The organism is Pannus brasiliensis CCIBt3594 (assembly GCF_036688125.1).
Classification (GTDB): Bacteria; Cyanobacteriota; Cyanobacteriia; order Cyanobacteriales; family Microcystaceae; genus Pannus; species Pannus brasiliensis.
In genome coordinates this window covers 1-57,671 of the sequence record NZ_JBAFSM010000021.1, presented here as the reverse complement: position 1 = coordinate 57,671, position 57,671 = coordinate 1, and the positions used below count along the sequence as shown (strand labels likewise).

Here is a 57,671-nt window from a genome sequence, read left to right as displayed (position 1 = left end):
CGGTTTGTCCCGTCCCGGATTGTAGCCGCTCGCTTTCCCTTCCGCGAGAAATAACGGTCGGAGATGCGCCCATTTCTCCTCTCGTAAACAGCGATCGTACTCGTAAAAACTGGCGGATTCCATGACCCAAAAAGTCAGATAATCGAGTTCGGGAAACTCATTAACATTGATCAAGCTTTCTCGATTCTCGGTAGAACCGTAATCATATTCAAACGCTCGGCGCGATTCGTTCGGGTGCGGACAGAACATCAATCCCGCCATCGCTCCCGTCACGGTACACTGCAAAACAAAACGTCCATTTCCCCCGCGATGAATGAGATAACTCATACTATTTAGATCCTCGATAAAATGAAACCGTAGGGTGGGTTAGCGAAGCGTAACCCACCAAGAAGCAGAAGGCAGGAGTCAGTAGGCAACAATAACACTATTTATTATTTCCCCATCTCCCTCACCTCCGCATCTCCCTCACACTAATCGCTTAATTTCCCCGTAGGCGCGATAGAAACCACCGCGCGCGGACTCGCGGACTTCTTGCACCCGGTAACGCGCTCCGTTTTCCCGGATATCGCGGGGAAATTGCACGAACCAATCGGGATTATAGCCCTCGGAAACGACGCGGACCCGTAATTCATTTCCCTTTTGAAAACATTCTAGAATCACCCCTTCACTCGAATCGCGGGTAGTTTCTAACGCGGTTGTCACCGAAACGCTAGATAACGCGGTAGGGGCTTGAATTCGGACGGTTTCGGGCAGGGAACCCGTTTTCGCCGCCTCGATCGCCTGCGGACTCACATCCATACAGGCTAACGTCCCATCAGTGGTGACGAGATAGAGAAAATCGTCAAGAAATTGCATCGATAGCGCGGAACCGCACCCCGTCGCCAGTTTCCACACGCGCTCGCCGGACGCGGTAAAACAGTACACCGAAGAGGAATTATCCCCGGCGAAAACGTGTTCCCCCGCGGGAGAAGTGGCGCAGGAATACACGGACGCGTCACAGGTATATATTCGCTCTATATCGCCTTTTTTGCTCAAACGATAGAGTTTTTTAGCGGAAGTCCCCGCGTATACGGTATCGGTTTCCTGCCAGCCGAATAGTACAGCGCCGTCGGTGGGTTGATGCCATAACTGCCGTCCTTCCTCTCGATCGTACCTCGTTACGCCGAGATGATGCCCGTGATAGATGCCGTCCCGGTCACATCGCACCATCCAGCCCGATTTTCCCTGACTCAAACGCGTCCATTCTCCCTCCCCGGACGGCTCGAATTTGGAGAGAGCGCCATTCGCGTCGGATACGGTTAACGTCCCGTCGTCGATATCCAGCCAGAAAATATCGATATTTCGATCGATCTCGTAAGCCAGTCGGGGCAGTTTCCCGCTCAGATCGTAAACGTTCCCATCGTCACAACCCACGTAAATCCAAATATCATCGGCAACGATACACTTCACCCCGTCCGGCAATTGAAATTGGTTGAGAACTTTTCCCTCGTGGTCGAGCTTGTATACCTGTCCTTTCTGATTGCCCACCCAACAACCATCGCGGGCGATAAAAATCCCGAAAGCGATCGATCCCGACGCGAATTTCCAGACAATCGGGGCGTGTTTGGCGCTAGAGGGGGTACTTTCCACCTGACGACGGGTGACGGGGCGTTTTTGTCGCTCTCCCATCACCGCGGGCGCGTAGCCTTTGCGTAGCTTCTCGTTAATTTTTTTACCCGCCTCGGCTTTCGCTTTTTCCTCGCTGGGATAGGTTTTCGCCTGTTGTTGTCCCTTATCGCCAATCCGTCCGTAGCGAATCCGTACTTCCGTTCCCGCGACGATCACCTCGTAAAATTTATGGGAACCGCTATCGCCTTCGGAGAGTTCTAAATAGGTAGTTTCCTCGCTCATTCGCTTTTTCCCTCCATACCTATTTTAATTCTAGGGATGGTTTCGGGATTTGGATCACCGGTAGGAACACGGATTTTCGGGCGATCGATTATTGTCATCGAGTTCGGATCGATAGGACTCGAAAGCAGGAAAGTCGGGAGTTTCCTTGTAGGATAAAACGGCATCCGACCACCGCGGAATAGAATCGAGTTTCGTTGGGATTTCCTGAAGTAAAGCTTGAAGAATTAGAGTTTCGAGGGGAATATTCGATCGATCCGCTTGACGGATCAGGGCTTGTTCGAGGTCGGGAGGTAGATCGATCGTGATTTGCATCGGTTTTCTTCGATTTCACAGAGAAGAAGATCGGAAAATAATTAAGAAAAACGCGATAAGTTTCGAGTGAAACATTCATCAAACCTCAAGCAACATTTCCCATACTCGATCTTAACATACTATTCACCAATTGTTCGACTCCTATTCCTTGTCGGTTGGCTTGTTGATGTAAAACTCGTATTAAATCTTCATCGATCGAAACTTCAAAGCGTCGATTTCGTAACTCGTTTTCCTCTAATGGTACGGTCTCGAAATCGTCTAAATAGTCGGTCGTGTCATGGGTATCCCAGAACTCCGCCGCCTCTTCATAACTAGAAAACGTTTCCGGGATCGGCTCGATCGCTTTAGATTTGTCGCTCATAATACCTCCGTTCCGAATCAGTCATATCTCGTGCCGAGATGGGTAAGGCAGAAGTTCGATTTTTACGGATGAAAAAGACAACCAAGTATCTACCCGCTTCGGTTTGACCGTAAGCGACATAAACATCTTCGCCTTCTATGTTGCCTTTTCCCGCTTTACGAACATGAGGATAGGAAAATAGAACCCCTTCAACTTCGTCCGTGGTAACGTTATGTTTAACGGCAAGCTTCTCGACGAATCGCTCTTTCCAAATTACCTCGAACAGTTGCATTGAATCCTTACCCCATTATACTCGCCCCAATCCTAACACGTACTCGCGCTCTGCCCCGTCCGCGAGATCGAACCGATAAAATCACAGCGTCGCTATAATTTAAAAACGACCTCTCCCGACAATCCCCGTGATCGATTCTCCTCCCTGGCAAGAACGCGTCGGTTATCAACGCGATTGGGTATGGCGCGGCTGGCAAACCCGTTTTAGCTTTATGCCCGCGAAAACAGACGAAAAAAACGAAAATCCCCCCGCGATCCTGATTCACGGTTTCGGCGCGGCGATCGAACACTGGCGGCATAATATCCCCGTCCTCAGTCAAGATCGTCGGGTATACGCTATCGATTTACTCGGTTTCGGCGCGTCCCGGAAGGCGCGAGTGCCGTATACTACTAGTGTATGGGTCGAACAGGTTCACGACTTCTGGAAGACTTTTATTAACCGTCCCGTGGTTTTAGTGGGGAATTCGATCGGTTCCCTCGTTTGCATGACTCTCGCGGGAAAATACCCGGAAATGGTGGCGGGATTGGTGATGTTAAGCTTACCGGACGTGACCCGTCGCCGGGAAATGATCCCCCCGTGGTTATTAAATATTGTCACGCCGATCGAGAAATTATTTACCGCGCCCTGGTTACTAAAACCGATTTTTTATTATCTCCGTCGTCCGGAAGTTCTGCGAAAGTGGACGGGGATCGCCTACGAGGACAAAAAAGCGGTCACGGACGAGTTAATTCAAATTATCGGTAGACCTCCCCTAGATGAAGGCGCGGACGATGCTTTTGTTTCTCTGGCACAAGCGGTCAATTATCCCGAATATTGTCCTCCCGCGAAAGCGATTCTACCACAATTAGAAATTCCGATTCTACTCTGCTGGGGACATCAGGATCGGATGATTCCCGTAGAATTAGCGGCGGGATTCGTGAAATTGAATCCGAAAATTCAATACGTGGAGTTCGATCGGGCGGGACATTGTTTACAGGATGAATGCCCCGATCGCTTTAACCCGGTGTTAGTAAAATGGTTACGGGAAACAGTAGACCCCTAGAGAGAATTATTGTAAATCTTCTCGTTGTGTTTCACCGACTCGAAAAAGTCCACTACCGGACGCGGGTAATCGATTCCTAACCTCACGCCGTAACGTTTTTGTTCCTCGATCGATAACCGATACGGTTCATGGATTTTATCACCCGGTATCGCCGCTAATTCGGGCAACCAGTGGCGTAAATAGTCCCCGTCCGGATCGTAGTCCTGCGATTGTTTGGGAATATTGAAATAGCGAAAGCCGCGCGCGTCGTTTCCCACTCCCGCGGTGTAATTCCAGTTCCCCCAATTACTACAAACATCGTGATCGATTAACAAAGACTCGAACCATTCCGCGCCCATCCGCCAATCGATACCGAGATTTTTGGTGAGAAAACTCGCCACGTTTTGCCGTCCGCGATTCGACATAAAACCCGTGGCCGCCAGTTCTTTCATGTTCGCGTCCACGAGAGGATAACCCGTTTTTCCTTCTTTCCACATCTTGAATCTCTCTAGATCCTGTTTCCACGGGATCTCGATCCCCCGTAAACCCGAAGGATAGAAAATTTGATTCCCGTGTTTCGCGCAGATAAAGCGAAAGAAATCCCGCCACAGTAACTCGAAAATCAGCCAGTAGGTAGAATCATTTTTCACCCGTTCCCGCTCGTATTTTCTCGCTTCCTCGTAGATATAGCGGGGGGAAATACATCCTAAACTCAACCACGCGGAGAATTTAGCGGAATAATCCTCTCCTAACATTCCGTTGCGGGTTTCCTTGTACGTTTGGATTCGATCGCTGTCCCAAATATAATGCTTTACCCGCGCTTTTCCCGCCGTTTCTCCCCCTTGAAATTGTAAAACCGATCGAGCGTCGAAAATCGGTTCCGCCAATCCTAGATCGGTTATAGTCGGTAAATCGCCGATCTCGATTTCGGGGAGAGGGGATAAAGATTTCGGGGTTTCGTAGATCGATCGAACCCGCCAATCCCGCTCGACTCGCTTTCGGAAATTCGTGAACAGTTCGGGAAGTTCCGACAGTTCAAAGGACAGATCTTCGGGATGAATTAACGTTGCCGTCCAGAAAGTTTCCGTCTTGACATTTAACTCTTTTAATGATTTCTCTAAATTTTTCTCGACAGCGATTTCCTCCGCGGTCACTTCTCGATGATAGTACACTTTCGAGATATTCAACTCTCGCGCTAATTCGGGAATCACCGTTTCCGATCGTCCTCTTCGGATCACTAAATTACTGCCTAAATCGGTTAGAGACCGGCGTAAATCCGCCACCGATTCGAGCAGGAATTTCGCGCGGAAAGCCCCCGTTTTCGGAAATCCGAACGAAGTTTTCCCGAACTGTCGATCGTCGAAACAATAAAACGGAATGATTTCAGCGTTCTCGACGATCGATCGATACAGCGGCTCGTGATCGTGAACCCGTAAATCATTCCGATACCAGATCAATACACGTTGTCGGGACATAGATTCGGGAGTAGAGGAAGGGTTTTCCTATTCTCGCTCATCTCCCGTATCTCCCGCCTTCTATAAAGCGCCCGCGGCGGTTTTATCGAGAATTCCCGCGCCGAGGTGATAGGTGATATTGATCGCCTGGATCACGGGAGTCGAACCCGCGCCTTTCGGATAATCGATCACGCTAACCGCACCGTTACCCTGTTTGATGTACCAGAAATTCGCGGGTTTCAATCCGAGAAGATAACAGAGAATAACTTTATTAATCGCGTCGTGAGCGACTACCATAACCGTTTTCGGCCCGTCGCCGGCGCTGTAAGTTTCGACGATCTCTTCCCAACAGGCGATCGCCCGATCCCATACCTGCTGTAAATTCTCGCCCTCCGGCATCTGTACCGTCTCCGGCGCGACTTTCCACTCGTGTAACATTCCGGGAAAATTACTCTCGATCTCTTCCTCTAACATTCCCTCCCAGAGTCCGTGACAGATTTCCGTGAGATCGACGCGATTATCGAGCGTGACATTCGGGTGATATTGCAGGATAATTTCGGCGGTTTCTTTCGGGCGCGAGAGGGGACTGGTAACGGCATTATCGATCGCCGTTTCCTTGAGAAATTTCGCAGCCTGTAGCGCCTGGGCTTTCCCGTTTTCATTGAGGGGAATATCGCGAATCCCCTGAAAACGCTTGTCCCGGTTCCATTGTGTCTCGCCGTGACGGACGAGGAGAAGACGCGTACCGTGGAAGGGAGGACGCGGGGGCGGTAGGGGAATTCCCAGATGGGCGGTTTGGTTGAGCGATTCCACCTGTACCGGATCGCCGAAATCGCCGGTAAAGTTCAGGACATTTATACAACAGTTCGATTGCTGGATGGAATGGTAGCGGGAAACGGGAATCCCGATCGCGCTCAGGAGTAAACAGCGATTGATCCCGTTGTGGGCGACGATGAGGATAGTTTGCCCTTGGTGACGCGGGATCACGTCCTGCCAGAATTCTTTGGCCTGTTCGTAGAGAGAGAGGACGGGATAGTGTTCGCTTCCGTCCGCGAGGATCATTTTGAACTCGTGCGGGCGATCGTGCCAATCGCGATATTCTCGCGGGAATCCGGCTTTTACTTCCTCTTTAACCATATTTTCCCAGATCGGCAGATCGATCTCTAACAATCGATCGGTCGGTTGGAGGGCCGGGGGATTATCTAACTTGGATTGAATGACTTCCGCGGTCGATTTCGCGCGTTGTAGGGGACTACAGTAGAGGGCGGCGATCTCGATCGACTTCAACGCCTCCCCGACTTTCTCCGCGTCGAGGCGACCTTTTTCCGTCAGGACAGATCCATCACTCCGTCCTTGAATCTTCTGTTGCGCGTTGTAACTGCTTTGCCCGTGACGGACGATGATGACGCGAGTAGCCAACCTTCCTGGTCTCCCTAACGTGACTGATTTCTCTATCCAGATTACAGGCGATCGGGATCGGCGTACAGGAGTCGGGAGGTGGGGAGGTGAGGGAGATGGGGGAGATCGTAAATATCGTTTAATCTGGCGACACCCGCCTTTAATGTCAGGATTTAATAACAAAAGAATGCGGCGGGATCAAGGTTTGGCTGTGTTGTCAGGAAAGCTTGATATATTTTCTGGCGCGAAATCTAAAAAGTCTGTTAAATAGGTATTTATAACAAGCGAACCCCTTGATCCCGATCGAGTGGATTCATCGTTAGGATACATCGATGTAAGTAGTGAGGCGATTTGCCCCGGTCACTATTTTCGCGAACGCCGAGAATTCGTTCGCCGTCGTAACTAATCGGAGCGTGTAATCACATGGCACCAGAACGCCCACCCTTAGAGGAGATGACATTGCGGCAACTACGCCGGGTGGCTAGTCAATACAACATCTCCCGGTACAGCCGAATGCGGAAAACGCAATTGATCGAGGCGATCACGCGAGCCATGCCGGTAAGCGGAGTTTTATCTACACCTACTGTTCAGGAGGAGCAACAAGTGGAAGCATCGAAATTCGAGTTAGGACAATCGGAACCCATTGAAGAAAATCTAGCCTCGGTCGATGATGGCTTGGGGGATTTACCCGGTGGGTACGGCGAGAGTCGTGTCACCCTCCTACCCCGCGATCCCCAATGGGCTTACGCGTACTGGGACATCCCCAACGATGCCAAAGAAGAACTCCGCCGTCAGGGAGGACAACAGTTAGCCCTGCGTCTCTACGACGTGACCGACATCGATCTCAACAGCCAATCGGCGCACAGTATTCAAGAATATCTTTGTGATGAGTTAGCCCGCGAGTGGTATATGCCGATTCCGGTGAGCGATCGAGACTACGCGCTCGACATCGGTTATCGTTGCGCGGACGGGCGTTGGTTAGTTCTCGCCCGTTCGTCCACCGTTCGCATCCCTCCCGTGTATCCCTCCGACTGGATCGAGGATATCTTCATCACCGTTAACTGGGAAGAAGAACTCGCCGGAAAAACCTTCTACGAACTCGTTCCTCCCAGCAAACGCTACGGTGTCGGCATGGTGGCCGGAACCAGTCCCATTTACGATCGCATCTTCGAGAGTGTCGGCGATATCGAGGCCCAACGCGTCGCGGGTTCGCTGTTCGGTTCCATGCAACACGTCGCCGGTTCCGTCGTCAGTTCCTATATCTTCCCCTCCGGCGTGGGAATGTGGGCGGTTCCGACGGTTTCGGGACTCACCGCGTCCGGTGTCGGCATGACGGCCTCCGGTATCGGGATGGGCGCTTCGGAAAATCTCGCCCGTCCCCGCAAGTTCTGGTTAGTGGCCGACGCGGAACTGATCGTCTACGGCGCGACCGAACCCGACGCGACGGTAACGATCGGCGGTCGCCCGATCAAACTCAATCCCGATGGAACCTTCCGCTTCCAGATGTCGTTCCAAGACGGGCTGATCGATTATCCCATCATGGCCGTGGCGGTCGATGGCGAACAAACTCGATCGATCCACATGAAATTCAACCGCGAAACCCCGTCCCGTCACACCAACACCAAAGACGAGGCGGTTCTAGAATGGCTCGCGTAAGCCGGTTCTAGTTTCGCGCGCTACAGCGTTACAAAAGCCAACCTAATTACCTCCCCTTAACCGATCCGGTTAGGGGACTTTTCTTTAGGGGGCAGGGGGCGGGAGGCGGGAGGGAAAATACCAATTACTTTTCGATTAAATTCGGACAAAAATAATACCAATTCTTTGAATACAGGCTACTACAAGGAATTTAGACCTTACTGTAACCGATTTTCGAGAATTGGTATCGTTTTGAATTCCCGGACTGACTAGGAATTCTGATTACGAGAGGTGTAATAGATCTTGCTACCGGTATCGGCCACGAAATGACAGTTCCGGTAAGAGCGCCAGAGAGATTTAAAAATCGGTTCGCGGGAAACGTGATAATAATCGCCCAACACGGGACGGATCGCCTCGGTCGCCTCTAAAAGATGGTAGTGGGGGATAGTAATAAAAATGTGATGGGCTACGTGAGTGCCGATATTGTGATGGATGGGGTTAAAGAACCCGTAATCGCGATCGATCGTCGAGAGCGCGCCTTTGAGGAAATACCAGTCTTTTCCGCGATACCAGGGGATATCGTCTTCCGTGTGGTGCAGGAACGTCACCACGTCCAACCAAGCCACGAAAATCAGGTAAGGAACGATGTAATAGGTTAACAGGAAGAGAAAACCGTGGGTAATGCCGACCCCGATCAACAGTCCCAACATGAAGGTACAGCAGACCGTACTGGTGATCACCTGCCATTTCTCGTGGGGACGGAAGAGGGGACTTTCCGGCATGAAGTGCGAGCCTTCTTTGCCCGGCGATCGACGGAAGAGATAAAGCGGGTAAACGAATAAAATTAGGTGAAAACGGGCGAATTTCTCGTACCAAGCCATTCGATCGTACTGGCTCTCGGTGACGGGATACCAGCTTTCATCGGTGTCGATATTGCCGGTGTTCGCGTGATGGGTACGATGGCTGATGCGCCAACCGTGGAAGGGAACCAGAATCGGCGTGTGGCTGAGGTGGCCGAACAGGTTATTCAGCCAGCGATAACGGGAAAACGAACCGTGTCCGCAATCGTGACCGACGACGAACAGCGCCCAGAACATGGTTCCGGTGGCGAACCAGAAAACCGGCAGGAACCAAACGCTATCGATGGTGAAAACAAGCCAGTAGAGGAGGGCGATTATGCCGATGTCGAGGAAAAAGTAAGCTAGAGAACGGAACGCGTTGGATTGAAAACAACGCGCCGGGATAGCGTTACGGACATCCTGTAGGGTAAACGGCAGAAATTCCCGTTCTAGAGTCGGTTTGTCAAGAGTTTGGGTCACTATGGTTGAGAAGTTAGGTGTAGATGACGGAGATCAAAAGCGGCATGAGTGGCGGAACGTGGCCGCAAAGCGATCGATTTTCCCGGCTCTCGATACGATTGATTCCCGTCGCGTTCTCTGGAGAAACGAGCGGGATCGGTAGTAGATCGATCGGGAAAAATCTCGATTAACTCACAAGAAATGTATTGTACGGGGTAACGTAACGTAATGAAAGGATAAAAACCCCGGAATTCGCGGAACTCGTTCCCCGTGACGGGTTAGAATCCGGAAATTCCGAAGGCTCGATCGAACTTTTAGAAGAGTCCGTTAAGTTTGGGAAATACCGCTATGGATGAATTCATGCGCGCCGCTATCGAGGAAGCTAAACAGGGATTACGGGAGGGAGGAATCCCGATCGGCTCCGTCCTGGTTAAAAATGGCGAGATTATCGGCAGGGGACACAATAAACGGGTACAGGACGGCGATCCCGTCACCCACGCGGAGATCGATTGTTTACGGCAAGCGGGACGGGTGGGTTCCTACCGGGGAACGATTCTCTACTCCACCCTGATGCCCTGTTATCTCTGCGCGGGTGCGGTAGTTCAGTTCGGTATTCCGACCGTGATCGCCGGGGAATCGGCCACTTTTCCGGGAGCGCGGGAGTTTATGGAATCGCGCGGGGTGACGGTGATCGATCTGGATTTAGACGAATGTAAACGGTTAATGCGCGATTTCATCGAAAATAATCCCCGTTTGTGGAACGAGGACATCGGGATAGACGATTAGGGGGACAGGCTCCGTATTTCTAGGCTACATCAAAAAGATTTTTTCAGTCGAATCCGCTTACATCCCCCGTCGTTAGCTACAATCGTAGAGTATCGATCGAGTTTCGGGAGTTACCGTTTATGATCGCTCAAATTCAAGAAAATAAAACCTATTCTCCCGAAGAATATCTCGAATTCGAGGAAAATTCCCCGGAACGTCACGAATACATCGCGGGAGAGATTAGACTAATGACCGGTGGAACCCCCAATCATGCCACGATCGAGCTAAATTTCGCCAGTATTCTGAATTTCGGTCTTAAACGTCAGCCTTATAACGTGTCCGTGGCGGATTTACGAGTATGGATTCCCGAAAAACAGATTCATACCTATCCGGACGTGATGATTATCGCTCGACCTCTTGAATACGCCAAAAATCGTCGGGATACCGTGACCAATCCGTTACTGATCGGGGAAGTATTATCGAAATCGACGAGAAATTACGATAAGGGCGATAAATTTACCGCCTATCGAACGATCCCTAGTTTTCAGGAATATATTCTCATCGATCAATATAGTCCGCGCGTCGAACATTATCGGAAAACGTCCCCGAATCAGTGGCTTTTAACCGAGTACGATAATCTTGAGGCTGTCTTTTCCCTGTCTTCCGTCCCGATCTCGATCGAACTCGCCGATCTCTACGATAACGTGGACTTCGAGGAAGAAGGATAGATCTCGTTAATTCGTTGGCGATTCGGTTCCCCGACGTTAGACAATGGTTAACTATCTGTAATCACGCCTTTAACCATGTCAATTTTAGAAAATTCTCTCGAAGTCGGTTCTTTGAAGTGGTTTTATCGGGAAGTGAACCCCGAGGGAGGAACGGAAAAAGCGCCCGCGATCCTGCTTCACGGTATTCCCTCCCATAGTTACATCTGGCGGAATGTATTAACCGGTTTAGAAGAGTATAAAATCCGCGCGATCGCACCGGATTGGATCGGTTCGGGAATGTCCGATAAACCGAATTCCCGAGAGTTTAAATACACGCCCGACGCTTTTTGTCAAGCCCTAGATGACTTTTTGAACGCGTTAGAATTCGAGAAAGTTTCTCTCGTCGCGCAGGGATTTCTCGGGTCTGTCGGCATCCAATACGCGTTACGAAATCCCGACAAGATCGAGCGTCTGATTATTCTCAATACTCCTTTATCGAGTGATGTGACGTTACCGTGGACGATGAAACAGTGGGGTTTACCCTTCGTGGGAGATATGGCGACTCAAGATCCGTTACTGGTCGATCGAACCCTAGAGAAAGGTAGCGGTTTCCTCATTTCCGATAGCGATCTGGCGATGTTCCGTCAACCCTATCTGAAAACTTCCGCGGTGGGACGTTCTCTCGTGGCGACGATCCAGAATTTACAACTCTCTAAATCGATGGAAGAGATCGAAAAAGGATTGAATGAATTCGAGAAACCGATCTTGTTGGTTTGGGGGATGGCCGATCCTTGGTTATCTTCTTCCCCGGTGGAAAAATTAGCGGCTCGATCGAACGTGGAATTGATTCCCTTTCCCGAGGCGAAACACTATCCCCAAGAACACTGGTTCAAGGAAATGATTCCCTCGATCGTGAATTTTTTGGGACGGCAATAATTCCCGAGATAAGATCGAGTAGGTAGTCGCGTTCCGGATAGAGATCATGTCAACTTCTAAAAGCGATCGAGTGGTACGGCGAGGTCGAGTGTTTCCCGAAATCCAGTGGACGGAGGAACAGAAACAGGAACACCGCGCCCGACAACTGGCGTTTTATAATCGCTGTTGGCCAATTTTCCAACGATTACAACCGAAATTGCTGGAAAATTACTACGGCTGGTATATAGCGATCGAACCGGATAGCGGTGACTATATCATCGATCCCGATAAAGAGGTCGCCAGTAAAAAAATGCGCGACAGATACCCCGACAAAATTCATCATATTTTCGGGATTAACGAGACAGGGGTAAGCGGGCGAATATGATTCAAGGTAGATTCGGAGACAACGGCGAGATTTACTTCGATATCGAACTCATCACTGGGGATGGTCTATCTCTAACGGTTGAAGCGATGCTAGATACGGGTTTCACGGAATTGTGCGTCATGAACGACCAAGACATCCGAGATCTAGGATGGCGGTTTTTAAATCAAGATAAATTGATCACGGCCAAGGGAGAAGCGTTATTCGATATTTATCTCGGTAAAGTGGCGATCGATCGACAGGAGTACGAGATTCCCGTTTTCGCGGGTGACGAGATCCAGGAGATTTTACTCGGTTCGCGTTGGTTGAAACAATTTGTTCTGTTCGCGGATTATCTACGGGAAGAGGTGACTTTATCGTGACAGATCAGAAAACGGCGATCGTCTTACTTTCGGGGGGATTGGATTCGGCAACCACGGCCGCTATCGCCCTCGCGGACGGCTATCGGGTAATCGCGCTTTCCTTTCGCTACGGACAAAGACACGATCGAGAACTACAGGCGGCCGCGACCATCGCGCGAAAACTCGGCCTCGAAGAACATTTTTCGATCGAGGTGAATCTCTCTCTCTGGGGGGGATCGGCTTTAACCGATAACTCGATTTCTATCCCGAAAGAAGGCGTTAACCCCGATATTATCCCCATTACCTACGTTCCTGGCAGAAATACGGTATTTATTGCCATCGCTCTTTCTCTGGCGGAAGCGAGAGGCGCGGAGGCGATCTATCTAGGAATTAACGCGGTCGATTATTCCGGCTATCCCGATTGTCGTCCCGAATATCTGGCCGCTTTCCAAGAATTAGCGAATTTATCCTCGAAAGCGGGGTTAGAAGGAAAAGCGCCCCGTCTCGTCGCTCCGTTGGTGAGAGATAGTAAAGTGGATATCGTCCGTCGGGCGATCGATCTGGGTGTCCCGATCGCCGATACTTGGTCTTGTTATCAGGGAGGATCGGAACCCTGCGGCCTCTGCGATTCCTGCCGTATCCGCGATAAAGCTTTAATCGAGGCCGGTTATCTGGAATTCGCCACACCGACGGGAAGGGAATTACACCAACCAACCGTTACTTAGCCCGACTGAAGAAAATCGCCGCCAGAACGATCGACCCCAACAAAACCAACGGAACCCATAAGTCGATCGGCTCTATCATAATTCCTCGCTGAAATACCGATGTTTTCGATGAAATAAAAGGCAGGAGTAGGGAGTAGGGAGTAATTTTCTCGAAACGCTTGATTTTTTCCCGAACCTATATCCTCTCTATCTTGATTCCCCACTCTCCACTCCCCACTCTAAACCTATGGATACAGTAACCTGGTTACGGGAACGCACCGCGTTTAGTCCCTTAAGTACGGAAGTATTGGAAGCGATCGCCCCGCGTCTCCAAGAACGCGTCGTCCATCTCTATGAAAACGTCGTCACCGAGGGCGATCCGGTCGATGGATTGTATATCCTGAGATCGGGGTGTTGGGAGAGTAATAGTAAAGGACTGCGATCGCTGGGGCTACTTCCCGGCACGATTATTAATTTACAGTCTTTATTGCTCGATCGGAACGCCCTCGTGACCGTTACCAGTCTCAGCGAGGCGGAAACCTGGTTTATTCCGAGGGAAATTTTTCAGGAATTAGTCAAACAACACCCGGAAATTACCGGGATTCTCTCGCGACAACTCGTTCGCGAGATCGAGCGATTAACGGAAGAATTAGGCTTCGAGCAGGAAAGACAGGCGATTTTACGTCCCTATCTCGTCGCGCGCGCGAAACGGGGGATCGTCGGCAAAAGTCGCTACGCGGTGAGATTGCGATCGCAAATTTTAGAAGCCTCGAAAAACCGCGATCCCGTCCTCGTTTTCGGGGAACCCGGACTCGAAAAAGATAATATCGCGGCGTTAATTCATTTCGGTTCTAAAAATCGTAAGGAGGCGATCGTTAAAGTCGATTGTTCCCGACTTTCCGTGAGCGGATCGGAATTATTCGGTCGATCGAACGGGAAAATCGGCTTGATCGAGGCGGTAGGATCGGGGACATTAATCTTAAATAATATCCAAGAATTGCCCGAGGAATTGATTCCCCCGATCGCCGAACTCCTGCGATCGAATACCTATCGTCCCGTCCAGCGCGAGGGGGAAATCGTCGGGGAAAAATATAACCAAGCGAGAATTATCCTGATTTCCGAAAAATCTCTCCCCTCGATCGATCCGCTCGTGAAACTGACGATCAAGGTTCCCCCCCTCCGAGTTCGGAAAGCGGATATCGAGGATCAGATGGAATATTATATCAGTTTATACTCGCAAAAAAAAGGAATTAACAAACCGAAAGTGACTCCCGAAGCTTTGCGAAAATTACAGGCTTACGACTTTCCGAACAACCTCCGGGAGTTAGAAAATCTCGTCGAGCGGGCATTAGTTCAACTGGACAATCGAACGAAAATTACCGAGGAAATTATCTGGCCGTCTCAGGCGAAAAAGAAACAGTTCCGGATTAACCTATTAAACGCCTATCCGAAATTGAGAAAATTTCTACGGAGCGATTGGTGGCCGACCAAAATTAATTACGGTTTTACGGTCTTCGCTTTCGCACTGATTAATATTATTCTATTTGTCGCCCCCCAGCATCGATCGGAAAATTTCGCCTTAAATCTATTCTGGGCTTGGTGGTGGCCGTTAGTTTTATTAATATTTCCCTTCCTCGGTCGGGTGTGGTGCGCGGTGTGTCCCTTCATGATTTACGGGGAAATCACCCAAAAAATCTCTCTCTATTTATTTCCCCGACAGTTGAAAAAATGGCCGCGGGAAACGGCGGAAAAATGGGGTGGCTGGTTTTTATACGGTTTATTCGCTTTAATTTTACTTTGGGAAGAACTGTGGAATTTAGAAGATACCGCCTATCTTTCCTCGTGTTTACTGCTATTAATTACGGCGGGGGCGATGATTTTTTCGACCATTTTCGAGCGTCGTTTCTGGTGCCGCTATTTATGTCCGATCGGCGGAATGAACGGAATGTTCGCCAAACTATCGATGACGGAATTACGCGCGCAACAGGGAACCTGTTCGGCGGAATGTACCACCTATCAATGTTATAAAGGCGGCCCGCGAAAAGGCGAGGGAATGGAAACCGAGGGGTGTCCTCTCTATTCCCATCCCGCGCAATTAGAGGATAATCGCGATTGTGTTCTGTGTATGACTTGCTTGAAAGCTTGCCCCCATCGATCGGTAGAATTTAATCTACGTCCCCCGGCGATCGAACTCTGGACAACCCACACCCCCCGCGTCTACGAGGTGGCGTTATTACTATTACTTTTAGGGGCGATATTTTTACACCATTTATCCGACCTTCGATCGGGCTTACATTTACCCGTAGATTTAACGGATTTCTGGCAACACGCTGGACTGTCGATCGCCGCTTTATTCCTCCCCTCGATCGTTCCCCTTCTCGCGCACGCGGGGGTTAAATTCATTTTCCAGAATTTCTCTTCTTTAAAACCTCGATCGTTTATCGAGTTAGCCTACGGTTATCTTCCCCTCGTTTTGATGGGAAATCTCGCTCATTATCTACAACTGGGATTAGGGGAAGCGGGGAGAATTTTACCCGTTACTCTGGCGACGTTCGGATTGACGGGAATGAATTTACCGATTTTTGTCGCTCACCCCGCGGTCATTGCTTTCCTTCAGGGAACGGTATTACTGATCGGTGTTCTCGCGTCGGTTTATATCACGGAAAAAATCGCCAAACAACCTTTTAAACTGCTAATTCCCCAACACATCGCGACGAGCGTTCTCGCGTTAGGAATCGGGGCGATTCTGTAACTCGATATCGATTTTTAACGCGGGGTTATTCTCCCATCGATCGGCGACGTGCGCGTACAGGGAAGTGGTCCGCGGATCGGCATGGCCCAATAAGTCCTGAACCTGCCGTAAATCCGCGCCGGAATGAAGCGCGAGGGTTCCCGCGGTATGCCGGAGACTGTGTGCGGAAATGGTGCGGCCGGGGGTGTGTTTTAAATCGGTTTCCTGAAGATAATTATCGACAATTAACCGAATTCCCCGACGCGATAGTCGTTTCCCTCCCCCGCGATTGCCGACGGAAATAAATAGCGGTTGCGTGGGTTTCAAAGTTTCTCCCATTTCCTCGCGTAAATCCAGATAATCGAACAGTAATTCACCCAATTGACTCGTTAACGGAACGATCCGGATATTGCGTTTTCCTTCCACCCGAATGCCGACATTTTTCCCCTGCCGGACGATATCGCTAATATTGGCGCGGTGGAGTTCGATCGTCCGCGGTCCCTCCAGCGCCATGATACCGATTAACGCCCGATCTCTTGCCGATTTCAGGCTATTATCGTCGGCGATGGCGGCGAATAATTGTTGTACTTCCGATTTCTCTAGATAGGTGATTCTCGCGGCGGGATCGCGTTTTTCCCGCGGCGGTTTGATGCCGTTGACGGGATTGAGGGAAATTAGCCCTTTTTCGACGGCGGCCTGATAGAAACGACGGACGACGGACAATTTTAACGCGATCGTCGTGGGTTTAAATTTTTTCGTCTCCACCATCCAGCGACGGTAGCGTTTAATATCGTCCTTCGTCACGGCCGCGGGGGGAATCTGATAGCGATCGCACCATTGCAGAAACTGTTCGATCTGACGACGGTAGGTAACGATCGTGTCGGTTGCCGCGTCCCCCGCGCTGACATCGATATCGAGGAAATCGGCGAAAACGGCTAACAGCGTATCGACGGGAACTAACGCGCTCGTCTCGGCGACAGTTAGATTATTCATGCGAGATGATCATCGATATAAAGAAGATAAATCATAAAGTCGTCGTCCAGAGGAAAGATTGTTCCCCCCGTGGGGTAGGCTAGTAACAACGAATTTTAAAATCGATTTACAATCTATTATGAAATGCGTCGGTTGTCCCAAGTGTAAGGGACATTTAGAACAGGTCATCTACCGGCAGATAGAGATCGATCGCTGTCGGGATTGCGCGGGAATCTGGTTCGACTCGTTGGAAGCGGAACGGTTGAAACAGATCGAGGGGTCGGAAAGCGTGGACGTGGGACGACCGAAACAATGCGATCGATCGCCGAAAACCGCCAGTTGTCCCCGGTGTCGGAAACAAATGTTGAGAATGCTAGATATCGATAAACACGCGATCTGGTACGAGAAATGTAGTCGCTGTCAGGGAATGTGGTTAGACGCGGGGCAATTTACCCGCTACAAACAGAATTTCTCGAAAAAAGGCGTGATCGATCGGGCGAAACAGGTGATACACCGGCGGGGATAAATCCCTTCCGATGTGGCATGATCGGGGAGTAATCACGCTCCGGGAGACACCGCCTTGTTAGACGAACAAGCCAAAAAAGCCATGTTATTGAAGATCCCCCACGGTTTATACATCTGCGGGGTGAAAGACGGCGAAGAATTGAACGGATTTACCGCCAGTTGGGTCATGCAGGGTTCTTTTAAACCGCCTCTCGTGGTTAATTGCGTGAAAAGCGATTCCGGTTCCCACGCGATGATCGCTAAAAGTGGGGTGTTCGCGCTCAGTTTTCTCGACAGCGAACAGAAGGATCTGGCCGCGAAATTTTTTAAACCGAAAAGTCGGGTCGGGAATAAATTCGAGGATGTGGAATTCTACGAGGGCGCGGAAACCGGTTGCCCGATCATTAAAGACTCCCTCGGCTACGTGGAATGTAAGGTCGTGGGACAGGTAGATAAAGGCGATCACACGGTTTATGTAGGCGAGGTTATCGGCGCGGGAGTCCACCGCGAGGGCGCGCCCCTGTTGTTAGAGAGTACCGGCTGGCAATACGGCGGGTAATTTTCGATCGCCACTCCACGCTGTCACGGGTTCGTTCTTTTTTCCGGTGGAGGTATCGTGATGAAAGATTCGCCGATTTATAGTCGTTTACCGCAATTACTAGCGGGAATGCTCGCTTTGTCGGTCGCTCTCGTGCTGAGTTCCTGGATCGGTGCCAAAGCGATCCGCGATGTCAAACAGGCGAACGATGTTCTTGTCGTGACCGGTTCCGCTAGACGGCCGATCCGATCGGATTACCTGATCTGGACGTTATCCGTCTCCAGTCAACAACCCACCGCGCGGGAGGCTTACCGGGATCTAACCGCCCAGATGGCACAGGTTCGGGCGTATTTAAAAGAACAACGGGTTCCCGAGGACGCGATCACCACGAAAGCGATCGAAACGATGTCTATCCCGGAATTAACGCCGAACGGACAGGATACCGGTCAGATTCTCGCCTACCGTCTCACGCAACGCTTGGAAATCCGATCGAGCGATGTCGATCGGTACACGGAACTGTCCAAGCGATCGACCGAACTGATCGAGCGGGGCATTAACCTCGTTTCCGAACCGCCGCAATATCTCTACACGGGACTGGATAAACTGCGCGTGGAAATGATGGCCGAGGCCGCGAAGGACGCGAAAGCGCGGGCTGAGGCGATCGCCGGTAGTACGGGCAATCGGGTCGGGACGGTACGGGACGCGAAAACGGGGGTTTTCCAGATCACCGCGCGCAACTCGACCGACGTGAGCGATTCCGGGATTTACGACACTTCCTCGATCGAGAAAGATATTACCGCGGTCGTGTCCGTCACTTTCGGCATCGATTAACGGAACCGTTTTAGGCCAGATATTTTTGTTTTCCTGTGGATTGCCGCTCGATCGGGTAAGGGGAGAAAAACACCCCCGTTAACTAACCGTTGCCCGATCGAATTTTTCTAGAGATCGTTGGATTTCGGATAACCAAGCTTGAATTAAATCCTCGGGAAACTCTACCGCGGTCGATCGGGCATTCGCCACCAAGCATTCCCATTGCAGACCGATGTCGTATAGCAGTTCTCGGAGAAAATCGGCTTCTTCGGTCGTATTCTCGGCTTCTACCCCTTCTAGTAATTCCCAATGCTGTTCGTCCGACCAATCGACCACTGCCTTACTGTCCGAAGCTCGATCGGCCAACCGTTCCAAGCGATTTTTCAATTCACGTAAGGTATTGTCACTCATGGCGATCGCTAGTCTCTTCGAGAGATTTCCCTACCAGTTTCCGGGTCAATTTCAATATGTCCCAAGTCTTGAGGACGTTTGGGATGAACCAAGATAACTCTTCCCTCTCGATCATACACCTCGTTCCAGGCTCGAAGCACTTTCCCCGTTACAGGATCTTTCTCCACGACGATTCTCGCACCGATCGAGCGTCCGGGAGTTCGGGCAGGTTTCAACTTGCCATACCAGCGAATTCTTCCATTTTGCAAAATTCGGTAAAAATCGTACTTCGTCATTATTGTCTCCGATTTTTGGCAATAATCTTCAAAAAAGCTCGATTCGCACGATAATCCTTTCTATCCACCTTGGATAGGATAGAATTAGTTGCGAAGGCTAACAAAGTCCATTTTAGCCGTTAAAACTAATTCTGCACAACCGGGGATGTACAAAATTAAAACTCGCGGTATACTGGAGGAACAGTGCTACCATCGGGAAAATACTATGGCTATCAAATGGCGCTTAAATGTGCTTATGGCTGAACGCTATCTTAAAAATAAAGATTTAATCGAGGCGACTGGATTACACCCCGTTACCGTATCCAAGTTAAAAAACTCTCAAGAAATGCCCGAACGGTTAGAGAGATCGACTATTGAAAAACTTTGCACGGCGCTTAACTGTCAACCCGGTGATTTAATGCTCTGGGAACCTGAACCAAAGATCATAGATACTAGCCAGAATCGGACAAATGGAACAAATCAAGTATCTTCGCCAGAAGAGGTTCGCAAACTTCTAGGAACCGATCAAAGAAAGAAAGGATTCAACACGAAAACCTCGATCAACCCTTAATTATAGGTTTAGCAAATGAAAAACTTTTTAATTTCATTTGAAATCATTCAAGATACCCTCTTGAATCGTCGCACCGTTGAGTATACAGATCCGCTATGGGAATTACTTCGATCGGGCAAAATCAAAGGTTATCTTACCGAAAAAGGACGGGATAATATTCATTCCACGCTAATTTTTTTGTGCGGGGATGAAGCGGCAGAAACAGTCATGGAACAACAGATCGTAAACCTTCTGGAAATTTGTCCTGTTGACGAGTCTACTATCCATAAAGCTTCTGCGTATTTTTTATCTTTAGAATATGCGATTGAAGTAGTTTGTGCTAAAGAGAGAAAGCTAGAGGCAATTGTTACCAGTTATCCAGAGAGATTTTCTGGTATTGATTTTCCTGTTTTTTCGCCAGACGAACTCTTATATCTTTGTGATGCAGGAAAATTCGCTGTTAGCCCAGACATGGCCGAGATCAAGAACGAACTTGAGAAGAATTATTATCTTCCAAGTGCCGAAATCAAAAATGAACTTGAAAAGAATTATTATCTTCCAAGTAACGTTCAATTAGAGTTATTTTCTCCAGATTTATTTCCCGTGTCTAAAGATGAGTTTCCTATAACATACAATATCCGCAATAAATGCGATACTGTACTGAAGGTTTTGGAAATAATCAGAACTCAAGGCACTAGAGGGATAAGCTACCATAATTTGATGATAAGCATAAAATTGCCTAGAAAAACTATCGAAAGTATCCTGTCTGACTTAACGCATTTTGGTCTTGTATCCGTTCAAAATGAACAAATATATATGTTATCCTATTTTCTAAATTACGATCGAAATCACATCGCTGATTATATAGCTAGTATTTTAAAAAAACATATCAGAACACAAAATATTTCTCGACAAACAAAACCCAATAAAGTTTACGATAAAACAGATGTTAGGGATTTGGCATATCCCGAACGCAACGAATCGGCCAAACATTATTTTAGTAGAATGCTATCGTGGCTTTATTTTACTGGATTATTGGAAGAATATAGCAGAGATCAAGTTATAAGACCTCTAAAACAAGGAAAGCAAAAAGGGAAGCTAAAACACAAAACACAAGCCAAACAACTAGAAATCCCCAATCTTTATTAACGCTCGTTCTTCTGCCAATTTTATCGAGACTTAATTTTTGCAAGGCCATGAAAATCAGCACTTATGTTTTTCAGTGATCTTATTAAAAATTTCATTCTTGTTAGCAATACAGCAGGAGCGATCATTGCGATAGAAGCGAAAACCTCGATTCTGTCGCGGGCTAAAATCCTGATTTTCTCGTTGAAGTAGGGGGCTAAATCCTCTTAACCCAAAATCGAGAATCTATTATGCGATACGGTTAGTAACACGGAAAAAACTTCAGAGACGTGTAACCCGAGCCGAATTCTAGAGAGAGGGCGATCGGATCGATCGATCGCGTTCCGAAAACGTTGAATAGTAAGAATCTAGAGAATTTATTAGATTTCCAGAGCCTATAGAGAGAGCCGAGTAAAATCGAGTCACTTTACCCGAAATCTTTTATGAATAAGTCTTTTCTTTTCTCTTTTTCCACGGCGATCGCTATCGGCTGTGTTAGTTTCTGCCTGGAAACCTTACCGGCGAGCGCGACATTGCTAATCGGCAACAGCGATGGGAATACAATTCTCGTCTTCGATGAAGTTACGGGAACGTTTCAAGGCAACTTTACCGCGCCGGGAAACGGGGGATTGGACTCTCCCGACGATCTGACCTTCGGCCCCGATGGCAACCTGTACGTTAGTAGCGGGGGTAGTTCCAGCCTAAACCTCTTAGATCCCCTCTATCCCCAAAACTCGGCGGTTTTGCGCTTCAGTCCCTCGGGGCAATTTTTAGGGGTGGCCGCGTCGGGAAACGGTTTGACGCGGCCCTATGGCAACGCGTTCGGCCCCGATGGAAGTCTCTACGCGAGCAGTTTTCGGACGAATCAGATCCTGCGCTTCGATGGTTCCACGGGCAATTTTCTAGGCGTTTTCGCGTCCGATAATAATAATGGTCTGGGAAGTTTGAACGGCTTGAACGGGCCGAACGGGCTACTCTTCGGGCCGGATGGAAGTCTCTACGTCACCACCGAAGGAACCGCGAATGACGCGTCGGGAAATTTAGTCTTCGCCTACGATAGTCAGGTTTTGCGCTACAGTCCCGAACAGGTGGCCGGGTTAGCGCCGACGACGACCCCGACGGTGTTTATCGGTCAACCGAACCCGTTACCCGAAAGTTTCGGTTTTGTCAGTCTTTTGGGTTTAGCATCGGCGCCGAATAACGATATTTTGGTGAGCGATTTCGCGGGGGGAATCCGTCGGTATAACGCGGCCGGGCAGTTGTTAGCGACTCTCTCGACCAATTACACGGGAACCACGCCGAGTAATAATTTTATCGGTAGTTTGACCTTCGGTTCCGGCTCGTTCGCCAATAATCTTTATGTCGCGGGATTCGATTTCGCGGCGGGAAACGCGGGCGCGCTGTTGAGCTATCCGGGAGCGATCGGGAATCCGTCTTCTTTCACGGGAACTATCTACACGAATCCTAGCCTGATCCGTCCGATCGGGATAACGGCCGTTCCCGCGTCCACCCCGGAACCCTCTCATCCCTTCTGGGGATTTCTCGGTCTCGGGTTTCTGTCTCTCCTCGTCCGGAAATCCACCCGATAAAAGGGCGAGGAAACCCCGCCCGGTCTGTTTTCTTTGTCGATCGAATCGGGAGCGTTATCGATTGTCATCGGGGATCGCGGAGGGATAAACCCCTTCGGCGATCAACACCGGTTTATTGGCGTATCGCGTTTCTAGGCGTTGTCGGGTTGCCGCGTCCAGATTGAGGTTGTACTCGCGTTGTAAATCGGCAACGGAAAACGGACGTAATACCCCCGTTACCGCGACGCTTTCCCCGTTTTGAACCGCCGGCTGATTAGCGGTACTCCCCGCGGTTTCCCCTTTCGCCCGAAGAACCAATAAATCCTGTCCGCCGAACAGACGATTCTCGCTTAACGTGAAGGCGTTCGTTCCCGAAACGTCTTTCACCTGGCCCGTAACCGCCAACGGTTTACCGTAGTATCGTCCGGGATCGCGGGTCAGGTCGCCGGGTTTCGGGGAAACCGCCAGGGAACGGGCGATCAGGGCCGGTTGGTTCTCGTATTTCACGTAAGCGTTCGTGTCTAAACCGAGATTGTATTGCCGGGCGACTTCAGAGGTCACGAAATTCCGAACCTCACCGGTCGCTTGAATATCGGTCCCATCGGTCGGGTACACGAAGGTTTTACCGGTCGCGTTGACGACTAGAACCGGCTTATTGCCGAAAAATTTCCGGTCTTCGATGGTAAAGGTATCCGTACCGATCTTGTCGATCGGTTGACCCCGAACGGTCACGACTTGACCGATATAGCGATTCGTATTCTCCGCGACGTTTTCGGGGGTCACGGTCCGCCGTTCCTGTACCGTGGTTTCCTCCCGTCTGCCACCGCAACCGGCGAGTAAGACGACGGTTAACGCGAGAACCATCGCTCCCCGCGCCGACCATCCCGTAACGGAAAGATTTCCCCGGCGGTATTTTCGAGATTTCTCGATTTCCATGATTGTCCTTCTCCTAAACTACCGAGTGTTGGCCGATCGATTTCCGACCGTCTGGAAACGCTCGTTCGGGAGGTCGGTACACGATCCCCCCGGAGCGAGCGCGAGAGCGGAAAGCTCGATCACACGCGGGTGGTTCCCGCGGACCGACGCTCGAAAGCGCTCCGCTCGTAGGAACGGAAGGCGGGATCGTCGAGATCGTAGAAATAAGGCTCGTTCTGGTAGTTATAGGTAGCACCGGCCACGGGTGGGGCGACGGTCGAGGAAGGAACGAGAGGACGGTAGGAAGTCCGCACCCGCTCTTCATAGTCGTTATCGATCTTGAGATCGTCGCTAAACTCCGGCAGATGTTCTACTTGATCTTTGGTGAGTCCGGCGACGTATAGCCGTTCCCGAGCGTAATCGAGCCGCGCTAACCCGACGGGAAGTAATACTTTCTTGCCGAATACCCAGAAACCGGTATCGACGATGAAATAACGGAAACGACCGTCGTTTTCATCGACCAGAATATCTTTCACCGAACCGACCTTATCTCGATCGCCATCGTCCGCGTCATTCGCGTACACGGAAAAGTGGCTGATATCGTGTCCCCCGAAAAAATTTTTATCTCGATCGGGATAGTAATCACTTAATTTCATTAATGCCATATCGATTTCTCCTTGGTTTTGTATTTGTGTTTTTTTAAGTAGATCCCCCCGTTAAGCGCGGGAGTAACAATCTATAAAACATGATAGAGAGTAGAAGTAGAGAACGGGTGAGAAAACGGGAGAGATTTCAAAATTTCTATCAATAGAAGTATCTCTATTTCAGCACTTTTTAGACTCCGCTACCGCTCGTCAACCCTCTTTAGGGTTAAAAATTCTAGGAAAATTCGAGCGAAAACATCCAGGTATACATCGCCTCGATCGAGGGATAGAATCGAATCGGAAAAGTTTTTTAGATCGCTAGTGAATCACGGCCGCCAAAATCGCTATAGAGTTATTCACTGACCGTTCAAAAATTGATAAAACAGAAAAATATTTTAACGGAAAATAATAAAATGCAGACAAAAAATTACAATATTATCGCTTTAGACAAAACGAAAAAGAACATTATTTTCTAACCTTATCTGATTAATTTTTAACCTCGATTCGAGATAAGTCAGAACCCCGATTCGCTCATTCAGGTCATCCCGACGAAATCCTGTTAACCCGAAGTGAGGTTGTTTACGGCTAGGGGGTCTAAGGGCAACACCTTTCCCCCGGTGGGGGGGTCGGGGGGATAGTCCCCCGAATAAAACTCGGCCTAAAAAAACGGGAAATTTTTTCCCGTTATCCCCGAATATAAAACCCGTTTCCTATCCCCTAAAGTTCTAATTGTTGGCGGGCGAGTTGATAGTAAAGTCCGTCGGTACGGGCCATCAATTGCTCGTGGGTTCCCCGTTCGACGACGATCCCCTTATCGAGAACGAAAATACAATCCGCGTTCCGTACCGTGGAGAGACGGTGGGCGATAATCACGATCGTCCGATCGCGCGAGAGTCGATCGAGATTCTGCTGGAAACGTCGTTCCGATTCCGTATCCAGAGAACTGGTCGCCTCGTCTAACAGTAACACCCGCGGTTCTCCCAACAGGGCCCGGGCGATGGCGATTCTCTGACGCTGACCGCCCGATAAAGTCGCGCCCCGTTCCCCGACCTTCGTGTTGTATCCGAGGGGGAGACTCTGGATAAAAGCGTGTGCCTCCGCCAGTTTCGCGACTTCTATCACCTGTTCCAAACTGTATTCCGGTCGGAATAGGGATATATTCTCGAAAATCGTTCCCGAAAATAAAAAACACTCCTGCGGCACCACGCCCAAACGCGAGCGGATCGACGGGGGGGAAACCTGTTGTAGATCGTGACCGTCGATCGAGATCGAACCGCTATCCGGCGCGTACAATCCCTGGATTAACTTGACGAGGGTACTCTTTCCCGAACCACTACGACCGACCAGCGCCACCCGTTGACCGGCCGCGATCTCGAGGGAAATATTCTGGAGAATCGGGCGTTCATCGTTAGAATCGTAGCGGAACGTCACGTTATCGAAGCGGATATCGCCGCGGATCGACGGCAGTGCCATCCGGGGTCGATCGCTCGTTTCCTCCGGCGCGGTCGCGAACACATCGTCGAGACGCTCGATCGAGATCGACACCTCCTGCAATTCGTCCCAGAGATTGACCAACACTAAAACCGGTTCTAACACCCGGCCGATCAACATATTAAAGGCGACGAACTGCCCGATCGTCAATTGATCCTGGATCACCAACGTCGCCCCGTACCATAAAAGAGCGGTACTGCCGAGCGAGTTAATCAACCCACCGGCGGCCTGAAGGTTAATGCCCAGTTTTTGCCCCCGGAAGCGCGCGTTCAAAAAGCCGGTCAGGTGTTCCTCCCAGCGCCAGCGGGTTTCCCCTTCCACGGCCAGGGATTTAATCGTGGCGATCCCCGATATCGTCTCCACTAACGCGGAATTCTGGCGCGCCGACTCGTTAAACACCTCGCGGGAGACCTGACGTAAGAAGGGGGTCGCGATTAGCGTTAATAGGGCGATCGGCGGGATCAGTGCCATCACTAATAGGGTTAAGCGCCAGTTATAGTAAAACATCAAGCCCAAGTACACGAACCCCATCAGGAAATCCAACCAGGCGAGAATCACCTGAGAGAGTAAAAAACGCTGGATTTTCTCGTTCTCGTTGACTCGGGTGATAATATCGCCGACGTGACGGGACTCGAAGAATTTTAAAGGAAGTTTGAGCGCGTGGCGGATAAACCCGCTGATCATCGTCAGATCGAGGCGGTTCGACAGATAACTTAAAAGATACTGCCGAACCGAGCCTAAACCGATACTCCAGATCCCGAAAATCAGTAGCCCGATCGAGAACGCGTTGAGCGTGGACAGGCTTTTATTGACCACGACTTTATCGAGGATGATCTGGGTGAATAGGGGAGTGATCAGCCCGAAAATTTGAATTAAAAACGAGAGGATGATAATTTGTAGCCCGATGCTCTTGTAGGGAACTAACAGGCGGAAAAAACGCCAGAAAGAGGCTTTATCGGCGGCGACCGATCCCAGTGTCTCCGTGGGATCGAGAAGGAGCGCGTACCCCGTCCAACCGGCGAGAAATTCCCGCCGGGTGTAGAGTTTCTTTCCCACCGCGGGATCGGCTACCAGCAGTCGATCGCCGGCCCGCGGGTAGACGACCACGTAATGATCCCCCTGCCAGTGCGCGATCCAGGGATTTTTCCCCCCCTGGATACGGTTTAAACTAGCCCGTACCGGCCGCGCCTGATAACCCAGGGTCTCCGCCGCTTTCGCCAGACCGTGTAGGGAAGCCCCCGATCGACCGATGCCGCAGAGATCGCGAATACTGTTCAAACTGAGGCGTTTTCCCCAATACAGGCTGATCGTCGCCAGACAGGTCGCCCCGCAATCGGCGGCGCTCTGCTGTTCTATCCAGGGGTAGTTCTGCCAGGGACGGAACCCGGATTTCAGGGGCTTGGGAAAGTCGATATCGGCCTTTTCGCGCGCCGTCGGCAGGGCGATCACTTTCCCCGATGGTCGTGGCGGGGTCGGGAGCGCCACCGGCCGCGGCGGGGGAACGGGGATCGAGCGATCCGCGTCCCAGTCCTCCGGGGACATATAGTACACCTGTAGTTCCGTTGCCGCGAGCGCGTCGGCCGGAACCGTTTCGGGATATCCCCAGACCGTCCCCGGTTGCCAATCCTTCACCTGTCCCCGTCGCAACCAATAGCGGCCGCGGGGCGCGTCGGCGAGAGATCGCCCCGCGGGGAGGGTTCTTTCTTGCAGGCGGGAAACCAGCGCCCGCAGGTATTGACTCGCTCGATCCCGGAGTTCCGCGCGGGTTTTGAAAAAGAGCAGGGTCTGACGCGAGCGCGCCGCCTCGAACCACGTCCGTTTCAGTTCCGGTAGGAGATCGAGCCATTCCGCCAGTTTTTCGACCGGGACGCGGGCTACCTGTACCGGGCCGGCGGCGATCGCCTCGTAGGGCAGTCGATCGTCGATGAAGACGCTATCCCCCCCGAAGGTTCCCCCCTCGTCGAGCGCGCCGATCGAAACGGGGTGCCGGCCGTCCCGACCGAGTAAACGCGCCCTTCCCCGACAGATCAACCAGAAATAATCCGGGTTCGCGCTCGATCGATCCTCTTCCATTCCGGGAATACTCGCGATCGGTTCGCCGAGCTCGAAGCTTAATAGCTCGAAGGCACCGACCAAAGATTCTAGCCGCCCCGCGGTTTCGGGCGCGTTTCGGGTTTGTTGCTGTAACCAATGCCTGACCGGGGAATCGTTCCCGCTCTCATTTCGGGGCGAGGATTGCCGCATCTCGAAGGGATATTTCATGACGATCGCCTAGTGAACGCTCGATTTTTGAGTTCGGAAGATCGGGAACCGGCCGGAAAAACCCATTTGGGGGCGCGGTATTCTCGGAAAACTCGCGGGTTTATCCCCGCGAGAAAATGTGGTGCGAAAATCGATCGATCTTCCCGAAATTGCTACACAAGTTTCTATCACGTTCTCATCCCCGGAGAGCTATACCGAAAAGCATAGGTTTTTCGGTCTTCCGTCTTCGGAGATGTTAACTACGAGACAGACGCTGTACGGATTCTCCCGCTAGTAATCGATGGGTATCCGCGAGAAGGTAGGGGATTCTCGCGGCGTGGGGACTCGCGGACAAACAGGCGCGAAAATCGATTTTTTCCGCGTCGATCGCCGGTCTTCCGGGGAACCAGTGGCCGCCATTGCCTAACAGGTTGTATCGCGATGACGCGAAATCTACCATGTCGTAGGCGAGGGCGAGGTTTCTTAACCAGAGAATCGAGAGGATATTAATATTATTAGGGACATTCTCCCAGGATGGGATGCCAATTCGCCAGGTTTTTGTCCAATTTTCTCCGAATCGGTCGATCATCGCTTGTTCTAGTTTGTCCAAGATCGGCGGTAGGATTTCTCCGGCTTTTTCTAATAAGGGTAAAGTCTGTAAATGTTCCGCGAAGTCCGTCGGCCGGGACGCGCCGATACTGAGCGTGTGTACCTCGGGATGACTCAGGCAGAACAGATCGTTAAAAACCATCGGGCTGAGGGGGGCGCAGAGATCCACGAGGCGCGGGGGGGGATTGTAAAGATGGCCGCCTTTATCGGAGGGGCTGATGATAAATACCCCCATATCGTGTTCCCGCGCCGCCTCGATCGCCGGCCAGTTGTCTTGAAAAATATAATACCAATGTAGGTTGACATAATCGAAAAGATTTGTATCGATAGTCTTGACAATTAGATCTTGCGGCGCGTGGGTCGAGAACCCGATAAATCGCGCCTTGCCCTGTTCCTGTAATTTTTTCGCCTCCTGCCAACAGCCCCCGTCGCGAACGCTATCGTCGAGAATTTCCGCGGTATTGATGCCGTGCAATCCCAACAGATCCACGTAGTCCAATCCCAAAAATTTCAAGGACTGTTCAAATTTACGGCGGAATTCCCGGGGATCTTTCGTCGGGGAAACCTTCGTCTGCACGATGATCTTCTCCCGAGGCAGTTTCGGGAGGATCTTGCCTAACTGCATCTCCGAGGTTCCGTAGCCGCGCGCCGTCTCGATGTGATTGATGCCGTATTCGAGAGCTTGCTTAACGATCGCCTCGACATTGCGTTGATTGTCTTCGGGAATCACCCAATTCGGGATATCCTGCCATTTAAACTGATAGCGCATTCCGCCGCAGGAAAAAACGGGCATTTGTAGGTTAGTACGACCGAAACGACGGTATTGCATATAGAACGACTCTTTTTCGGGTGGTAAGCGGTAATTTCCCTTTCCATCGTACCAAGCCAACCCCGGATAGGGGGAAGACGCGCCCGGAAGCTAACCCGTCCGAAAACAGTTCCGGCCCGAATCGTGTAGTTTCCGATCGATCTGTATCGATCGGCAACGAAAGGAATCTCGATCGTGTAGTTTCCGATCGATCCGTGAACGAAAAAATCTTTATCGTAATTTTCGCGATCGATCTGTGAACGAAAGAATCTTTTTTTTGCGGGTTCGCCACAGTACGATTTCGGCCTTTCTCGGCATTGCTAGATTACAGGTGATTTCTCTTCTCGCTATTTCGATCGGGTACCACTTTAGTTTTATGTTCCTATCTCTCGTAAAATCCCTCGCTTTGGCGACGGGCACAGTGACTTTCGCGCTCCTATCCGTATCTTCCGCTAGGGCTTTCACGATTTACACCGATCGTACCGCCTGGCAAAACGCCGTAACCGCCCCTCCGGGCAATACGATCACTACCGATACATTTAGCACCAATATCCCCGCGGCCCAGACGATCACCCTAACTTCGGGTATCGTTTCGGCGAATTCTTTACCCCCTCCAGTCGGTGTCGAGTTTAATACCGTTTCGGGGGGAAATTACGTGAACGCCACCGATGGCGACGCGAGCGAGGGTTCCGCGGCGATCACTTGGACTTTTCCCGGTCCCACGTTCGCCTTCGGAGCGAATTTCAGCCTCGTCAATCCTAATTCGTTAACCCTATCGGGCAATTTCGACGGCACGGGCAATCAAACCCTGGTCGTGTATAATTCGCTCAACGCCAGTAGCGGTTTTCTGGGGATTATTGGCAACGCGAATTTTAACTCGATCGTCTTCGGAAATGCCTCGACAGTTTTAGATATTTTTATTGTCGATAACGCTTCCTTCGCGGTCGGCATTCCCCCTGCCGCGGTTCCCGAACCCGGTACGGTGGTGGGACTGACTTTCGTGGCCGGGAGTTTCTTGCTGGGCCGTCTCGGTAAACGCGAGTGAAATGCGAAATTCCCGGAAACATTCCTTCCCCGGTGAGAAAGATCGACGGGTTTCTCCGGCATTGCCCGCATCCCGACGCGGGTTCGTTATCCTGAGTAACGTAGCCGCGTTTTTCTCTCATGTCCGAACCGTCATCTTTCTCTCTCAGCGGCCTGGCGATCCGCCGTCATATCGGAACCTTGATGCTGACCGTCGCGGCGATCGTCATCGGTCTGTTTTTTATCTCCCGTCTCCAGGTTGATCTTCTCCCCTCGATCACCTACCCGCGGATCAGCTTGCGGATGGAGGTTCCGGGAGTCTCCCCGGAGGTGATTCTAGAGGAAGTCACCAAACCCCTCGAAGAAGGCATGAGCGCCACCGAGGGAGCGGTACAAGTCTACTCGGAAACCCGCGAGGGCCGCGTGAGGGTGGATCTCTTTTTCGCGCCGGGGGGAGATCTCAACGTGGCTTTGAACGAGGCTACGGAGAGTTTTAACCGAGTACGTCAGAATTTACCCGATATCGTGGAAGAACCGCGATTAAGTAAGTTCGAGCCTTCCCGTTTGCCCGTTTACGAGTTCGCGCTCGTTTCCGATACCCTATCCTTGAAGGATCTGCGCTTATTCGCGGATGAGGAGTTGGGTCGGGAATTGGGATTCGTGAACGGGGTGGCCGCGGTGGAGGTGACGGGAGGGGTACGCGAAGAGGTACGGGTGAACGTGGACTTGCAGAGATTGCAGTCCTTGGGGGTGGGATTAAATCAACTCCTCGGTACGCTCGATCGACGCAATCGCGATATCTCCGGGGGACGGCTATCCGGAGAGACCGGGGAACCCTTAACCCGCGCGATCGGTAAGTTTCAAACCGTGAGCGAGATTCCTAATTTAGCTTTAAACGATAATAGTGTTTCGGGGGAGGAAGGACGAGTTTATCTGCGAGATGTGGCGCGGGTGGTGGACGGTACGGAAGAACAACGGGTTTTCGTCTCTCTCAACGGAGAACCCGCGGTTCGAGTGACCGTCCAGAAACAACCGGACGCGAACACGATCGAGGTGGTCGATGGGGTCAAACGACGGCTCGCCGAACTACAGCGATCGGGGCTAATTTCGGAGGGAATACGGGTAATCACGACCAATGACGAATCGGTATTCATTCGATCGGCGATTTCTAACGTGATCTCCTCCGGGGTCGCGGGAACGATTCTCGCGGGAATTACCGTGTTCGTCTTTTTGGGGTCGTTACGGCAGACGTTGATTATTACCCTCGCGATCCCCCTCTCGACCCTCGTGGCGATTATCTGTATGCGGTTATTCGGGTTATCGATCAACGTGTTCAGTTTGGGGGGATTGGCGCTCGGGGTGGGAATCGTTGTCGATAACTCGATCGTCATGCTGGAAAATATCGCCCTACAGGTCGATCGACGGAAAGAGGGCGAGAATTTTATCGATATCGCCGAGAAAAGTAGTCGGGAGGTGGAATCGGCGCTGATCGCCTCTACCGCGACGAACCTAGTCTCGATCTTGCCGTTTTTACTACTCGGAGGGTTTATTTCCCTCCTTTTTAACGAGATTATTTTAACGATCTCTTTCGCGGTGGCCGCTTCCCTACTGTGCGCGCTAACCGTGGTGCCGATGCTGGCCTCGCGGTTGTTGAACCTGAAAGTCTCTAGCGGGATCGATCGATCGGGCCCCCTCCGCTTTTTCCAACAACGTTTACAGGGAGTGACGATTCTCTACGCCCGTATTCTATCGCGGGTGGTACGTTTCCGGATTCTGGCGATCGCGCTGGCTTTTCTCATTCTCGGTGGCGGTAGCTTCTATTTACTCCAGAGTATCCCGCAGGAAGTGTTGAGCCGTATTCGGACGGGACAGGTGAGTGTAATCGCCCAATTTCCCCCCGGAACCGATCTGGAGACGAATCGCCGGGTGATGCGCGAAGTGGATTCTATACTTCTTCGACAGCCGGAAACGCGATACGTTTTCAGCACGAGCGGGGGATCATTATTCGGGACGACGACGAACGAGAATATCCTGCGCGCGTCGAGTACGATCACCCTGAAAAAAGGAACGGACACGGACGCGTATATCGAGCGGATGACCAAGGAACTCGGGAAACTCAATCTGGTTAACGTCCGTTTACGCTTAACTCCCGGTCAAGTGCGCGGCATTATCCTCAATAATTCGCCGTCGGTGGGTTCGGACGTGGATGTGATGCTACAGGGACAGGACGGGGAAGTATTGGAGAGAGCGGGCGAGAAATTGCTGGCGATTTTGGAAGAAAAGGTTCCGCAAGCTCGTTTCCGTCCCGATGCCGACCCCCGACAGGAGGAAATTCAAATTAAACCGGATTGGACGCGTCTGGAGAGTTTGGGCATCACCACCCGCGAGATCGGCGAAACGATCCTGACGGCGATCCGGGGTTTCGTTCCCACCCGATTGCAGAGGGGCGATCGACTCGTCGATATCCGGGTACAGTTAGACGAGGACTCCCGCCAACGGGTCAGTCAAGTAGCACAGATCCCGATTTTTGTCAACCCGAATGAATCCCTACGACTGGAAGAGGTCGCAAGTATCGAGAGGGGACGGGCGCCGGGCAATATCCAGCGTATCAATCAGCGTCAGGTTTTTATTATCGTCGGCAGTTTGGTGGAGGGGGCGAAATTAAGTGACGCGCTCGCCGGGATCGATCGGGTTCTCCGAGAGACGGAATTACCGGGGGGAGTCAGTGTTCTCCCCAGTGCCTCGGCACAATCTAACGCCGAAATTCAAAGTTCTTTAGGCGTATTAGGCGGTTTATCGGTCTTTCTGGTCTTCGTGGTCATGGCGGTACAGTATAACTCCCTCATCGACCCTCTCGTGATTATTCTGACCGTTCCCCTAGCGTTAGCGGGGGGCATTTTCGGGCTGTACGTGACGGGGACGGCGATTAGCGCGATCGTCATCGTCGGGGTGGTGTTACTGGTGGGTATCGTGGTCAACAACGCCATTATCATGGTCGAACTCGCCAACCAACTGCGATCGGAATACGGCTTCACCCGTCAGCAAGCCATCCTCAAAGCGGCCCCGCAACGTCTCCGACCGATCCTGATGACTACGGTGACGACCGTGTTAGGATTATTCCCGCTCGCGCTGGGATCGGGAGAGGGGGGCGAGTTTTTGCAACCGTTAGGAATCGTCGTTTTTTCGGGGTTATCCCTCGCCACTTTCTTAACCCTATTTATCATCCCCTGTTTCTACGTTTTACTGTCGCGGAAATAGGGCTTTATTCTCCTGTCGCTTGTCGGACTTGTTCGATCGATAGTTCCAGAGCGTCCGCGATCTGTTCTACACTTAATCCTAAAGCCCGCAAACGGGGAACCGACTCTAATTTCCCCCCTAAACGACCCTCTCGAAGACCTTCCTGACGACCTTCTTGAAGACCTTCCTGACGACCTTCTTCTAGTCCCTCCCGTCTGGCCTCTTGTTTAGTTGCCTCTTTCCACTCTAGATAAGTTTGTGATAGGGTCATAAACACCTCTCTATCTTCTTCTTCTAAAAGATTTTGAATCTCGATCGTGACGCGCCAACTGACGAGCAATTCGGTGACGTTCTGACGTAACGAGTTCTCTATCGGTAATTGTAGCCATTCTCTAACCGCTTGACTCTGTACCTTTCCCCGTCCCAATAGTCGTAACCATAGGGTATCGGGAGCCACGGGTAGTCGATTGATAGCGACGATCGCCGTCCGATAAAATCGGGGAAAAAGATACACTCCCTCCCCCCAAGCATCGATGTCCGATATGGCACCGAATCCCTCTAGGAGAGAGGCACTAGCCGACGGAAAGAGAGTCCATAGACGGGGAAACTCCTCTTCATTGTACGATTCGCTTTCACGTCTCGCCCGACGCTGTAATCGCGAGGACACCGTAAAAAGTTTCGAGAGACAGTTACGAACCTCGATCGAGGTGGGAGGATTACGATAGGGTTCGATCAGAGCGGTAGTTCGCGCGATCGATCCTAGTCATCCCAGATACTCCGTATTCTGTCCCGTCTCGGTCGGCGAGAAGAAAATATCGACCTGACGGGTTTCGTCCGTTACTTCTTTACTCACTTCTACTGTCCCCAGGGGAGACAGTAATTCTTCTAGGTAATTCTTGGCGAATTGGTCGTGAGGTTTCACTTGGTTTACCCGATCGATTCCCGTCGTAAATACGGTTGTAAAACCTCCGGAACCTTCACCGTACCGTCCGGTTGTTGATAGTTTTCCAAAACCGCGGCCATAGTACGACCGATCGCCAGTCCAGAACCGTTGAGAGTGTGCGCGAGAGTGGTTCCTTTCTGTCCTTTTTCCTTAAAACGAATATTCGCGCGACGCGCTTGAAAATCGCGGAAATTGGAACAGCTAGAAATCTCCCGATAGGTATTCGCGGACGGTAGCCACACCTCTAGGTCATAACATTTCGCCGCGCCGAAACCGAGATCTCCGGTACATAATTCGATCGTCCGATAGGGCAATTTTAACGCCTGTAAAATCGCCTCCGCGTTCGCGACTAAACTCTCGTGTTCCGCTGACGAAGTGTCGGGATGGACGATTTTCACCAACTCCACCTTATTAAACTGGTGCAGACGGATCAAGCCCCGGGTATCCTTGCCGTAACTGCCGGCCTCGCGACGGAAACAGGGAGTATACGCGCAGTGTTTAATCGGTAATCGTTCCGCTTCGAGGATTTCGTCGCGATATAGATTGGTAACGGGAACCTCGGCCGTCGGGGCTAACCAAAGCTCATCATCGCGACACCGGAAGCTTTCTTCCTCGAATTTCGGTAACTGTCCCGTCCCGCGCAGGGATTCGCTGTTAATCAAAACGGGGGGCAAAACCTCCACGTAGCCGGCCTCGATCTGTCGATCGAGCATAAAATTAATTAACGCCCTCTCCAGCGCCGCGCCTAACCCCACTAGATTGACGAAACGAGCGCGCGCCACCTTTACCGCCCGTTCAAAGTCCAAAATTCCCAATTTCTCGCCGATTTCCCAGTGAGGGAGGATATTCGGGTTATCGGGTTTATATTCATCTCCCCAGCGCCGGATCTCAACGTTTTCTCGCTCGTCTTTCCCGATCGGCGTGGTTTCGCTGGGAATATTGGGTAATTCTAGTAATCTCTGTTCTATTTCGGCTTTAATATCTCTCTCCCTCGGCTCTAGAGAAGATAGCTGATTTTTAATCTCGTTCCCTTCTTCTTTCAGGGAGAGAATTTCGGCAGAGTTCGGATCGCTCCCGCTTTTCACCTTCTGGCCGACCGATTTTCCGATCTCGTTACCCCGCGTCTGTAAACGGGTGCGATCGACCTCTAATTCTCTCTGTTTCTGGCTTAATTCTAGAATAGCGGACAGATCGTAACTGCCGTTACGTCGATCGAGCAGTTTCTGGACTTCCTCGGGGTTTTCGCGAATTCTTTTCAGGTCTAACATGATGGATCGGGGTTTTTGACGGGCGATCGATGAGCGTTAACCAGTGTAACAACGACCGGCGATCGATGAACAGACCGATCGCCCCGGACGGAACACCGGAGATCGATCGAACCCCGCGTTTTCTCGATAATCTCTCGAAAACATTCAATTTAGCTTTTTTAACTCGAAAGCTTATCCCGTGGGACATCGATCGATATTCTGTACTTGTGTTGCCATGATCTAAATTACATGATAAAATCAAAATTGTTCGATTAGTAGTTATACAAGACAAATGGCTGGCAAAATTTCCGATCGAGGGAAAAACAACGAACCCGGATTCCTTACCGAACACGGATTGAACGGGTTCCGGGATCTGCGGTAGTTGCCACGACCTGAGTTCCATGATAGACTAAGAACTATTCAATTTTAATTGCATAAAGCCAATGGCTGATAGAATTTCCGATCGGGGCAAAAGCCCCGACAACACCCCCGGCCCGCTCACCGAACACGGATTGAACCGCTTCCGGGATCTACTGGTAGACAAGCGTAAATCGCTGAAAATCTCGCAAGCGGCGTTTTCCGAGATGCTGAACTCGCAAGCTAACATGAAGGGCTTTCACGGGGTAAAAATCTCGTCCGGGACAATCCAGAATTGGGAAAAACGAAACTACACTTCCTGCCCGGACACGGGCAATATGATGTTCCTTGCCGATTTCTTCGGTTTGAGCGTCGAGCACTTCGTGAGATACCTGAACTCGGATTACGAATCGGTCGAGGACTACCTTGCAGAAAACGGTAGTACGCCCGACATTAGCCCGAATGTAGCCGCGGAACTTCTGCGAAAAGGGGATTGGAGACTTCGCGAGGCCGTGGTGATGCGAACGATCGGCGAACTCTTCCAAAGTATCCAGAACTGCCCTAAAGAGGTCAAAGTTGACGAGGAAAAGGTAAAAGAATTTCTTACCGAGGCTCCCAGAGAAACTAAAGTTCGCCTTTTACAGTTTCTCCAAAACGACCTAATCGGGGCTTAAGAAAAATCTAATGAATCGAAAAGGTTAGGTTGAGGCGACGAAACCCAACATGAGACCGCTCGGCTGTTGGGTTTCACTTGGTTCTACGCGACCGAAAAAAACTGAAAATAGATCGGGTTGGTCATAATTACCTCCTTCATCAGTTCGATTTTAGCGGAGTCATCTTTTGGTTAATTCGATCGACCAAATTCAATCCATAACGAACTCGAAAACTCGAAAAGTAAATTCTCACTTAGATCTCGACTGGTTCCCGATTTCGATCGATCGATTCCTAGAAAATCCAGATTAACGCTCTTTCTAACTCTCCCGCGAACGTAGCGCGAGTAACTGCGCTTCCGCCTTCTGGAGAGACTCGAACCATTCTTTTTCCGGATCGCTATCGGCGACGATTCCCGCGCCAACCTGTCCCCAAACGGTATTTTTTTCGCCCGTCTTACTCATCAGCAGAGTTCGGATCAGAATATTCAGATCCAGATGTCCCCGCGCGTCCAGATAGCCACAGGAACCGTAGAACAGACTCCGGCGCGTCGGTTCCAACTCCTCGATAATTTCCATACAGCGCACCTTCGGACAGCCGGTAATCGTCCCCCCCGGAAATAAAGCGCGAACCAGATCGATCGGATCGTACCGGCGATCGAGAACCCCGCGAACATTACTCACCAAGTGCATGACGTGACTGTAACGCTCGATCGTCAGCAGTTCATCGACCTGTACCGTCCCAACCCGACAAACCCGGCCGAGATCGTTCCGTTCGAGATCCACGAGCATAATATGTTCGGCGCGTTCTTTGGTGTTATTCAACAATTCCTGCGCGAAAGCCTCGTCTTTCTCCCGATCGCTTCCCCTAGGACGCGTTCCCGCGATCGGACGGGTACTCGCGATCCCGTTTTCTAATTTCACCAATCTTTCCGGGGAACAGCTAATCATCGATCCGAACGGTGTACGCCAAAAACTGGCGAAAGGAGAGGGATTAATCCGCTGTAACGCTCGATAAATCTGCCAATCGCCCGCGTCCGTCGTCGTTTCAAATCTCAGCGATAGATTCGCCTGAAAAATATCCCCGGCTTTAATATATTGCAGAGCTTTAACAACTGCGGACTCGTACCCCGATCGATCGGTATGAAAGAGTAAAGAAGCGGGATTCGGTGCGAGTTCGGGAAAAGATACGGGAGAATCTAATAAAGCCTCGTATTTATCCAGATCCGCTTTTTCTGTAACCGCTAACCAGAGAATCTGTTTCCCGTGATCGGCGATCGCGAACGCGTCCGGTTCGTACCAATAGGCTACCGGAAAGGGCAATCGATCGCTCTTTACATACGGCAGTCTCTCGATCTCCCACGCGAGATCGTACCCCAACCATCCCAACCATCCCCCGTGAAAGGGAAGGTGGGAAGGGATATCGATCGCCGGGGACGGGGTAACAAGCGATCGCAAAAAAGGAAGAACTTCACCGAGCGCGGGAGTCCATAACCGCGGTTTTCCGTCGATAATTCGGGGAGAGGACGCGAGGAGAGAATAACGCGCCAGAGAGGGAGAATCGTTAGGATAGGGACTTTCGAGCAGGGTGGCGATCGGTTGTCCGGCGAAAAGACGCTCGAAAATCTCCGAACCCGATCGCCGGTTCAAAGGGAGCGATCGCCAGTACCAGGGGAATACCATAGAAACTATACCGATTTTCTAAAAACACGAGAGACTTACTTGTCATGGAAAAAGGTTAAAGGGGAAAGGAAAAAGGTGATAGATAAGCCTTTTCCCCTTTCCCTTTTCCCTTTTCCCCCACCGGTATCCCCGCTACGACGTTCAGAAATTCGGTCTTAAAACGTATCGAGATCGATCGCTTTCGATCCTCCCCGTTGTAACTGCGAGAGTACGCTACCCAACTGCGTCCAGACGAGACCGGCGATAAAAATCGTCATCGGCAGGGCGAGCGCGTAGGAAATCCAGCGATCGGCGATGAAAATCTCCAATCCCGACGCTAAAAACACGCAGATTCCCGCACAGATCCCTAAAAAGGGCAACTGTAGGGAACCCGTTTGTAAAAGATTTCGCTCCTGACGATTCTGACTCTTATACCAAGTGTTAACTACGTCCTTGAGTGTCGCTTCAAAAGCCACCCCGCAGGTAACACCGATAAACAACCCGGCGAACACGAGGAAATAAGGCGGTTGGGGCAGAAAATAATAATCCATAAAAAGGGGCGAAACGGGGAATAACCATCAACCACTGTAACGCGAAGTGGTTTCGTCAGGAAGGATCGCCGCCACCCCCCGCGCCGAAAACTCGCGAAAAGCATCGATCGCCACGGTAAATAGCGTTTGTGGATTGATATCGTAGCGGATCAAGTCCCAGAGACGGCTAACTTCCTCCGTGTGCAGTCGATCGTCCTCCGTTAACGCTAACAGCAGTTGACGGCGTAGATAACGCCCCTCGTCGGACAACAGATAACCGATCCCCATCTGCGCCGTCGGCAGGATATCGAAGCTACCTTCCGATCGAGCGATATTGATCATGTTCTCCAGCCGTTTCCACTGGAATTTACCGTCTTTAAATAGAACATCGAGCAAACGCCGGCGCAATTGCGGCGATTCTCCCGTTAGCAGACGTTTGGCCACGTAGGGATAAGCCACCTCGACGATCTTGAAATTCGGATCGAGACTTAGCGCCAGTCCCTCCTGGGTGATCAGGGAACGGATGATCAGCGCGAATTTCGCCGGAACCCGGAAAGGATACTCGTACACCAACTCGGAGAAATCATCGGTAATCGTGCGGAAGTTAAAGTCTCCCACGCTCTGACCGATGGCGTTATCCAGAACCCGTTCCAAAGCCGGAATAATCGGCTTGATATCCGTATCGGGCGTTAAAAATCCGAGCTTGACAAAATTCTCCGCTAGTGAAGAGTAATCCTTGTTGATCAGATCGACCACGCAACTGGCGAGGGTTTCCTTCGTTTCCTCCTCCAACTGATCCATCATGCCGAAGTCGATATAGGCCATGCGACCGTCGTAGGTGGCGAAGAGATTGCCCGGATGGGGGTCGGCGTGGAAAAAGCCGTGTTCGAGAAGTTGCTGTAAGCCCGAGGTTACACCGATTTTGACGATCTCTTTCGGGTCGAGGCCGAGGGCGGTAATATTATCGGTATCGGTGAGTTTGTACCCGTAAATCCATTCCAGGGTGAGAACCTGATGACCGCTATAGCGCCAGTAAATGCTCGGAACTTTCACTTCCGGATTGTTTTGAAAGTTGGTGGCGAATTTTTCGGCGTTACGTCCCTCGTTTTGATAGTCGATCTCTTCAAATAATTTCGTACCGAATTCATCGACGATGAGGGTGAGATCGTGACCGAGATTGAGCGGGAGGAAGCGTCCGAAATGTTTCGCCGCCCAACGCATTAAATAGAGGTCTAAACAGATAACCGGGCGCAAATTGGGGCGCTGTACCTTAACCGCCACTTCCTCGCCGGTGGGTAACGTCGCCTTGTACACCTGTCCTAAACTGGCGGCCGCGACGGGTTCGGGGGAAATGTCCCGGTAGGCTTTCTCGACCGGTACGCCTAATTCTCGCTCGATAATGGCGAAAGCGATCGAGTTATCGAAAGCCGGTAAACGATCCTGTAGTTTGATTAATTCTTCGAGAAAATCTTTGCGAACGAGGTCGGGTCTGGTGGAGAGCGCTTGACCGACTTTAATAAACGTGGGACCGAGACAGGTGAGGATTTTTCGGAGTTGATTGGCTCGTTTTGACTTATTCTGTTCTTCTTGGTTCGTCCATTTATCCCACTGGAGACGGAGGGCGAAAATCCCGAAAGAGCTTAGGATTACCAAGGCTCGCCAGAACAATAACCAAGGTTTGTAACGATATATTTGAGCGATCGCTTCGGGACTGTAGATCGTTAACCGCCCGTCTTCCGTATCCTGATTGCGCTGTTGACTCACAAGCTCTACTCTATCTGTGGTTCCTACTCCATCTGTATTTTAGCGGAGTTCCCAGACACCGTATACAAAACTACATATTCTTTAATGATTTTTATCAATTCGAGCCGAGCGATAAGTATTTCTCTCTATATCGATCGAGCTAGGAAAAATCCATCCTACCGTGATGGTCGGAGTAAATGTAAACGATTCGATAAAATCGATGCTCTTCCCACTCCGGGGATTGTAAAGTGGTAGGCATGATAGATATAAATACTCTCTCGGAATTTTCCCGTGGCTACTGCGGCTCGATCTGTGCCTTTCTGGTTCCCGCGAACGTGCTGACGACCGCCACGACCCTCTATCTCCTGTACCGCGGTCGATCGGGCGGTCAGATCCTACCCGTCGCCTCGATCGGACTGGTATTCGCCGCCGCCATGTTCCTGCACGTCGCGACCTGGCTGGCCATCGGGGTGATCATGGCCCCTACCTTTATCCTCTTCGGATTGGGGTTAACCTGTGGCGCGATTAACCTGACGGCGATCCTCGATCCCCGACGCTTCGATCGATTCCTGCGCTCTGGATTGACCACCGCCACCCGTCTGGTAAACTGGGGCTAAATAGGCGATCGAGGTAAAAACCATGTTAGAAGGGCGAGATTACACCCTGATCATCGATAAAAGTGGCAGTATGTACACGCGGGATCAGGCGGACGGAAAAAGCCGTTGGGTTGCTATCCAGGAGTCTACCATCGCCCTCGCCTACAAGTGCGAATCTCTCGATCCCAACGGTATCACCATCTATGTCTTTTCCGGTCGGTTCAAACGCTTCGAGAATGTCACCGCCGTCAAAGTCCTACAGATATTTAAAGAAAACGAACCCTCGGGTTCGACCAATCTCGCTATCGTTTTACAGGACGCGGTAAATCAGTATTTTAAGCGCAAAGCGAAGGGAGAAGCCCCGGCGGGAGAAACGATCGTCGTCGTCACCGATGGGGAACCGGACGATCGCCGTTCGGTTTTCGAGGTGATTATCGAAACGACCCAACGCATGGAAAAAGACGAGGAATTAGCGATTTCCTTCGTTCAGATCGGTAATGATAGTCAGGCGACCCGTTTTCTCAAAGCTTTAGACGACGAATTACAAGGGGTGGGCGCGAAATTCGACATCGTGGACGTGGTGACGATCGAGGAGATGGAAGATATGACGCTCACGGAAGTCTTATTGAACGCGATCGCCGATTAAACGCGCCCGGCCATGAAAACCGTAGCGAAATGGACTGTAGAAGAGTATCACCGTCTAATCGAGGCGGGAATGCTCGATCGCCGTCGCGTGGAATTAATCGCCGGGGAAATTCTCGAAATGGCTCCAGAAAGTCCCTTTCACGCCTTCGTCACCGAAGGTTCGGCGAAATATATCCAAAACCTCTTGCGGGGATTGGCTTTAATACGGGAAGCGCACCCGATCGCCCTCGACGATTCCGAACCCGAGCCGGATCTGGCGATCGTTCGTTTACCCCGACAACAATACAGTACCCGTCACCCGGGGCCCGAGGAGATTTTCTGGGTGATCGAAGTCTCGCGCTCGACCTTGGAATACGACCTCACCGATAAGAAACGGATCTACGCGAGAGCCGGTATCCCGGAATATTGGGGGATAGACATCGAGAGTAAGCGGGTGTATCTGTTCCGAGATCCGCGGGGGGAAGATTATGAAAGCGTGTCGATTCTCGATCGAGGAACGATCCTCCCCCTAGCCTTTCCCGATATTCCGGTAGCGATCGAAGGCTTCTGGACAGAAAACGAGAACTCGCCCTAAAATCTCCTATTCCTCTCCACCTAGACGTAAATAGGCTTCAATAAAAGCGTCGAGATCGCCATCCATCACTCCCGTCACGTCCGTTGTCTCCACGTTCGATCGCAGATCCTTGACTAATTGATAGGGATGGAAAACGTAGTTGCGGATCTGGTTTCCCCAGGCGGCTTCTACCATGTCGCCGCGGATCTCGGCGATCGCTTTCGCCCGTTGTTCGCGCGCGATAATTAATAGTTTCGCCTTTAATAGCGCGAGGGCTTTTTCCTTGTTCTGTAACTGCGATCGCTCCTGGGTACAGCGTACCGCGATCCCCGTCGGTAGGTGAACCACGCGGACGGCCGTTTCCACCTTATTGACATTCTGACCGCCCTTGCCGCCCGATCGGGTGGTGGTGATCTCCAGATCCTTATCCGGGATATCCACGGTGATCGCGTCATCCCCGAGAATCGGCATCACCTCCACCCCCGCGAAACTCGTCTGCCGTTTCCCGTTGGCGTTAAACGGGGAAATTCTTACCAGTCGATGGGTTCCCTTTTCGCCTTTCAAGTATCCGTAGGCGTATTGTCCCTCGATCTCCAGTGTTACCGATTTAACTCCCGCCTCGTCTCCCTCGGAAATCTCGGCGATCGAGACTTTATAGCCCTGTTTTTCCGCCCAACGGGTGTACATCCGCAGGAGCATTTCCGCCCAGTCCTGCGCGTCGGTTCCCCCCGCGCCCGCGTTGATGGTGAGGGCGGCACCTTTCGCGTCGTAGGGGCCGTCGAGGAGTTGTTGTAGTTCCCAGCGATCGAGATCGTGGCGGAGATGGTCTAAATTCCCCCGCGCTTCCTCGAATAAGGCGTTATCTTCCTCTAATTCCAGTAATTCAACGATCGCTTTCGTGTCTTCTAACTTCGATCGCCAACCGTGATAGGTTTCCAGATGGGATTTACACTCGTTCAGTTCTTGAAGCGTTTTCTGCGCGGTTTCCTGGTTATCCCAAAAGGTCGGAACCGCCGCTACCTGTTCGAGATCTTTGATTTTCGCCGTTAAAGTGGGAAGGTCAAAGATAGTCCTGGGTTTTCCCCAGGCGCGAGCCTACGATTTCAATCTCTCTTTTTAATTCCGATGTTTCCATAGTCGAGTTGTTCGTGTGAAGGATTTAGGGGGCAATAGGCAATCGGTGGGAGGCGGGAGGGCAATAGTTCTATCTTATCCTTTCGCTCCCCCATCTCCTTCACCTCCTGACTCCTGAAAGCTAAAACGGCACGATCGATCCGGACAATGGCGCGAGACTCTGTAAGGCGGATTCGGCTTTGTCGCGACTGGTAAACACGCCGATCTGTAGGAAAGATCTGCCCTTGTAGGAAGCGCGGAACGCGTCGGGATAGAGAGAGCGAACTTTCGATCGATCGCCCTCGGTTCTCGCGTCGATCATCACCTTGAAGCGATTGCCGGTGGGTGTTACCGAACTGGCGGTCGTCGGGGGATTACTCGCGGGGGGTTGTCGATTGAAGCCGATCACGTCCGATAGGGTTCCGCGATTGCCCGCGTTCCGGGGCGCGGGAGGGGGAACGATGCGCGAGGGCTGGTTCGGGGTGGGAGGGGTGAGAGGGGGAAGGCTAGAGGTGGGAGGGGGAGGGAGGGGAAGGGGATCGCGGGCGGTCGCCGGCGGTAGATCTCGAATCGGGGGACGGTTTTCGATCGAGGGTCGGGACTGGCTATTATTCCCGGAATCCGGCGCGGTGAAGGTGTACTCGCGAACGTTCGGATTCGCGGGTTTCGCTTCGGTAACGGTCTGATTCGAGGGTTTCGGCTCGTTGGCGATCGGGAATCGGGGCGATCGCTCTTTACTGGCGACTAAATCCGCGGGAGGGACGATCGCGGCGCTATCCCCGGTTAAATAAACATGGCTCAGGGTGCGTCCCTCGAAGGCGCGTTTGGTAAATCGCCAGCCCTCGACTAGATAGATTTGCAATAAACCCTCGCCCCGTCCCCGGGTACGACCGACGATCATTTCCGGCTGTCGGGGGTCTCGCGGCGTTCCGATTAGCACTAATTCCCCGTTACGCTCGACAATTCTCAGGAGATAATTCAATCCGAGATCCTGTCCGTCAACGCGAAGCGAGTAGCCGTTACTGTCGGTGGCGCGCTCGCAACTGCCGGTGAAATCGAAATCGAGCAGGAGAGGCTGAACGATTCCCGGCTCGGAACCGTTAACGTTCCAACATTGCCGTTTTCCGGGGATCTGTTGCAGGATCAGGAGATCGTATTTTCCATTGCCGTAGGGTCTGGCGATAGCGATAAAATCCTCTTGGTTCACCTCTTGCTGATTGAAAACGTTGGCCGGGGAGGGAACCGCGCCGAACCAACCACCCATCAGGCATAGGAAGAGCGTTAGTTTTATCGGGAGTTGTCTGTTCATAGGATTGGGATTTTCTCTCGATCGAGGATTACAATCGGGGTCTAAATTATTTTTTACTCTATTTTTCCCTGTAGACGGGCGATCGGGTTTTTTGTTTTCGTTTTGGAACAAGAGTGACCCGATCGACCGTCCGGTTAGGAGTTACGATATAAACTGCTTGAAATTGGGACTCTAGTGGCAGACGATGGCGAGAGCGGAGATTATCGGATTGGGGCGATCGGGGATCGCGGCGGCGCGGTGTTCGCGACGGGACGGCCGGGAAGTGATTTTGAGCGATCGATCGGACTCCGCGACGCTACGGGAAATCGGAGAAGCTTTAGAAAAAGAGGGAATCCACGTTCGTTTAGGGCAGGAACCCCGTCTCGACGAGGATAATTTACCGGATTTACTCGTGGTGAGTCCGGGGGTTCCCTGGGATATTCCCGTCTTAGTCCGCGCTCGGGAAAAGGGCATCGACACGATCGGCGAATTAGAATTAGCCTGGCGGTATCTGAAATCTAGTCCGTGGCTCGCTATCACCGGAACTAACGGCAAAACCACCACCACCGCCCTCTGCGCCGCGATTTTTCAAAAGGCGGGACTGAACGCGCCCTCCTGCGGGAATATCGGTTACGCGGCCTGTGAACTCGCCCTGAAATCGGAGTCTTTCGACTGGATTATCGCCGAGATTAGCAGTTATCAGATCGAGTCATCCCGCGAACTCGCCCCGAAAATCGGCATCTGGACGACCTTTACCCCCGATCACCTCAACCGCCACAAAACCCTAGAGAATTATTACCGGATCAAGTCCGAGTTACTGAACCGGAGCGATCGACAGATCTTCAACGGCGACGATCCCTATCTACGGAAAATCGGCGAGAGTCAGTGGAATAAAGCCTGTTGGACTTCGATAAAAGGAAAAGACGCGCTCGTCGGCGATCCGGGCCGCGGCATTTATCTACAGGATAACTGGATCGTCGCCTTCGGGGAGTTGATCGCGCCGGTGAATCTGTTGAAGATGCCCGGCGAACACAACTTACAGAATTTACTGATGGCCGTGGGCGCGGCGCGGTTGGCGGGAATCGAGAAAAAAGCGATCACCGAAGCGATCGCCACTTTCCCCGGCGTTCCTCACCGGCTAGAATATATCCGCACCTATCGCGGGGTAGATTTTATCAACGATAGTAAGGCGACCAATTACGATGCCGCCGAGGTCGCTTTGAAGGCGATCGATCCCCCCGTGATCCTCATCGCCGGGGGAGAGGCCAAAGAGGGCGACGATCGGGCCTGGATCGACGAGATCGGGCGGAAAGTAGCCACCGTTCTCCTCATCGGCGACGCGGCGGACGCTTTCGCCAAACGTCTACACGAGTCGGGGTTCGATCGCTACGAGATCGTGGAAACGATGGAAAAAGCCGTCGAACGCGCCGCCACCCTCGCCCCGGAATTAGGGGTGAAAGGGGTACTCCTCTCCCCGGCCTGCGCCAGTTTCGACCAGTACCGCAGTTTCGAGCATCGCGGCGACCATTTCCGGCAACTGTGTCAGGCGCTGTAAATAGTTACGGTGAGCGATCGACAGTAACGGGAAAAGGGGGTGAACAGTACGCCGGTGTCGCGAGATCCGGGGATCGATCGCCCGCGGGATTTCTCGGGGGCGACGGAAAAGCTAGAATGGAGCGAGTGAATCGATCTCCGCGGAATGTCGAAATTCAGTCTGGGAACCCGATTATTTCTCTCCCATCTCCTCGTCATGGTGGTGGGGTTGGGAAGTTTTATCGTTATCGCCAAATTATCCTCGCCGCGAATGTTCGTCCTCCGCTTGGAACAGTTGGAACGTCAGGGATATTTTACCGTTCGATCGGCCCGGACTTTTCTCGTACAGGGTTTTGAAACCGCGTGGAATAGTAGCGCGATCTGGTCGTTTCTCGCCGGGGGAACCGCGGCCGGGGGACTGAGTTTCTGGTTTTCCCGGCGTATCGTGGAACCGGTGAACCGGATGAAACAGATCACCCGCGATTTCGCGGCGGGAGATTTAGAAAAAAGAGTCCCGGAGATCGAGATCCCGGAATTAAATCAACTGGGGGTTAGTTTTAACCAGATGGCGCTCGCGCTGGAGGATGTGGAACAACGGCGGCGGGATTTGATGAGTGACCTCACCCACGAATTACGCACCCCGTTAACGGTGGTACGCGGTTATCTGGAGGAGTTAGCCGACGGCTCGATCGAACCCTCTTCGGAACTATATCGGAAATTGGTCGGGGAAACCCGACGATTAGAACGCTTAACCCACGATTTACAGGAACTTTCTAAGGCGGAAGCGGGCTATCTTTCGATTCGATTGCAAGCGGTCAATTTATCGCCGTTACTCCACGCGCTGATCGAGAAGTTCGCCGATCAACTGTTAGAAGAAGGCCCGACCTTACGGTTAGAATATCCCGCCGATACGCCTCCCGTTCTGGCCGATCCCGATCGAGTCGAACAGATTCTCGTCAATCTTCTCGGCAACGCCATCCGCTATACCGACGCGGGATCGATCGTTCTGAAAGTTTGGCGCGAGAAAAATCTCGTCTGGATCGCGGTGATCGATACGGGTATCGGCATCGCGCCGGAGGATTTACCCTTTATTTTCGATCGATTCTGGCGGGCCGATCGCTCTCGCTCTCGCTACTCTGGAGGCAGTGGCATCGGTCTGGCGATCACCCGTCGTCTCGTGGATTTACAGAACGGACACATCGAGGTGGAAAGTGAATCCGGTAAGGGTAGCACGTTCCGTTTCTGTCTACCGATCGCCACGGGAAAAGACCCTTAATCGATCGTAGGACTCTCATCCTCAACTTTGTCCGGGAGCGGTGATAACTATCGATGGTGTTGCTTACGCGCGGCGTGAAATTCGTTTTTCGCGATTTCTACCATTTTTCTCGATTCGTGTCGCGACGAATTCGGGCCGGGCGATCGTTCGGGCGAGGAAGTATCTCCTGAATTGAGAAATCGGGTATGATTCGATCTTTTGCCGGGTAAATTTTTCCAATTTCGTACCTTTTGAACACCCTCTCCCGAACCGAGAACGCGCGTTTTTCTCGATTCGTGTCGCGACGAATTCGGGCCGGGCGATCGTTCGGGCGAGGAAGTATCTCCTGAATTGAGGGAGGAAGAAATTGAAAATTTTATAAATTCGGGCATAATTCAGTTTTTTGATGGGTAAATTTTTCCAACTTCATACTTTTTAAATACATTTTTTTGAACCAAAAACGGCAATTTGGCGAGAAAGAGCTTCTAATAAAACGGGTTGACATCGTAGTTGTTTTCCTATATCTTTATAACTGCTCGTCACTTTATTTAATTTAAATGAAGAGCGGTTTTCCGAATTTCAAATAGAAGCGAAGCCGTTGCGTCTTCCCTCTTTTTGGGAAACGCTACTGCCTACAATTTATTTCCTGTTTTCACATTCATATCAAAGCGGTACTTTGAGGGAAAAATCTTAAAAAGTTCAGCTTTTAGATTCGCTTTTCTGCCTCTCGGCAGTAAGAGCGCGTGGAAATATTTTGTCGATCGATAAGGTTGAGAAAGCTTTGTTGGAGAATTAAATTTACTTTCTCTATTCTTTTGCTTTCACGAAATCAAATTTCCGAAAAATAACGTATCTAAATCTAGGTGAATCAAATGCTCGATCGCGGACAGGACAAATATATCTTAGCGAAGGGTGGTTCGGGTTTGGGAGATCGAACCTTAGCGGCCGCAACAGCAATATTATACGGTCAAATTAGCGGACGAAAAGTAATTATCGATTGGACGGAAGGAACTTACGCCCCTCGCGGTGTGAATGCTTTTCACGTATTCTTCGATAGTCCCTCCGTGAGCGATCTCGATGATTTACCTGCGACCGATTCCATTTACCCCCCTACTTGGAAAGGACAACTCGATCAAACTTTCGGTGGGAGAAAAGAGCAGTTAAAAATCCGGGGAACCGACGCTATATCTACCGACTTATCTAGGGTTGACTACGAGGAGGAAATTCTTGTTTTTTGTTCATACGGACCCAAAATCAGCCAGATGCGTAATTTATTTACGGGTGATTTTAAAAAATATAGTCAATTGAATAATTCGGAAATATTAAAATATTTACTTTCTAATTTTTTTGTTCTAAAACCAAATATCAAAAAAGATTTTGATGGGTTCATTAAAAGTTATTTCCCCGCTTCAACAAAAATGATCGGAATTCATATCCGTTACTCGGATCGAAAAATTCCCGTCGAAACCATTTATAAAACCCTGGATAGAGTCCGAAGAAGAAATCCCGATTCCGCTCTTTTTCTGGCCACGGACTCGCAAGCTATCCTGGAGGATTTTAAAGCGAAGTACGATCGGGTAATCACTACCGAAAAATGGTATCCGCCTTCGGGTGAGACCTTGCACCAAAATTGGAATCAATGTCCGGATATGTTACAAAACGGTCTGGAAGCTTTACGAGATTTATATTTACTCTCTCAATGTCAAATGTTGATTTTCTCCTCTCGGTCTTCTTTTGGCTATGTGGCTTCATTGCTTTCTTCTCGCTCGAAATTGTACGATATCGCTCAACCATCTTTTTTACAAAAGCTAATTATTAAACTCAAAACCATCGGGATCTTTTGGACATCAGGTAAAAAATATTTACCGCGTTACCTTCCTGGTGCGAGTCTCGCGCCTTTACCTCAGAAAAAAGGGTAAAGTTAGGGGCGTAGGATATACGCCTTATTGTCGATAAGATTAGCCGCTCACCCTAACCGCGAGAGAGCCTAAATTTTGAATGACGTTTCTCGAAAATCCGCGATACATTCCCCTCTGACATGAATGCCTCTTGCCCCCTCGGGAAACCCGTACCTTATCTTTTAGGAAAAAGGTTGTATCTCTATTCGAGTGGAGCGATTTTCTACATTTCTTCGCCGAAGTTAACTTTATCGTATAGATCCGCGAGTTCGATTTGTAGGGATACCGACGACAGGGAGAGTACGGCATCTAGTCCGTCGTACTCGGTAAAAATCCATTGATTCGGTTCCGTTTTTCGGTAGTGTTCGACGTGGGGACTGTACTGGTCGATAAGGATATATTCTTGGAAACTAGGAATCGTCCGGTAAGCTATGAATTTATCGCCTCGGTCGTAATTTCTCGTCGATCGCGATAAGACTTCGCCGATGAGTAACGGATCGGTCACGGTATCCCGACGGTTTTCGGCGTATTCGAGAGGGGGAGAGATAACCATCACGTCCGGATAGGTATGAATCCGTTTTTCGGGAATCCATAGTCGTAACTCGGCCATGAATACTTCATACGGTTGACGTTTGAGCGCGAAATTCAGGCTCGCGTATAAATTGCCAGCGACTTTATTATGATTGGGGGTTCCACCGGTCATTAGTCTAATTTCTCCCGCAATGTATTCGTGACGTTCTTCGGAATTTTCCTCGAATTCGAGATATTCTTCGGGAGAATAGATTTTGTTTTCTTGAAGTTGGGCGATCATGGGGTTGTATCGTTAGGGAGCGATCGATCGAGGTATTTCTATCGTACTCGATCGCTCGGATTTCCGTCCGGTTGTCGCTTTTTCGATAATATCGGCCGCTTGTTTCACACCACCCGATCGCGCGATCGACTGTTGAATTTTTCGGGCGTTTTCCCGATATTTCTCTTCCGTAAAAACCCGTTGAACGGTCGATCGTAACTTAGAAATACTTCGATTATTCAAAGAAAACACTTCCCCGACTTCCAGATAACGAACCCGTGCGCCATTTCCCGGTTGCTCGAAAGTGATGGGAATCGCCACCAGAGGAACCCCGTAGGTGAGAGAATCCAAGATCGTGTTCATTCCCCCGTGCGTGATGGTGAGACTCGCGCGCGCGAGAATGTCCGGCTGTGGCGCGTATTCTACCACTAGGGGCGTTCCGGGGAGCGATCGGGCCTCGTCCGCGCTCATCCCTCCCCCGTGCGCGATGACTAACTGCGCGTCGAGATCCTTACAAGCGGCGGCAATCCGTTGAAAAAGAGGAAATTTCGTGTTCTGGACACTGCCGAGGGAAGCGTAGATCATCGGCTGTCCCGTTAGTTTCTCGTAGGGAAAAAAAGCCGGATTCGGGGAAGAGGAGCGCAGGGGGCCGACATAGTGTAGATTTTCGGGAGGGTTGGCGATCGGGAACTCGAAGGCGGGCGGTTGTTGGGTGATGCGATTTCGGGCGTTAGAGGCGTAAATACGCGGGTAATCGGCGAGATTCCAGCGATGGCGGTAGGAATTAATCGCTTGTAGTAAGAGTTGACAGCCTCGATCGAGAAAATAATAGCCCGATTGATTCCGAATTCTCGCGGGAAATGTATCGCGATACATCCACGGGGTATAGAAGGGGGGAACATCGGCGCGCCGGTGGATCGCTTGCCCGCAGGAAACGGTAATATAGGGCAGATCGATCGCTTCGGCAACGGTTTCGCCCACGGGTTCGAGTTGATCGACGATTAGCGCGTCGATACCGAGATGTTCGATCGCTTTCGGCGCGTCCTGACAGATAATTTCGACCATTTGAACGCAGAAATCCAGGGAATACCGTAAAGCCTCGATCGAGCTTAATTTACCGAGATTCGCGAAAGTTTCCGCCATCGTTCCCGCTCGATAGATCGTTTCGCCGATCGGGTGAAAATCCACCCCGCTCGATCGGATTTTTTCCGCTAGATCGGGAATCTGTAAAAACGTCACGCGATGTCCCCGCGATTGGAGTTCTCGCGCTAGAACCGTTTGCGGGTTCAGGTGTCCGGGATAGGGAGGGCAAATAATACCGAACTTTGTCATATAGATAGAAGTTAGGAGATAGATTTCAATTGGCGATTCTGTCGGTAAACGGTGGGTAGTTGCCACCAGGGAACTCTCGGATATTGGTGATGTTCGTTGTGATAGCCGAAGTGATAGCAAGCGAGAAACGACCAGAAAACCGGTAGCTCGATCGTGCGCGCGCGATTGTCGGTTTTATAGCCCTCGATCGGTTCTCGATGCGGTAGATAGGTTCCGAAATAAAAGAGTTGTAAAGAACTGAGAATTAGCGGAAAAGCTAAGAGTAACCAAAAATTCAAAGGTTCTACATGGAAAAGGCGGATCGAGATATAATAAAGAACCGTCATCCCGATGAACTGATACCAACTCCAGTAACTTTTCATAAAATAGAGATACCAAGCGATCGGGTTACTATGCCGACCGTCGTGATAGTCGGGATCGAGTTCGCTGGCGGGATGATTATGGTGTAAAGCGTGTTTTTTGAAGAGTTCTTTATAGGGGAAAAAACAATAGAGAAAACAGGTTAACGCGCCGATCGAGTGATTGATTTTCGGATTCTTTCGGTAAACCGCGCCGTGCATGGCATCGTGAGCGGTGATGAATAATCCCGTATCGAGAAACATCTGCCACAGGATAGCGATCTGGATAAAACCGATCCAGACTTCTCGAAGATTTAGCGATAGTAATACGGGTAAAATGATCGACCATAAAGCGATGATTGTTAGGGCGATCGCTAACCCGACCGCACCGCTTGATCGACGGTCAACCCGTGTTAAAATATCGTTGTCTACTATAGATTGAAAAGAAATATTATAAGAATTCACGCTAAAAATCCTCTTGGATTAAAATCTAAAATATTTTTCTGTAGAATTTTCAAGAAAAGCTCACAGAGATTTTTTACTACAAACTTAATCTTCGCTGGAATAACCATAATCCTGTAGGGGCGCAAGCCTTGCGCCCCCTCTCGCTTTCCCGCGATCGATCGAACAGATTTTATAGAACATTTGGAATCGGTACACGAATCGAGAAAACCCTTCGATCGTAGCGAGGGTTGACCGTCTTGTTTTCCGTCTATAGTTTCAGTTTTATTCGACCAAAATAGGTAAAAATGCTCGATCGATCGAAATTCTTTCCATTAAGATCTAAGTGCAAAAAAAACTGACACTCGATCGATCCCCGAAAAAAATCCTTCCCCATCGAGCGATTCTAATCGATTAGGGAAGGAGCGATCGAGCATCTAAAGATAGATAAAATCGAATCGATCGAGTATCGAAATTTACGAACTTTGAACGCCTCTCGTTCTTTCTACAATTATCACCCGATCGCCGATCACCGGACTTCTCGCCACCAATACGCCCGAATTATCCTTCACTTCCAGACGGGTAAAATCCAAATCCCGCGCGCGTTGAAAGATCGAATCGGCGAATTTATCCTGCCGCGCCGGTTTTAAATCGTACCAACTATCGCCGACGAATACCGTCAGACGGCCGGCGAGAAAATCCACCTCTACCGTCGAGATCAACCCCTCCGGGTAGCGATTCGTTAATTCGGTAATCTCTTCCTGAATGGCGGCGACTAAACCCTGTTCCGGGGTTAATTTCGGTTCGGGTTCACGGATGGGGACGGGAATCGCCACATCCGGCGCTTTCAATTCCGGGGGGGTTTCAATGACTTCCGGCACGTCCTCGCGAACCGTTTCCGGGGGATTAGCGGCGATTTCGGGGGGATTTTGCGGGAACTTGACAATACCGAACGCGAAGAGCGCCACCGCTCCGGCGGCCAGAACCGTCGCCAGTACCCCACCGAGGATCGCGGTTCTCGGCAAACGGGAGCCGCGAGAAGTTCCCCTTTTCTCTCTAAAACTCGGCTTTTCCCGCTCGGGTTTCTTCGGTTCTTCCGCGGGGAAAGCGGGAGTTAGGATATCTTCGATCCCCGCGAACTCGTCCTCTTCTTCGGTTCGCTCGGGAATCGGCACGAGGACGGACGCGACCTCGCGGGTGGAGGTGAGAAGATTATCGATCGCCTCTCGGGAGGGTAAACTCTCTAGCGATCCCGTGTTAAGTTGGGAGACGAGGGTATTCAATCGATCGATCGCCTGTTGCAGTGCCTCGATCGCTTCCCGTTGGCTCAAATTCTCGCGATTATCCGGTTGAGTCATCCCCCCTCCTAGACACGTTTCCATCTTGTTTCAACATATCATTCCCCGCGCCGTCCTATGCGTCGTCTGTTGTCTCTTGCCATTGCCGTTATTATCTTCTTCCTGAGCGCCTGCGGCAGTACCGCTCCCCCGACAGAATTCGCGCCACCGGGGGAGATCGTGCGGAAAGCGTTAGTATTACAATTCCGTCACACGAGCGATCGATTGAGTCGTTCCCTAAAAGCCGAACCCCCGAAAATCGAGATCGACGGCATTAACGTGAAAAGCCTAGAACCCGTCTACGTGGAGGATCTAGCCGCCTATCACCTACGCGGCGACTACGATCTCTCGCTCTCCTCTCCCCGACAGAAAACGACGCGACAACATAACGATTTCGATCTTTATTTGCAGAGACAGATCGAGGGAAAAAGCTGGCGATTGCTCGAACGCACCGTAAACCCGGAAGATTCGGAAATTCAATGGCGAAGTTACCTGATCGATTGATTGAGAATTCTTGTGCTATGTATGGAGAGATGGAGAATTGTTAACCCTTCGTTTATCAGGGAAAGAGTCATGATATTATACCAGCGAAAGAAAGAGAAACGTCAAAGTTTAAGCTTTATTTAAGCAGGGCTTCGCTTCAGATTGCATCTATCCGAGTCACGAAAATCGATTTTTCAGTTTTATCCTATGACCTATACAGCGCATCAGCCTTCCCCGACATTCCAGGTCGATCCCGTCACGGGGATCGATCCCCTCCAAACCGCTACGGGGGTTTATATCACGGTTCACGGACATTTCTACCAACCGCCGCGGGAAAATCCCTATCTCGACACGATCGAGCGCCAGCCCAGCGCGCGCCCCTTTCACAACTGGAATGAACGCATCCATCACGAGTGTTACCGTCCCAACGCCTTCGCGCGGGTATTGAACGATCGCGGGGAACTGGTGCGGATCGTGAACAATTACGAATATCTCAGTTTCAATATCGGCGCCACTCTAATGTCATGGATGCGTAACCACGATCTAGAGGTCTATCAACGGATTATCGAAGCCGATCGGGCCAGTCGCGAGCGATTAAACGGACACGGGAACGCCATCGCCCAAGTATACAACCATATTATCCTCCCTCTCGCCAATAAACGCGATAAATACACCCAAATTCGCTGGGGGATCGCCGATTTTCGGAGTCGTTTCGACCGCGATCCCGAGGGGATGTGGTTAGCGGAAACGGCGATCGATATGGACACCGTGGAAGCGCTCATCGACGAGGGGATCAAATTCACCATTCTCGCGCCCTCGCAAGCCCAACGCTGTCGCCCCTTCCCCACCGAAGACGATCCCGATCCCCGGTGGCACGCGGTGGGAGGGGGACAGATCGATCCCACCCGTCCCTACCGTTGTTTCCTGCCCGACGGTCGTTATCTCGATATTTTCTTCTATGACGGGCCGATTTCCCGCGATATGGGCTTTAACGACGTGTTGGGAAGTACCGACCATTTCGCGGCGCGATTGGGGGGCGCGATTAAAGGGGATCACCGTCCCTCGCAGATCGTCAGCGTCGCCACCGACGGGGAAACTTTCGGCCATCACAAAGCCGGGACGGAAAAATGTCTCGCCTACGCGTTTATCGAGGCTTTCCCGAAATACGGCTGGACGGTCTCGAATTACGCCCATTATCTCAGTATTTGCCCGCCGACGTGGGAAGTGGAGTTAAAACCGGTGACGGCGTGGAGTTGTTGCCACGGGGTCGATCGCTGGCAGGATGACTGCGGCTGTGGTGGCGGTGGTGAGTGGGTGCAAACGTGGCGGAAACCGTTACGCGAGGCGTTAAACTGGCTCAGAGACGAGTTAATCGAGGTATACGAGGAGAAAGGAGGGGAATTTTTCCGCGATCCCTGGCGCGCGCGGGACGAGTATATCGAGGTGATTCTCGATCGAGATCCGGCGGTGATCGATCGCTTTCTCGATCGGCATCAGGCTCGATCGCTCTCCGAAACCGAGAGAATCGACGCGTTACGGCTCTTGGAAATGCAGAGACACGCGTTATTGATGTTTACGAGTTGTGGCTGGTTTTTTGAAGAGATTTCCCGCCCGGAAGGAACGCAGATCCTCCGCTACGCGGCCCGCGCCCTAGAGTTAGCCGGGGAAGTGGCCGGAGTGCGCTTAGAGATGAATTTCCTTAGCCGTCTGGCTTTCGCGCCGAGTAACGTGAAAACCTATCAGGACGGCGCGGACGTGTATCGGCAGTTGGTGATCCCCGCGCGCGTGGATTTCGACCAAGTGGCCGCCCACTACGCGATCAGTTCGCTGTTTACGAAGTACCCGGAAGAACATCGGGTGTACTGTTACCAAACCCGACAGCTAGATTACCAGAAACAGCAGATCGGCGCGTTAACCCTCGCGGTGGGACAGGTGGAATTAACCTCGGAAATCACGCTAGAGAGTGAACATCTGGTATTCGCCGTCCTGCATTTGGGGGGATGGGATTTCCACTGCTGTATTCAACCGTTTAACGGACGGTTAGCCTACACGCGGATGAAAGACGCGCTTTTCGAGTCGCTAAAACAGGCCAGCGTGTCGATGATTATCGTCGAGATGGGCCGGGAATTCGGCGATCGATTTTTCGCGCTCCCGAACCTGTTCGCCGAGGAAAGACACCGGATCATGCAACAGGTAACGGAAGAGACCAAAAAACGCCTCGATCTGCTATACACGCAGGTCTATCGCGATAATTACGGGATTCTGATGGCTTTTCAACGGGACGAAATACCGGTTCCTCGGGAGTTACAGGTCGCGGCGGAAATCGCCATCTCTCACCGTTGTTTACAGGTGATCAATGCGTTAGAAAATTCTTTCGACGATGCCCGCGTGACGGAAAATCATCTGACCGAGTTAACGGTGATCTCGATCGAGGCCAGTCATCTGCGCTGTCAATTAAATATCCCCGAAGCGCGCAAAGTTCTCGAACGTTTATTGTATCAATCTCTCCACACGATCCTTCAGGATGGCGATCCTCTAGTCACGGAAGAGGACACGCGGCGGATCACGAGAATGATCGAGATCGGGGATAATTTGCAGTTAGGGTTATCGCTCGATCGAGTGCAGGAACTCTACTACAATTTCCTACACGAACGCTTGATCCCGGAATGTTTAGCCGGAGGATCGGACGGTTTCTGTCCCTGGCCGCTGTCTCAGTTGAAGTGGTTATTACTGCTAGGAGAAGTGTTAAAAGTCGATGTGAGCGTCTGGTTATAAACCACGCGAGGGGTGAGTCGAAACTCACCCCTTATCGATTCGCTTCCATGTGCGGAGAAGAAGGCAAACCGCGCCGAACGATCGCTTTTGCGAACATTTCCGAAGTGACTTCCGGACAATCCGATAGATCGATATCTTCGTCGGTCATCGCGTCGAGACGTTGCCAATCAGTTTCCGATTCGATCGAAGTAAATTCGTTGTTCATATCACTTTTGCGAGTGCATACCGCTCTTTTATCACTCTAGGGTCGGGGAAGATAGAAACCTCGCGGAAAGAT

The 57,671-nt window shown here is 51.1% G+C and carries 53 protein-coding genes and 1 pseudogene (1 of these 54 running past the window's edge); 27 read left to right on the top strand and 27 right to left on the bottom strand.

Features of this window, described 5'->3' with window-relative positions; genetic code table 11:
• The 5 genes from V0288_RS12450 to V0288_RS12430 all read right to left on the bottom strand — a co-directional run.
• Positions 1-327: the 5' end (the start) of a hypothetical protein gene (locus V0288_RS12450; RefSeq protein WP_332865425.1), read on the bottom strand. It extends 948 nt beyond the left edge of the window; the window shows 327 of its 1,275 coding nt (coding positions 1-327); the start codon lies at positions 325-327; its stop codon lies beyond the left edge, outside the window.
• Positions 328-465: 138 nt separating this feature from the next.
• Positions 466-1,890 carry a WGR domain-containing protein gene (locus V0288_RS12445; protein ID WP_332865424.1) on the bottom strand — a complete coding sequence of 475 codons (1,425 nt, stop codon included), beginning with the start codon at positions 1,888-1,890 and terminating at the stop codon, positions 466-468.
• Between the two features lie 54 nt (positions 1,891-1,944).
• Positions 1,945-2,202, bottom strand: coding sequence for a hypothetical protein (locus tag V0288_RS12440; protein WP_332865423.1), 258 nt, complete (start codon positions 2,200-2,202; stop codon positions 1,945-1,947).
• A gap of 85 nt (positions 2,203-2,287) precedes the next feature.
• Positions 2,288-2,563 (bottom strand): CopG family antitoxin, encoded by a 276-nt coding sequence (locus tag V0288_RS12435; protein ID WP_332865422.1) that lies wholly within the window; start codon positions 2,561-2,563, stop codon positions 2,288-2,290.
• Positions 2,547-2,834, bottom strand: a complete 288-nt coding sequence (locus tag V0288_RS12430; protein ID WP_332865421.1) for a BrnT family toxin — start codon at positions 2,832-2,834, stop codon at positions 2,547-2,549. Before V0288_RS12430 ends, V0288_RS12435 begins: the two co-directional genes overlap by 17 nt.
• 127 nt (positions 2,835-2,961) lie before the next feature.
• Here V0288_RS12430 and V0288_RS12425 point away from each other — a divergent pair, with 127 nt between their 5' ends.
• Positions 2,962-3,876 (top strand): alpha/beta fold hydrolase, encoded by a 915-nt coding sequence (locus V0288_RS12425; RefSeq protein WP_332865420.1) that lies wholly within the window; start codon positions 2,962-2,964, stop codon positions 3,874-3,876.
• Here the strand turns inward: V0288_RS12425 and V0288_RS12420 are convergent.
• Both V0288_RS12420 and V0288_RS12415 read right to left on the bottom strand, forming a co-directional pair.
• On the bottom strand, positions 3,873-5,330 hold the full coding sequence (locus V0288_RS12420) for a DASH family cryptochrome (RefSeq protein ID WP_332865419.1): 1,458 nt from the start codon (positions 5,328-5,330) through the stop codon (positions 3,873-3,875). The genes V0288_RS12425 and V0288_RS12420 overlap by 4 nt on opposite strands.
• 60 nt (positions 5,331-5,390) lie before the next feature.
• The gene (locus V0288_RS12415; RefSeq protein WP_332865418.1) at positions 5,391-6,728 is read right to left on the bottom strand and encodes a histidine phosphatase family protein; all 1,338 of its coding nucleotides are present in this window, start codon (positions 6,726-6,728) and stop codon (positions 5,391-5,393) included.
• A 402-nt stretch (positions 6,729-7,130) separates the two neighbouring features.
• Here V0288_RS12415 and V0288_RS12410 point away from each other — a divergent pair, with 402 nt between their 5' ends.
• Entirely contained in the window at positions 7,131-8,363 is a 1,233-nt protein-coding gene (locus tag V0288_RS12410) for a DUF4912 domain-containing protein (protein ID WP_332865417.1), read from the top strand.
• 248 nt (positions 8,364-8,611) lie between these two features.
• Here V0288_RS12410 and V0288_RS12405 read toward each other — a convergent pair whose 3' ends face one another.
• Entirely contained in the window at positions 8,612-9,661 is a 1,050-nt protein-coding gene (locus V0288_RS12405) for a fatty acid desaturase (RefSeq protein WP_332865416.1), read from the bottom strand.
• A 23-nt stretch (positions 9,662-9,684) separates the two neighbouring features.
• On the opposite strand from V0288_RS12405, the gene V0288_RS12400 reads away from it, so the two are divergent.
• The 8 genes from V0288_RS12400 (at position 9,685) to V0288_RS12365 (ending at position 16,206) form a co-directional block, all read left to right on the top strand.
• Positions 9,685-9,831, top strand: coding sequence for a hypothetical protein (locus tag V0288_RS12400; protein WP_332865415.1), 147 nt, complete (start codon positions 9,685-9,687; stop codon positions 9,829-9,831).
• Between the two features lie 157 nt (positions 9,832-9,988).
• The gene (locus V0288_RS12395) at positions 9,989-10,426 is read left to right on the top strand and encodes a nucleoside deaminase (RefSeq protein WP_332865414.1); all 438 of its coding nucleotides are present in this window, start codon (positions 9,989-9,991) and stop codon (positions 10,424-10,426) included.
• Between the two features lie 119 nt (positions 10,427-10,545).
• Positions 10,546-11,133 carry a Uma2 family endonuclease gene (locus tag V0288_RS12390; protein ID WP_332865413.1) on the top strand — a complete coding sequence of 196 codons (588 nt, stop codon included), beginning with the start codon at positions 10,546-10,548 and terminating at the stop codon, positions 11,131-11,133.
• Positions 11,134-11,208: 75 nt separating this feature from the next.
• Positions 11,209-12,048, top strand: a complete 840-nt coding sequence (locus tag V0288_RS12385; protein WP_332865412.1) for an alpha/beta fold hydrolase — start codon at positions 11,209-11,211, stop codon at positions 12,046-12,048.
• A gap of 46 nt (positions 12,049-12,094) precedes the next feature.
• Complete coding sequence (locus V0288_RS12380; RefSeq protein ID WP_332865411.1) at positions 12,095-12,412, top strand: hypothetical protein; 318 nt, start codon at positions 12,095-12,097, stop codon at positions 12,410-12,412.
• Positions 12,409-12,771, top strand: coding sequence for an aspartyl protease (locus V0288_RS12375; RefSeq protein ID WP_332865410.1), 363 nt, complete (start codon positions 12,409-12,411; stop codon positions 12,769-12,771). The genes V0288_RS12380 and V0288_RS12375 overlap by 4 nt, the downstream gene beginning before the upstream one ends.
• Positions 12,768-13,475: a 7-cyano-7-deazaguanine synthase QueC gene (gene queC / locus V0288_RS12370; protein WP_332865409.1), complete on the top strand. Its 708-nt coding sequence runs from the start codon at positions 12,768-12,770 to the stop codon at positions 13,473-13,475. Before V0288_RS12375 ends, queC begins: the two co-directional genes overlap by 4 nt.
• A 226-nt stretch (positions 13,476-13,701) precedes the next feature.
• Entirely contained in the window at positions 13,702-16,206 is a 2,505-nt protein-coding gene (locus V0288_RS12365; protein ID WP_332865408.1) for an AAA-type ATPase lid domain-containing protein, read from the top strand.
• Here V0288_RS12365 and V0288_RS12360 read toward each other — a convergent pair.
• Positions 16,183-17,178: a tyrosine-type recombinase/integrase gene (locus V0288_RS12360; RefSeq protein WP_332865407.1), complete on the bottom strand. Its 996-nt coding sequence runs from the start codon at positions 17,176-17,178 to the stop codon at positions 16,183-16,185. The genes V0288_RS12365 and V0288_RS12360 overlap by 24 nt on opposite strands.
• 118 nt (positions 17,179-17,296) lie before the next feature.
• Between V0288_RS12360 and V0288_RS12355 the strand changes: the two genes are divergently transcribed.
• From V0288_RS12355 to V0288_RS12345, 3 genes are read left to right on the top strand one after another with little or no spacing between them, the layout of a single operon-like run.
• A complete protein-coding gene (locus tag V0288_RS12355) occupies positions 17,297-17,683 on the top strand; it encodes a TFIIB-type zinc ribbon-containing protein (protein WP_332865406.1) in 387 nt (128 codons plus the stop codon).
• A 54-nt stretch (positions 17,684-17,737) separates the two neighbouring features.
• Positions 17,738-18,220 carry a flavin reductase family protein gene (locus V0288_RS12350; protein WP_332865405.1) on the top strand — a complete coding sequence of 161 codons (483 nt, stop codon included), beginning with the start codon at positions 17,738-17,740 and terminating at the stop codon, positions 18,218-18,220.
• A 60-nt stretch (positions 18,221-18,280) separates the two neighbouring features.
• Positions 18,281-19,030: an SIMPL domain-containing protein gene (locus V0288_RS12345; RefSeq protein WP_332865404.1), complete on the top strand. Its 750-nt coding sequence runs from the start codon at positions 18,281-18,283 to the stop codon at positions 19,028-19,030.
• A gap of 78 nt (positions 19,031-19,108) precedes the next feature.
• Here V0288_RS12345 and V0288_RS12340 read toward each other — a convergent pair whose 3' ends face one another.
• Positions 19,109-19,420 carry a hypothetical protein gene (locus V0288_RS12340; RefSeq protein WP_332865403.1) on the bottom strand — a complete coding sequence of 104 codons (312 nt, stop codon included), beginning with the start codon at positions 19,418-19,420 and terminating at the stop codon, positions 19,109-19,111.
• A gap of 8 nt (positions 19,421-19,428) precedes the next feature.
• Entirely contained in the window at positions 19,429-19,695 is a 267-nt protein-coding gene (locus V0288_RS12335) for a hypothetical protein (protein ID WP_332865402.1), read from the bottom strand.
• A gap of 205 nt (positions 19,696-19,900) precedes the next feature.
• Here V0288_RS12335 and V0288_RS12330 point away from each other — a divergent pair, with 205 nt between their 5' ends.
• The 3 genes from V0288_RS12330 (at position 19,901) to V0288_RS12320 (ending at position 22,938) form a co-directional block, all read left to right on the top strand.
• The gene (locus V0288_RS12330; RefSeq protein ID WP_332865401.1) at positions 19,901-20,245 is read left to right on the top strand and encodes a helix-turn-helix domain-containing protein; all 345 of its coding nucleotides are present in this window, start codon (positions 19,901-19,903) and stop codon (positions 20,243-20,245) included.
• Between the two features lie 15 nt (positions 20,246-20,260).
• Positions 20,261-21,373, top strand: coding sequence for a hypothetical protein (locus V0288_RS12325; RefSeq protein ID WP_332865400.1), 1,113 nt, complete (start codon positions 20,261-20,263; stop codon positions 21,371-21,373).
• Between the two features lie 419 nt (positions 21,374-21,792).
• Positions 21,793-22,938 carry an NHL repeat-containing protein gene (locus tag V0288_RS12320; RefSeq protein ID WP_332865399.1) on the top strand — a complete coding sequence of 382 codons (1,146 nt, stop codon included), beginning with the start codon at positions 21,793-21,795 and terminating at the stop codon, positions 22,936-22,938.
• A gap of 54 nt (positions 22,939-22,992) precedes the next feature.
• Here the strand turns inward: V0288_RS12320 and V0288_RS12315 are convergent, their stop codons facing one another.
• The 4 genes from V0288_RS12315 to V0288_RS12300 form a co-directional block, all read right to left on the bottom strand.
• Complete coding sequence (locus tag V0288_RS12315; RefSeq protein WP_332865398.1) at positions 22,993-23,853, bottom strand: hypothetical protein; 861 nt, start codon at positions 23,851-23,853, stop codon at positions 22,993-22,995.
• A gap of 119 nt (positions 23,854-23,972) precedes the next feature.
• Complete coding sequence (locus tag V0288_RS12310; RefSeq protein ID WP_332865397.1) at positions 23,973-24,497, bottom strand: PRC-barrel domain-containing protein; 525 nt, start codon at positions 24,495-24,497, stop codon at positions 23,973-23,975.
• Positions 24,498-25,193: 696 nt separating this feature from the next.
• A complete protein-coding gene (locus V0288_RS12305) occupies positions 25,194-28,229 on the bottom strand; it encodes a peptidase domain-containing ABC transporter (protein ID WP_332865396.1) in 3,036 nt (1,011 codons plus the stop codon).
• 235 nt (positions 28,230-28,464) lie between these two features.
• Positions 28,465-29,646 (bottom strand): aldo/keto reductase, encoded by a 1,182-nt coding sequence (locus V0288_RS12300; protein WP_332865395.1) that lies wholly within the window; start codon positions 29,644-29,646, stop codon positions 28,465-28,467.
• Between the two features lie 400 nt (positions 29,647-30,046).
• Here V0288_RS12300 and V0288_RS12295 point away from each other — a divergent pair, with 400 nt between their 5' ends.
• Both V0288_RS12295 and V0288_RS12290 read left to right on the top strand, forming a co-directional pair.
• Positions 30,047-30,670: a hypothetical protein gene (locus tag V0288_RS12295; protein WP_332865394.1), complete on the top strand. Its 624-nt coding sequence runs from the start codon at positions 30,047-30,049 to the stop codon at positions 30,668-30,670.
• Positions 30,671-30,789: 119 nt separating this feature from the next.
• On the top strand, positions 30,790-33,906 hold the full coding sequence (locus V0288_RS12290) for an efflux RND transporter permease subunit (RefSeq protein ID WP_332865393.1): 3,117 nt from the start codon (positions 30,790-30,792) through the stop codon (positions 33,904-33,906).
• A 4-nt stretch (positions 33,907-33,910) separates the two neighbouring features.
• Here V0288_RS12290 and V0288_RS12285 read toward each other — a convergent pair.
• Positions 33,911-34,807 (bottom strand): annotated as a pseudogene (locus V0288_RS12285) (RpnC/YadD family protein).
• A 5-nt stretch (positions 34,808-34,812) separates the two neighbouring features.
• Positions 34,813-36,096: a serine--tRNA ligase gene (serS, locus tag V0288_RS12275; protein WP_332865390.1), complete on the bottom strand. Its 1,284-nt coding sequence runs from the start codon at positions 36,094-36,096 to the stop codon at positions 34,813-34,815.
• 422 nt (positions 36,097-36,518) lie between these two features.
• Between serS and V0288_RS12270 the strand changes: the two genes are divergently transcribed.
• Positions 36,519-37,106 carry a helix-turn-helix domain-containing protein gene (locus V0288_RS12270; RefSeq protein ID WP_332865389.1) on the top strand — a complete coding sequence of 196 codons (588 nt, stop codon included), beginning with the start codon at positions 36,519-36,521 and terminating at the stop codon, positions 37,104-37,106.
• Between the two features lie 297 nt (positions 37,107-37,403).
• Here V0288_RS12270 and V0288_RS12265 read toward each other — a convergent pair whose 3' ends face one another.
• The 3 genes from V0288_RS12265 to V0288_RS12255 all read right to left on the bottom strand — a co-directional run bounded on the left by V0288_RS12265 (position 37,404) and on the right by V0288_RS12255 (position 41,038).
• Positions 37,404-38,765, bottom strand: a complete 1,362-nt coding sequence (locus tag V0288_RS12265; RefSeq protein WP_332865388.1) for an anthranilate synthase component I — start codon at positions 38,763-38,765, stop codon at positions 37,404-37,406.
• Between the two features lie 155 nt (positions 38,766-38,920).
• A complete protein-coding gene (locus V0288_RS12260; RefSeq protein WP_332865387.1) occupies positions 38,921-39,295 on the bottom strand; it encodes a hypothetical protein in 375 nt (124 codons plus the stop codon).
• A 27-nt stretch (positions 39,296-39,322) separates the two neighbouring features.
• Complete coding sequence (locus V0288_RS12255) at positions 39,323-41,038, bottom strand: ABC1 kinase family protein (protein ID WP_332865386.1); 1,716 nt, start codon at positions 41,036-41,038, stop codon at positions 39,323-39,325.
• 236 nt (positions 41,039-41,274) lie between these two features.
• Here V0288_RS12255 and V0288_RS12250 point away from each other — a divergent pair, with 236 nt between their 5' ends.
• Genes V0288_RS12250 through V0288_RS12240 form a run of 3 tightly spaced genes read left to right on the top strand, consistent with a single transcriptional unit; the run spans position 41,275 to position 42,832 of the window.
• Entirely contained in the window at positions 41,275-41,634 is a 360-nt protein-coding gene (locus V0288_RS12250) for a hypothetical protein (RefSeq protein ID WP_332865385.1), read from the top strand.
• Positions 41,635-41,656: 22 nt separating this feature from the next.
• Entirely contained in the window at positions 41,657-42,259 is a 603-nt protein-coding gene (locus V0288_RS12245) for a vWA domain-containing protein (RefSeq protein WP_332865384.1), read from the top strand.
• A gap of 12 nt (positions 42,260-42,271) precedes the next feature.
• A complete protein-coding gene (locus V0288_RS12240) occupies positions 42,272-42,832 on the top strand; it encodes a Uma2 family endonuclease (RefSeq protein ID WP_332865383.1) in 561 nt (186 codons plus the stop codon).
• Between the two features lie 6 nt (positions 42,833-42,838).
• Here the strand turns inward: V0288_RS12240 and prfB are convergent.
• Together prfB and V0288_RS12230 are read right to left on the bottom strand one after the other, a co-directional pair.
• Positions 42,839-43,946 (bottom strand): peptide chain release factor 2 gene (prfB, locus tag V0288_RS12235; RefSeq protein WP_332865382.1). Its coding sequence is split into 2 segments (ribosomal slippage): positions 42,839-43,873 and positions 43,875-43,946, totalling 1,107 coding nucleotides; the frame shifts between segments, so codons are not numbered across the junction.
• Positions 43,947-44,066: 120 nt separating this feature from the next.
• A complete protein-coding gene (locus V0288_RS12230) occupies positions 44,067-45,233 on the bottom strand; it encodes a DUF3747 domain-containing protein (RefSeq protein ID WP_332865381.1) in 1,167 nt (388 codons plus the stop codon).
• Positions 45,234-45,417: 184 nt separating this feature from the next.
• Here V0288_RS12230 and murD point away from each other — a divergent pair, with 184 nt between their 5' ends.
• The 3 genes from murD (at position 45,418) to V0288_RS12215 (ending at position 49,919) form a co-directional block, all read left to right on the top strand.
• A complete protein-coding gene (gene murD, locus V0288_RS12225; RefSeq protein ID WP_332865380.1) occupies positions 45,418-46,767 on the top strand; it encodes a UDP-N-acetylmuramoyl-L-alanine--D-glutamate ligase in 1,350 nt (449 codons plus the stop codon).
• A gap of 144 nt (positions 46,768-46,911) precedes the next feature.
• The gene (locus V0288_RS12220; protein WP_332865379.1) at positions 46,912-48,021 is read left to right on the top strand and encodes a sensor histidine kinase; all 1,110 of its coding nucleotides are present in this window, start codon (positions 46,912-46,914) and stop codon (positions 48,019-48,021) included.
• An 851-nt stretch (positions 48,022-48,872) separates the two neighbouring features.
• On the top strand, positions 48,873-49,919 hold the full coding sequence (locus tag V0288_RS12215; protein WP_332865445.1) for a nodulation protein NodZ: 1,047 nt from the start codon (positions 48,873-48,875) through the stop codon (positions 49,917-49,919).
• Positions 49,920-50,121: 202 nt separating this feature from the next.
• On the opposite strand, the gene V0288_RS12210 is transcribed toward V0288_RS12215, so the two are convergent.
• The 4 genes from V0288_RS12210 to V0288_RS12195 form a co-directional block, all read right to left on the bottom strand.
• Positions 50,122-50,709 carry a Uma2 family endonuclease gene (locus V0288_RS12210; RefSeq protein ID WP_332865378.1) on the bottom strand — a complete coding sequence of 196 codons (588 nt, stop codon included), beginning with the start codon at positions 50,707-50,709 and terminating at the stop codon, positions 50,122-50,124.
• Between the two features lie 12 nt (positions 50,710-50,721).
• Positions 50,722-52,086: a glycosyltransferase gene (locus V0288_RS12205; protein ID WP_332865377.1), complete on the bottom strand. Its 1,365-nt coding sequence runs from the start codon at positions 52,084-52,086 to the stop codon at positions 50,722-50,724.
• Positions 52,032-52,823: a beta-carotene ketolase CrtW gene (crtW, locus tag V0288_RS12200; RefSeq protein WP_332865375.1), complete on the bottom strand. Its 792-nt coding sequence runs from the start codon at positions 52,821-52,823 to the stop codon at positions 52,032-52,034. Before crtW ends, V0288_RS12205 begins: the two co-directional genes overlap by 55 nt.
• A gap of 452 nt (positions 52,824-53,275) precedes the next feature.
• Positions 53,276-54,157 (bottom strand): hypothetical protein, encoded by an 882-nt coding sequence (locus V0288_RS12195; protein ID WP_332865374.1) that lies wholly within the window; start codon positions 54,155-54,157, stop codon positions 53,276-53,278.
• A 57-nt stretch (positions 54,158-54,214) separates the two neighbouring features.
• Here V0288_RS12195 and V0288_RS12190 point away from each other — a divergent pair, with 57 nt between their 5' ends.
• Together V0288_RS12190 and V0288_RS12185 are read left to right on the top strand one after the other, a co-directional pair.
• Positions 54,215-54,640: a hypothetical protein gene (locus V0288_RS12190; RefSeq protein ID WP_332865373.1), complete on the top strand. Its 426-nt coding sequence runs from the start codon at positions 54,215-54,217 to the stop codon at positions 54,638-54,640.
• 186 nt (positions 54,641-54,826) lie between these two features.
• Positions 54,827-57,394, top strand: coding sequence for a DUF3536 domain-containing protein (locus V0288_RS12185; RefSeq protein WP_332865372.1), 2,568 nt, complete (start codon positions 54,827-54,829; stop codon positions 57,392-57,394).
• Between the two features lie 31 nt (positions 57,395-57,425).
• Here V0288_RS12185 and V0288_RS12180 read toward each other — a convergent pair whose 3' ends face one another.
• Positions 57,426-57,599: a hypothetical protein gene (locus tag V0288_RS12180; protein WP_332865371.1), complete on the bottom strand. Its 174-nt coding sequence runs from the start codon at positions 57,597-57,599 to the stop codon at positions 57,426-57,428.
• Positions 57,600-57,671: the final 72 nt, after the last annotated feature.

Excerpts from the sequence above, each read along its gene's own strand:
- V0288_RS12445 (WP_332865424.1), bottom strand. The coding sequence starts at position 1,890 with ATGAGCGAGGAAACTACCTATTTAGAACTCTCCGAAGGCGATAGCGGT.
- V0288_RS12440 (WP_332865423.1), bottom strand. The coding sequence starts at position 2,202 with ATGCAAATCACGATCGATCTACCTCCCGACCTCGAACAAGCCCTGATC.
- V0288_RS12435 (WP_332865422.1), bottom strand. The coding sequence starts at position 2,563 with ATGAGCGACAAATCTAAAGCGATCGAGCCGATCCCGGAAACGTTTTCT.
- V0288_RS12430 (WP_332865421.1), bottom strand. The coding sequence starts at position 2,834 with ATGCAACTGTTCGAGGTAATTTGGAAAGAGCGATTCGTCGAGAAGCTT.
- V0288_RS12420 (WP_332865419.1), bottom strand. The coding sequence starts at position 5,330 with ATGTCCCGACAACGTGTATTGATCTGGTATCGGAATGATTTACGGGTT.
- V0288_RS12410 (WP_332865417.1), top strand. The coding sequence starts at position 7,131 with ATGGCACCAGAACGCCCACCCTTAGAGGAGATGACATTGCGGCAACTA.
- V0288_RS12400 (WP_332865415.1), top strand. The coding sequence starts at position 9,685 with ATGACGGAGATCAAAAGCGGCATGAGTGGCGGAACGTGGCCGCAAAGC.
- V0288_RS12395 (WP_332865414.1), top strand. The coding sequence starts at position 9,989 with ATGGATGAATTCATGCGCGCCGCTATCGAGGAAGCTAAACAGGGATTA.
- V0288_RS12390 (WP_332865413.1), top strand. The coding sequence starts at position 10,546 with ATGATCGCTCAAATTCAAGAAAATAAAACCTATTCTCCCGAAGAATAT.
- V0288_RS12385 (WP_332865412.1), top strand. The coding sequence starts at position 11,209 with ATGTCAATTTTAGAAAATTCTCTCGAAGTCGGTTCTTTGAAGTGGTTT.
- V0288_RS12380 (WP_332865411.1), top strand. The coding sequence starts at position 12,095 with ATGTCAACTTCTAAAAGCGATCGAGTGGTACGGCGAGGTCGAGTGTTT.
- V0288_RS12375 (WP_332865410.1), top strand. The coding sequence starts at position 12,409 with ATGATTCAAGGTAGATTCGGAGACAACGGCGAGATTTACTTCGATATC.
- V0288_RS12365 (WP_332865408.1), top strand. The coding sequence starts at position 13,702 with ATGGATACAGTAACCTGGTTACGGGAACGCACCGCGTTTAGTCCCTTA.
- V0288_RS12360 (WP_332865407.1), bottom strand. The coding sequence starts at position 17,178 with ATGAATAATCTAACTGTCGCCGAGACGAGCGCGTTAGTTCCCGTCGAT.
- V0288_RS12355 (WP_332865406.1), top strand. The coding sequence starts at position 17,297 with ATGAAATGCGTCGGTTGTCCCAAGTGTAAGGGACATTTAGAACAGGTC.
- V0288_RS12345 (WP_332865404.1), top strand. The coding sequence starts at position 18,281 with ATGAAAGATTCGCCGATTTATAGTCGTTTACCGCAATTACTAGCGGGA.
- V0288_RS12340 (WP_332865403.1), bottom strand. The coding sequence starts at position 19,420 with ATGAGTGACAATACCTTACGTGAATTGAAAAATCGCTTGGAACGGTTG.
- V0288_RS12335 (WP_332865402.1), bottom strand. The coding sequence starts at position 19,695 with ATGACGAAGTACGATTTTTACCGAATTTTGCAAAATGGAAGAATTCGC.
- V0288_RS12330 (WP_332865401.1), top strand. The coding sequence starts at position 19,901 with ATGGCTATCAAATGGCGCTTAAATGTGCTTATGGCTGAACGCTATCTT.
- V0288_RS12325 (WP_332865400.1), top strand. The coding sequence starts at position 20,261 with ATGAAAAACTTTTTAATTTCATTTGAAATCATTCAAGATACCCTCTTG.
- V0288_RS12320 (WP_332865399.1), top strand. The coding sequence starts at position 21,793 with ATGAATAAGTCTTTTCTTTTCTCTTTTTCCACGGCGATCGCTATCGGC.
- V0288_RS12315 (WP_332865398.1), bottom strand. The coding sequence starts at position 23,853 with ATGGAAATCGAGAAATCTCGAAAATACCGCCGGGGAAATCTTTCCGTT.
- V0288_RS12310 (WP_332865397.1), bottom strand. The coding sequence starts at position 24,497 with ATGGCATTAATGAAATTAAGTGATTACTATCCCGATCGAGATAAAAAT.
- V0288_RS12305 (WP_332865396.1), bottom strand. The coding sequence starts at position 28,229 with ATGAAATATCCCTTCGAGATGCGGCAATCCTCGCCCCGAAATGAGAGC.
- V0288_RS12300 (WP_332865395.1), bottom strand. The coding sequence starts at position 29,646 with ATGCAATACCGTCGTTTCGGTCGTACTAACCTACAAATGCCCGTTTTT.
- V0288_RS12290 (WP_332865393.1), top strand. The coding sequence starts at position 30,790 with ATGTCCGAACCGTCATCTTTCTCTCTCAGCGGCCTGGCGATCCGCCGT.
- serS (WP_332865390.1), bottom strand. The coding sequence starts at position 36,096 with ATGTTAGACCTGAAAAGAATTCGCGAAAACCCCGAGGAAGTCCAGAAA.
- V0288_RS12270 (WP_332865389.1), top strand. The coding sequence starts at position 36,519 with ATGGCTGATAGAATTTCCGATCGGGGCAAAAGCCCCGACAACACCCCC.
- V0288_RS12265 (WP_332865388.1), bottom strand. The coding sequence starts at position 38,765 with ATGGTATTCCCCTGGTACTGGCGATCGCTCCCTTTGAACCGGCGATCG.
- V0288_RS12260 (WP_332865387.1), bottom strand. The coding sequence starts at position 39,295 with ATGGATTATTATTTTCTGCCCCAACCGCCTTATTTCCTCGTGTTCGCC.
- V0288_RS12250 (WP_332865385.1), top strand. The coding sequence starts at position 41,275 with ATGATAGATATAAATACTCTCTCGGAATTTTCCCGTGGCTACTGCGGC.
- V0288_RS12245 (WP_332865384.1), top strand. The coding sequence starts at position 41,657 with ATGTTAGAAGGGCGAGATTACACCCTGATCATCGATAAAAGTGGCAGT.
- V0288_RS12240 (WP_332865383.1), top strand. The coding sequence starts at position 42,272 with ATGAAAACCGTAGCGAAATGGACTGTAGAAGAGTATCACCGTCTAATC.
- V0288_RS12230 (WP_332865381.1), bottom strand. The coding sequence starts at position 45,233 with ATGAACAGACAACTCCCGATAAAACTAACGCTCTTCCTATGCCTGATG.
- murD (WP_332865380.1), top strand. The coding sequence starts at position 45,418 with ATGGCGAGAGCGGAGATTATCGGATTGGGGCGATCGGGGATCGCGGCG.
- V0288_RS12220 (WP_332865379.1), top strand. The coding sequence starts at position 46,912 with ATGTCGAAATTCAGTCTGGGAACCCGATTATTTCTCTCCCATCTCCTC.
- V0288_RS12215 (WP_332865445.1), top strand. The coding sequence starts at position 48,873 with ATGCTCGATCGCGGACAGGACAAATATATCTTAGCGAAGGGTGGTTCG.
- V0288_RS12210 (WP_332865378.1), bottom strand. The coding sequence starts at position 50,709 with ATGATCGCCCAACTTCAAGAAAACAAAATCTATTCTCCCGAAGAATAT.
- V0288_RS12195 (WP_332865374.1), bottom strand. The coding sequence starts at position 54,157 with ATGACTCAACCGGATAATCGCGAGAATTTGAGCCAACGGGAAGCGATC.
- V0288_RS12190 (WP_332865373.1), top strand. The coding sequence starts at position 54,215 with ATGCGTCGTCTGTTGTCTCTTGCCATTGCCGTTATTATCTTCTTCCTG.
- V0288_RS12185 (WP_332865372.1), top strand. The coding sequence starts at position 54,827 with ATGACCTATACAGCGCATCAGCCTTCCCCGACATTCCAGGTCGATCCC.
- V0288_RS12180 (WP_332865371.1), bottom strand. The coding sequence starts at position 57,599 with ATGAACAACGAATTTACTTCGATCGAATCGGAAACTGATTGGCAACGT.